54 protein-coding genes and 1 pseudogene (1 of these 55 running past the window's edge) are annotated in these 52,007 nt (G+C 66.1%); 33 read left to right on the top strand and 22 right to left on the bottom strand.

Annotation, left to right across the window (positions count from 1 at the left end):
• Nucleotides 1–933, bottom strand: a pseudogene (locus tag ACI2JH_RS06000) (glucose-6-phosphate dehydrogenase); the annotation flags it as partial.
• A 342-nt stretch (nucleotides 934–1,275) separates the two neighbouring features.
• On the opposite strand from ACI2JH_RS06000, the gene ACI2JH_RS05995 reads away from it, so the two are divergent.
• Nucleotides 1,276–2,364, top strand: a complete 1,089-nt coding sequence (locus ACI2JH_RS05995; protein ID WP_101099860.1) for an ABC transporter ATP-binding protein — start codon at nucleotides 1,276–1,278, stop codon at nucleotides 2,362–2,364.
• A gap of 118 nt (nucleotides 2,365–2,482) precedes the next feature.
• Here ACI2JH_RS05995 and ACI2JH_RS05990 read toward each other — a convergent pair whose 3' ends face one another.
• Entirely contained in the window at nucleotides 2,483–3,355 is an 873-nt protein-coding gene (locus ACI2JH_RS05990) for a folate-binding protein (protein ID WP_317450706.1), read from the bottom strand.
• A 39-nt stretch (nucleotides 3,356–3,394) separates the two neighbouring features.
• On the opposite strand from ACI2JH_RS05990, the gene ACI2JH_RS05985 reads away from it, so the two are divergent.
• The 10 genes from ACI2JH_RS05985 to ACI2JH_RS05940 all read left to right on the top strand — a co-directional run bounded on the left by ACI2JH_RS05985 (nucleotide 3,395) and on the right by ACI2JH_RS05940 (nucleotide 10,319).
• Nucleotides 3,395–3,568 (top strand): DUF1674 domain-containing protein, encoded by a 174-nt coding sequence (locus ACI2JH_RS05985; protein WP_080335156.1) that lies wholly within the window; start codon nucleotides 3,395–3,397, stop codon nucleotides 3,566–3,568.
• A gap of 57 nt (nucleotides 3,569–3,625) precedes the next feature.
• Nucleotides 3,626–4,021, top strand: coding sequence for a succinate dehydrogenase, cytochrome b556 subunit (gene sdhC, locus ACI2JH_RS05980; protein ID WP_042614014.1), 396 nt, complete (start codon nucleotides 3,626–3,628; stop codon nucleotides 4,019–4,021).
• On the top strand, nucleotides 4,018–4,404 hold the full coding sequence (sdhD, locus tag ACI2JH_RS05975; RefSeq protein WP_042614013.1) for a succinate dehydrogenase, hydrophobic membrane anchor protein: 387 nt from the start codon (nucleotides 4,018–4,020) through the stop codon (nucleotides 4,402–4,404). The genes sdhC and sdhD overlap by 4 nt, the downstream gene beginning before the upstream one ends.
• A 31-nt stretch (nucleotides 4,405–4,435) precedes the next feature.
• Complete coding sequence (gene sdhA / locus ACI2JH_RS05970; protein WP_042614012.1) at nucleotides 4,436–6,226, top strand: succinate dehydrogenase flavoprotein subunit; 1,791 nt, start codon at nucleotides 4,436–4,438, stop codon at nucleotides 6,224–6,226.
• Nucleotides 6,227–6,295: 69 nt separating this feature from the next.
• Nucleotides 6,296–7,081, top strand: coding sequence for a succinate dehydrogenase iron-sulfur subunit (locus ACI2JH_RS05965; RefSeq protein ID WP_101099863.1), 786 nt, complete (start codon nucleotides 6,296–6,298; stop codon nucleotides 7,079–7,081).
• 70 nt (nucleotides 7,082–7,151) lie between these two features.
• Nucleotides 7,152–7,400 carry a succinate dehydrogenase assembly factor 2 gene (locus tag ACI2JH_RS05960; RefSeq protein ID WP_101099873.1) on the top strand — a complete coding sequence of 83 codons (249 nt, stop codon included), beginning with the start codon at nucleotides 7,152–7,154 and terminating at the stop codon, nucleotides 7,398–7,400.
• Nucleotides 7,351–7,791 carry a hypothetical protein gene (locus tag ACI2JH_RS05955; protein WP_404735686.1) on the top strand — a complete coding sequence of 147 codons (441 nt, stop codon included), beginning with the start codon at nucleotides 7,351–7,353 and terminating at the stop codon, nucleotides 7,789–7,791. The genes ACI2JH_RS05960 and ACI2JH_RS05955 overlap by 50 nt, the downstream gene beginning before the upstream one ends.
• A gap of 35 nt (nucleotides 7,792–7,826) precedes the next feature.
• Complete coding sequence (locus ACI2JH_RS05950; RefSeq protein ID WP_404735685.1) at nucleotides 7,827–9,068, top strand: lipoprotein-releasing ABC transporter permease subunit; 1,242 nt, start codon at nucleotides 7,827–7,829, stop codon at nucleotides 9,066–9,068.
• Nucleotides 9,061–9,774, top strand: coding sequence for a lipoprotein-releasing ABC transporter ATP-binding protein LolD (lolD, locus tag ACI2JH_RS05945; RefSeq protein ID WP_101099866.1), 714 nt, complete (start codon nucleotides 9,061–9,063; stop codon nucleotides 9,772–9,774). The genes ACI2JH_RS05950 and lolD overlap by 8 nt, the downstream gene beginning before the upstream one ends.
• A gap of 107 nt (nucleotides 9,775–9,881) precedes the next feature.
• On the top strand, nucleotides 9,882–10,319 hold the full coding sequence (locus tag ACI2JH_RS05940) for a DUF6491 family protein (RefSeq protein ID WP_404735684.1): 438 nt from the start codon (nucleotides 9,882–9,884) through the stop codon (nucleotides 10,317–10,319).
• Here ACI2JH_RS05940 and ACI2JH_RS05935 read toward each other — a convergent pair whose 3' ends face one another.
• The 4 genes from ACI2JH_RS05935 to htpG form a co-directional block, all read right to left on the bottom strand.
• Nucleotides 10,320–10,589: an oxidative damage protection protein gene (locus ACI2JH_RS05935; RefSeq protein WP_042614005.1), complete on the bottom strand. Its 270-nt coding sequence runs from the start codon at nucleotides 10,587–10,589 to the stop codon at nucleotides 10,320–10,322.
• Nucleotides 10,590–10,714: 125 nt separating this feature from the next.
• Nucleotides 10,715–11,731, bottom strand: a complete 1,017-nt coding sequence (mutY, locus tag ACI2JH_RS05930) for an A/G-specific adenine glycosylase (RefSeq protein ID WP_404735784.1) — start codon at nucleotides 11,729–11,731, stop codon at nucleotides 10,715–10,717.
• A gap of 73 nt (nucleotides 11,732–11,804) precedes the next feature.
• Nucleotides 11,805–13,154, bottom strand: coding sequence for a signal recognition particle-docking protein FtsY (gene ftsY / locus ACI2JH_RS05925; protein ID WP_182655526.1), 1,350 nt, complete (start codon nucleotides 13,152–13,154; stop codon nucleotides 11,805–11,807).
• Nucleotides 13,155–13,415: 261 nt separating this feature from the next.
• The gene (htpG, locus tag ACI2JH_RS05920; RefSeq protein ID WP_182655527.1) at nucleotides 13,416–15,323 is read right to left on the bottom strand and encodes a molecular chaperone HtpG; all 1,908 of its coding nucleotides are present in this window, start codon (nucleotides 15,321–15,323) and stop codon (nucleotides 13,416–13,418) included.
• Nucleotides 15,324–15,984: 661 nt separating this feature from the next.
• Between htpG and rsmD the strand changes: the two genes are divergently transcribed.
• The 6 genes from rsmD to ACI2JH_RS05890 all read left to right on the top strand — a co-directional run bounded on the left by rsmD (nucleotide 15,985) and on the right by ACI2JH_RS05890 (nucleotide 20,809).
• Entirely contained in the window at nucleotides 15,985–16,563 is a 579-nt protein-coding gene (gene rsmD / locus ACI2JH_RS05915) for a 16S rRNA (guanine(966)-N(2))-methyltransferase RsmD (protein ID WP_101098407.1), read from the top strand.
• A gap of 26 nt (nucleotides 16,564–16,589) precedes the next feature.
• Nucleotides 16,590–17,099, top strand: coding sequence for a pantetheine-phosphate adenylyltransferase (gene coaD, locus ACI2JH_RS05910; RefSeq protein ID WP_042612384.1), 510 nt, complete (start codon nucleotides 16,590–16,592; stop codon nucleotides 17,097–17,099).
• Between the two features lie 82 nt (nucleotides 17,100–17,181).
• Entirely contained in the window at nucleotides 17,182–17,676 is a 495-nt protein-coding gene (locus ACI2JH_RS05905) for a hypothetical protein (protein WP_042612383.1), read from the top strand.
• Nucleotides 17,677–17,832: 156 nt separating this feature from the next.
• On the top strand, nucleotides 17,833–18,114 hold the full coding sequence (locus ACI2JH_RS05900) for a YfhL family 4Fe-4S dicluster ferredoxin (RefSeq protein WP_042612382.1): 282 nt from the start codon (nucleotides 17,833–17,835) through the stop codon (nucleotides 18,112–18,114).
• Complete coding sequence (gene ggt / locus ACI2JH_RS05895) at nucleotides 18,111–19,832, top strand: gamma-glutamyltransferase (RefSeq protein WP_404735683.1); 1,722 nt, start codon at nucleotides 18,111–18,113, stop codon at nucleotides 19,830–19,832. The genes ACI2JH_RS05900 and ggt overlap by 4 nt, the downstream gene beginning before the upstream one ends.
• An 89-nt stretch (nucleotides 19,833–19,921) precedes the next feature.
• On the top strand, nucleotides 19,922–20,809 hold the full coding sequence (locus ACI2JH_RS05890) for an MBL fold metallo-hydrolase (RefSeq protein WP_346592108.1): 888 nt from the start codon (nucleotides 19,922–19,924) through the stop codon (nucleotides 20,807–20,809).
• A gap of 82 nt (nucleotides 20,810–20,891) precedes the next feature.
• On the opposite strand, the gene upp is transcribed toward ACI2JH_RS05890, so the two are convergent.
• On the bottom strand, nucleotides 20,892–21,527 hold the full coding sequence (gene upp / locus ACI2JH_RS05885; protein ID WP_042612379.1) for a uracil phosphoribosyltransferase: 636 nt from the start codon (nucleotides 21,525–21,527) through the stop codon (nucleotides 20,892–20,894).
• A gap of 165 nt (nucleotides 21,528–21,692) precedes the next feature.
• Between upp and ACI2JH_RS05880 the strand changes: the two genes are divergently transcribed.
• The 6 genes from ACI2JH_RS05880 to ACI2JH_RS05855 all read left to right on the top strand — a co-directional run bounded on the left by ACI2JH_RS05880 (nucleotide 21,693) and on the right by ACI2JH_RS05855 (nucleotide 29,685).
• Nucleotides 21,693–24,251, top strand: coding sequence for a TonB-dependent receptor (locus ACI2JH_RS05880; RefSeq protein ID WP_404735682.1), 2,559 nt, complete (start codon nucleotides 21,693–21,695; stop codon nucleotides 24,249–24,251).
• Entirely contained in the window at nucleotides 24,251–25,372 is a 1,122-nt protein-coding gene (locus ACI2JH_RS05875; protein WP_349999275.1) for a phytase, read from the top strand. The genes ACI2JH_RS05880 and ACI2JH_RS05875 overlap by 1 nt, the downstream gene beginning before the upstream one ends.
• Nucleotides 25,366–26,748, top strand: a complete 1,383-nt coding sequence (locus ACI2JH_RS05870) for a metallophosphoesterase (protein WP_404735783.1) — start codon at nucleotides 25,366–25,368, stop codon at nucleotides 26,746–26,748. Before ACI2JH_RS05875 ends, ACI2JH_RS05870 begins: the two co-directional genes overlap by 7 nt.
• Nucleotides 26,745–27,404, top strand: a complete 660-nt coding sequence (locus tag ACI2JH_RS05865) for an inorganic diphosphatase (RefSeq protein WP_404735681.1) — start codon at nucleotides 26,745–26,747, stop codon at nucleotides 27,402–27,404. The genes ACI2JH_RS05870 and ACI2JH_RS05865 overlap by 4 nt, the downstream gene beginning before the upstream one ends.
• Nucleotides 27,405–27,437: 33 nt before the next feature.
• Nucleotides 27,438–28,853 (top strand): cryptochrome/photolyase family protein, encoded by a 1,416-nt coding sequence (locus ACI2JH_RS05860; RefSeq protein ID WP_404735680.1) that lies wholly within the window; start codon nucleotides 27,438–27,440, stop codon nucleotides 28,851–28,853.
• Between the two features lie 136 nt (nucleotides 28,854–28,989).
• Nucleotides 28,990–29,685 carry an OmpA family protein gene (locus tag ACI2JH_RS05855; RefSeq protein WP_042612375.1) on the top strand — a complete coding sequence of 232 codons (696 nt, stop codon included), beginning with the start codon at nucleotides 28,990–28,992 and terminating at the stop codon, nucleotides 29,683–29,685.
• A gap of 218 nt (nucleotides 29,686–29,903) precedes the next feature.
• On the opposite strand, the gene ACI2JH_RS05850 is transcribed toward ACI2JH_RS05855, so the two are convergent.
• Nucleotides 29,904–30,923: a LysR family transcriptional regulator gene (locus ACI2JH_RS05850; RefSeq protein WP_101098414.1), complete on the bottom strand. Its 1,020-nt coding sequence runs from the start codon at nucleotides 30,921–30,923 to the stop codon at nucleotides 29,904–29,906.
• Between the two features lie 146 nt (nucleotides 30,924–31,069).
• Between ACI2JH_RS05850 and ACI2JH_RS05845 the strand changes: the two genes are divergently transcribed.
• From ACI2JH_RS05845 to ACI2JH_RS05820, 6 genes are all read left to right on the top strand, one after another.
• Nucleotides 31,070–31,297: a hypothetical protein gene (locus tag ACI2JH_RS05845; protein ID WP_101098415.1), complete on the top strand. Its 228-nt coding sequence runs from the start codon at nucleotides 31,070–31,072 to the stop codon at nucleotides 31,295–31,297.
• Entirely contained in the window at nucleotides 31,294–32,064 is a 771-nt protein-coding gene (locus tag ACI2JH_RS05840; RefSeq protein ID WP_191771271.1) for an SDR family oxidoreductase, read from the top strand. The genes ACI2JH_RS05845 and ACI2JH_RS05840 overlap by 4 nt, the downstream gene beginning before the upstream one ends.
• A 112-nt stretch (nucleotides 32,065–32,176) precedes the next feature.
• Nucleotides 32,177–33,424, top strand: a complete 1,248-nt coding sequence (locus tag ACI2JH_RS05835) for an efflux RND transporter periplasmic adaptor subunit (RefSeq protein WP_404735782.1) — start codon at nucleotides 32,177–32,179, stop codon at nucleotides 33,422–33,424.
• A 98-nt stretch (nucleotides 33,425–33,522) separates the two neighbouring features.
• Nucleotides 33,523–36,693, top strand: a complete 3,171-nt coding sequence (locus ACI2JH_RS05830; protein ID WP_101098418.1) for an efflux RND transporter permease subunit — start codon at nucleotides 33,523–33,525, stop codon at nucleotides 36,691–36,693.
• 69 nt (nucleotides 36,694–36,762) lie between these two features.
• Nucleotides 36,763–37,500, top strand: coding sequence for an SDR family oxidoreductase (locus ACI2JH_RS05825; RefSeq protein ID WP_101098419.1), 738 nt, complete (start codon nucleotides 36,763–36,765; stop codon nucleotides 37,498–37,500).
• Nucleotides 37,494–38,912, top strand: a complete 1,419-nt coding sequence (locus ACI2JH_RS05820) for an efflux transporter outer membrane subunit (RefSeq protein WP_191771274.1) — start codon at nucleotides 37,494–37,496, stop codon at nucleotides 38,910–38,912. Before ACI2JH_RS05825 ends, ACI2JH_RS05820 begins: the two co-directional genes overlap by 7 nt.
• Before the next feature lie 179 nt (nucleotides 38,913–39,091).
• On the opposite strand, the gene ACI2JH_RS05815 is transcribed toward ACI2JH_RS05820, so the two are convergent.
• The 10 genes from ACI2JH_RS05815 to ACI2JH_RS05770 all read right to left on the bottom strand — a co-directional run bounded on the left by ACI2JH_RS05815 (nucleotide 39,092) and on the right by ACI2JH_RS05770 (nucleotide 47,410).
• Nucleotides 39,092–39,943 (bottom strand): endonuclease/exonuclease/phosphatase family protein, encoded by an 852-nt coding sequence (locus tag ACI2JH_RS05815; RefSeq protein WP_404735679.1) that lies wholly within the window; start codon nucleotides 39,941–39,943, stop codon nucleotides 39,092–39,094.
• Between the two features lie 91 nt (nucleotides 39,944–40,034).
• Nucleotides 40,035–40,469, bottom strand: a complete 435-nt coding sequence (locus ACI2JH_RS05810; RefSeq protein ID WP_404735678.1) for a hypothetical protein — start codon at nucleotides 40,467–40,469, stop codon at nucleotides 40,035–40,037.
• Between the two features lie 13 nt (nucleotides 40,470–40,482).
• A complete protein-coding gene (gene fdxA / locus ACI2JH_RS05805) occupies nucleotides 40,483–40,821 on the bottom strand; it encodes a ferredoxin FdxA (RefSeq protein WP_404735677.1) in 339 nt (112 codons plus the stop codon).
• A 34-nt stretch (nucleotides 40,822–40,855) separates the two neighbouring features.
• On the bottom strand, nucleotides 40,856–41,611 hold the full coding sequence (fabG, locus tag ACI2JH_RS05800) for a 3-oxoacyl-ACP reductase FabG (RefSeq protein WP_349999268.1): 756 nt from the start codon (nucleotides 41,609–41,611) through the stop codon (nucleotides 40,856–40,858).
• Nucleotides 41,612–41,670: 59 nt separating this feature from the next.
• Complete coding sequence (locus ACI2JH_RS05795; RefSeq protein WP_404735676.1) at nucleotides 41,671–43,206, bottom strand: phytoene desaturase family protein; 1,536 nt, start codon at nucleotides 43,204–43,206, stop codon at nucleotides 41,671–41,673.
• Nucleotides 43,206–44,096: a diiron oxygenase gene (locus ACI2JH_RS05790; protein ID WP_404735675.1), complete on the bottom strand. Its 891-nt coding sequence runs from the start codon at nucleotides 44,094–44,096 to the stop codon at nucleotides 43,206–43,208. The genes ACI2JH_RS05795 and ACI2JH_RS05790 overlap by 1 nt, the downstream gene beginning before the upstream one ends.
• A 46-nt stretch (nucleotides 44,097–44,142) precedes the next feature.
• Nucleotides 44,143–44,409: an acyl carrier protein gene (locus tag ACI2JH_RS05785; RefSeq protein ID WP_101098427.1), complete on the bottom strand. Its 267-nt coding sequence runs from the start codon at nucleotides 44,407–44,409 to the stop codon at nucleotides 44,143–44,145.
• A complete protein-coding gene (locus ACI2JH_RS05780; RefSeq protein ID WP_404735674.1) occupies nucleotides 44,396–45,226 on the bottom strand; it encodes a MaoC/PaaZ C-terminal domain-containing protein in 831 nt (276 codons plus the stop codon). Before ACI2JH_RS05780 ends, ACI2JH_RS05785 begins: the two co-directional genes overlap by 14 nt.
• 2 nt (nucleotides 45,227–45,228) lie before the next feature.
• A complete protein-coding gene (locus tag ACI2JH_RS05775; protein WP_404735673.1) occupies nucleotides 45,229–46,497 on the bottom strand; it encodes a beta-ketoacyl-[acyl-carrier-protein] synthase family protein in 1,269 nt (422 codons plus the stop codon).
• A 61-nt stretch (nucleotides 46,498–46,558) separates the two neighbouring features.
• Nucleotides 46,559–47,410 (bottom strand): ferredoxin--NADP reductase, encoded by an 852-nt coding sequence (locus tag ACI2JH_RS05770; RefSeq protein WP_404735672.1) that lies wholly within the window; start codon nucleotides 47,408–47,410, stop codon nucleotides 46,559–46,561.
• 364 nt (nucleotides 47,411–47,774) lie between these two features.
• Here ACI2JH_RS05770 and ACI2JH_RS05765 point away from each other — a divergent pair, with 364 nt between their 5' ends.
• Nucleotides 47,775–47,948 carry a DUF1328 domain-containing protein gene (locus ACI2JH_RS05765; RefSeq protein ID WP_042612362.1) on the top strand — a complete coding sequence of 58 codons (174 nt, stop codon included), beginning with the start codon at nucleotides 47,775–47,777 and terminating at the stop codon, nucleotides 47,946–47,948.
• Between the two features lie 70 nt (nucleotides 47,949–48,018).
• Here ACI2JH_RS05765 and ACI2JH_RS05760 read toward each other — a convergent pair whose 3' ends face one another.
• On the bottom strand, nucleotides 48,019–48,402 hold the full coding sequence (locus ACI2JH_RS05760; protein WP_404735671.1) for a VOC family protein: 384 nt from the start codon (nucleotides 48,400–48,402) through the stop codon (nucleotides 48,019–48,021).
• Between the two features lie 93 nt (nucleotides 48,403–48,495).
• Entirely contained in the window at nucleotides 48,496–48,948 is a 453-nt protein-coding gene (locus ACI2JH_RS05755) for a response regulator (protein ID WP_101098431.1), read from the bottom strand.
• A gap of 306 nt (nucleotides 48,949–49,254) precedes the next feature.
• Between ACI2JH_RS05755 and ACI2JH_RS05750 the strand changes: the two genes are divergently transcribed.
• Nucleotides 49,255–49,386 carry a hypothetical protein gene (locus tag ACI2JH_RS05750; protein WP_262926813.1) on the top strand — a complete coding sequence of 44 codons (132 nt, stop codon included), beginning with the start codon at nucleotides 49,255–49,257 and terminating at the stop codon, nucleotides 49,384–49,386.
• Nucleotides 49,386–49,559, top strand: a complete 174-nt coding sequence (locus tag ACI2JH_RS05745; RefSeq protein ID WP_182655549.1) for a hypothetical protein — start codon at nucleotides 49,386–49,388, stop codon at nucleotides 49,557–49,559. The genes ACI2JH_RS05750 and ACI2JH_RS05745 overlap by 1 nt, the downstream gene beginning before the upstream one ends.
• 178 nt (nucleotides 49,560–49,737) lie before the next feature.
• Here ACI2JH_RS05745 and ACI2JH_RS05740 read toward each other — a convergent pair whose 3' ends face one another.
• Nucleotides 49,738–49,956: an AlpA family transcriptional regulator gene (locus tag ACI2JH_RS05740; RefSeq protein ID WP_101098432.1), complete on the bottom strand. Its 219-nt coding sequence runs from the start codon at nucleotides 49,954–49,956 to the stop codon at nucleotides 49,738–49,740.
• A 348-nt stretch (nucleotides 49,957–50,304) separates the two neighbouring features.
• Between ACI2JH_RS05740 and ACI2JH_RS05735 the strand changes: the two genes are divergently transcribed.
• Nucleotides 50,305–50,781, top strand: coding sequence for a hypothetical protein (locus tag ACI2JH_RS05735; protein ID WP_404735670.1), 477 nt, complete (start codon nucleotides 50,305–50,307; stop codon nucleotides 50,779–50,781).
• A 281-nt stretch (nucleotides 50,782–51,062) separates the two neighbouring features.
• Here ACI2JH_RS05735 and ACI2JH_RS05730 read toward each other — a convergent pair whose 3' ends face one another.
• Nucleotides 51,063–52,007, bottom strand: the 3' portion of a protein-coding gene (locus ACI2JH_RS05730; protein WP_404735669.1) for a DNA cytosine methyltransferase. 1,149 nt of this gene lie beyond the right edge of the window; 945 of the gene's 2,094 nt are visible here — the last part of the coding sequence; the start codon falls outside the window, past its right edge; it ends in the stop codon at nucleotides 51,063–51,065.

The raw sequence follows: 52,007 nt of genomic DNA, 5'->3' as shown, positions 1-52,007 counted from the left end.
AATGAAAATAAAAACGATAAAGAACACGAAGAAATCAAATAAAAAGACTTCACTACCCATCTATTCAAGCTAAGGCTGGCCGTCGATGGTGCCGGCGGTATAGCGGCCACGGACGCTGTCACGCGCGGCGTGCCTGGCATCGAGCGGACGCAGCGAGCGCAGCACCTTGACCTTCTCATCGCGGATGCGATCGGCTTCCAGCGATGCCGGCGGCTCCATCGCCACCAGGCACAGCAACTGCAGGATATGGCTCTGCACCATGTCGCGCAGTGCGCCGGAGCGTGCGTAGTAGGCATCGCGGCCGTCCACGCCTTCGCTCTCGGACACCAGGATGTGCACCGATTCGATGTAGTTCCGGTTCCACACCGCTTCCAGCAGCGTATTGCCGAAGCGCAGTGCGATCAGGTTCTGCACCGCCGCCTTGCCCAGGTAATGGTCCAGGCGGAACACGCGGTCTTCGTCGATCCACTGGCCGATGGTGCCGATGATCTGCTCGGCACTTTCGCTGTCGCTGCCGATCGGCTTTTCCAGCATCAGCCGGTGCGGAGCCGCCAGCGCGCCGCCCTTGGCCAGGCCTTCGCAGGTGGAGATGTACAGGCCCGGCGGAATGGCCAGGTAGCTGACACAGCGGCGGTCGACCAGGTCGGACACCGCTTCGGCCACCGAATCGGCGTTGCGCAGGTCCACCGAACGGTAGTCGATGCGCTGCAGCAGCGAGGCGATGTCCTCGGCGCTGGCCAGTGGCATGGCCTGCTGCAGGCGCGGGCGCAGGATGTCCCGGAACGCCGCGGTGTCATGCGGTGAGAGCGCCAGGGCGCGGACCTTGAAGTCTTCCGGCAACAGGCCATCGCCAAGCAGGCGCAGCAGTGAAGGGAAGAGATAGCGCTGGGCCAGATCGCCAGTGGCGCCGAACAGGAAGAGGGTATCGTGCATCGCTCGAGTTTCAGATCCGGGTGACATCGTTGTCAATCGCTGCCTGGCTGGGTTCCGGGGAAGGTTTGGCATTGCTTTGTCCGCCTGCTGCAACGGGCCATCCGGCGTCTGCCGATACGACCCGCCACGGGCGGGCGGGGTACTGTCCGTACATCGTGACGCAGATGATGCGTTCCGACCTAGGGATACTGCCACGTGAAAACGTTTACATGGCAGAATGTGCAACTGTATTCGATTGCATTGGCGCCGTCATGCGGCACTGAGGCAAAAACACTGCCGTCGGGAGGGCCGAAGGCAGTCCACGTGCAACAGCCCCGGTGACGGGCGGACTGGAAGAGTGAAATGGCAAAAGTGCAGTTGCAGGGTGTGCGCAAGGTCTACGACAACGGCCAGGTCGCGGTGAAGGACGCTACCTTCGAGGTCGCCGATGGCGAGCTGATGGTATTGGTCGGCCCGTCGGGCTGCGGCAAGTCGACCCTGCTGCGGATGATCGCCGGGCTGGAAGAAATCAGTGGCGGTACGCTGACCATCGGCGAGCGCGTGGTCAACGACGTGGCGCCCAAAGACCGTGACATCGCCATGGTCTTCCAGAGCTACGCGCTGTACCCGCACATGACCGTGGCCGAAAACCTGGCCTTCGGGCTGAAGCTGCGCGGCCACGACAAGGCCACCATCGACAAGCGCATCAGTGAAGCGGCGCAGACGCTTGGCCTGACCGACATGATGGACAAGCTGCCCAAGGCGATGTCCGGTGGTCAGCGCCAGCGCGTGGCGCTGGGCCGTGCACTGGTGCGTGAGCCGGCGGTGTTCCTGCTGGACGAACCGCTGTCCAACCTGGATGCCAAGCTGCGCCACAGCGTGCGCACCGAAATCGCACAGCTGCACCGCAAGCTGGGCACCACGATGATCTACGTGACCCATGACCAGGTCGAAGCGATGACCCTGGGCCAGCGTATCGTGGTGCTGAAGGACGGCGTGATCCAGCAGATCGACACGCCGATGGAGCTGTACGACCGCCCGGCCAACCTGTTCGTGGCGGGCTTCCTCGGCAGCCCGGCGATGAACGTGCTGCGTGGCACCCTGCAGGGCAGTGCGGCCGGAGTGGTGGTGCGCGATGGCGACTGGACGGCGCCGCTGGGCCAGGCCACCATCGATCCGCGCTGGCTGGACAAGCCGATCGCGGTGGGCGTGCGCCCGGAGCACCTGCAGCCGGCCGACATCGGTGCCGAATGGACCTTCGATGCGCGCATCGAAGGCATCGAGCCGGTAGGCAACGAAATCTTCGTGAACCTGGTCAGCGGCCAGCATGCGCTGACCATGCGGGTGGCGCCGCGTGCGCTGCCGGCAGTGGGCGAGACGCTGAAGCTGGCCGTGCAGCCCAATGCGCTGCATTTCTTCGATGCGGAAACCGGCGAACGCCTGGGCGCCTGATTCCGGTCAGTGACGGCCGTGGTGGGTGACGACCGTTGGTCGTGGTGGGTGACGACCGTTGGTCGTCACGCTCTTCACCGGGAAAAGGCGCCGACCAAGGTCGTCACTACAAGCGCGGTCAGCGCGCCAAACCATCGTGCAGCGGCAACCGCTGCGCCGGTTCGCCGCCCACGCTGAGCGCCCCATCGCTGGTTTCCAGCGGCAGCACCGCCAGTGCCAGCCGATCGGCCACGCTGGCGATGCTGCCCAGCACGCTGCCGTCCTGCTCCACGCTGGCGCCGGGCTCTGCGGGCGCCGACAGCTGCAGCAGCTGCAATGCCCGCTTGGCCTTGCCCAGGAAATGCGTGCGCGCGACGATTTCCTGGCCGGGGTAGCAGCCCTTGCGGACGCTGTAACCGTTCAGCCGATCCAGTCCCAGCTGCTGCGGGGTCCAGTGCTCGCGCTGGCTCGGCACCAGGCGGGGCAGGCCCAGCCGCAGGTCGGCCTGGCGCCACGCGGCGGTCAATACCGCATCGGCGTCCGCCGTCTTGATGCCGGCGACCGTCGGGGTGATGCGCATCACCCGCAGCAGATCCGCTCCGCCAAGGTCCAGTTCAAGCATTTCTTCCAGCGAACCGGCCACGGCTGCGCCGACCGCGGCCTGCGGTGCAGCGAAAGCAGCCCGCACCTGGAGATCGTCGCGGCGCGTGATCTTCACCTTCCGACGGAACACAAAACGCTGCAACTGCGAAGCAATCGCATCTGCATCACCGTCAGCGAAGACCAGCAGGAGCGCGTCGGAGCTGAGCCGGATGAGCTGAAACACCGCGATCGTGCGGCCTTTGGCGGTCAACCACGCACTCCAGTGCCAATGCGAATCGCTCAACGCGGCCACATCGCTGGAGAACTGCGCCTGCGCGAACGTCACCGCATCGGGGCCGGCAAGGGAGACCAGCTGGCGGTCTTCCAGCAGGGCATATGCAACTAAATCAGGGGAAAGGTTGTCAGGCACGTGAACGAGGTCTAGAATTTGTGCGTTGCGAGAATCCTGATGATAGGCCAAACAACCCCCACTCCCGACACCGAAACTGAAGCCCCGCTGGATCCGACGGCGCCCGCGCCCGAAGGCATGCCTGCCGAGCAGAAGGAATACGGTGGACGCGGCGGACTTGATCCGGTGCGCTACGGTGATTGGGAGAAAAACGGACGCTGCATCGATTTCTGATCCAGCATTGAGCCAACGCGGCATTGTGCCGCCCAGCCGAGACAACGAGCCCAGCGAATGGCGAGCAGAGAACGTCCCCTATCCCCGCACCTGCAGGTGTACCGCTGGCAGATCCAAATGGTTGCCTCGATCCTGCATCGAGCCACCGGCATCATCCTGTCGGTGGGCGCCCTGATCATTGCCGGCGGCCTGCTCGCCCTGATGATGGGTCCCGCGTCCTGGACCTGTTTCACCGACCACGCCGGTGCCTGGTACGGCCAGCTCATCCTGTTCGGATGGACCTGGGCCTTCGCCTACCACCTGCTCAACGGCATCCGCCACATGTGCCAGGACTTCGCCATCGGCATGAGCATTCCCTCGTTCGTGCGCAGCGCGTGGATTTCGGTGATCGGCTCGCTGCTGATCACCGCCCTGGTGTTCGGCTACGTGCTGCTTGCCGGAGGTGCCGCATGAGCCGTTTCCGCACCCCGCTGAAGAACGTGCGAGGCCTGGGTGCCGCCAAGACCGGCACCGAACACTTCGTCAACCAGCGCCTGACCGCCACCGCGCTGGTCGTGCTGTCGATCTGGTTCCTGGTGTTCGTGGTCGGCCTGATGGGCGACGACCATGCGACCGCCATGGCCGCCGTCGCCAAGCCGTGGAATGCGATCCTGGTGGTCGGGTTCCTGGTGGCCATGTTCTGGCATGCCCAGATCGGCCTGCAGGTGGTCCTTGAGGACTACATCCATAATTCGCTGCTGGCCGTCGCGCTGCAGACCACGGTGAAGTTCATCGCCGTGCTCGGTGCCATCGTCAGTGTGTTCGCTGTGGTCCGCATCGCGCTCGGCGCGGCCTGAACCCAGGCACCAAGACAGGAATACAGAGTAGATGTCCGCTTACAAGATCACCGAACACAAGTACGACATGGTCGTGGTGGGCGCCGGCGGTGCCGGCCTGCGCGCGACCTTCGGACTGGCTGCCAAGGGCCTGCAGACCGTGTGCCTGACCAAGGTCTTCCCGACCCGTTCGCACACCGTTGCCGCCCAGGGTGGCATCTCCGCCGCGCTCGGCAACATGGGCGAGGATGACTGGCGCTACCATTTCTACGACACGATCAAGGGCTCGGATTGGCTGGGTGACCAGGACGCCATCGAGTACATGTGCCGCGAGGCGATCCCGGCGATCATCGAGCTGGAGCACTACGGCGTGCCGTTCAGCCGTACCGAAGAGGGCAAGATCTACCAGCGCCCGTTCGGTGGCATGACCACCAAGTACGGCGAAGGCCCGGCGGCGCAGCGCACCTGCGCGGCGGCCGACCGTACCGGCCACGCCATGCTGCACACGCTGTACCAGCAGTCGTTGAAGCACGATGCGCGCTTCATGATCGAGTACTTCGCACTGGACCTGATCTTCGACGAAGACGGGACCTGCCGCGGCGTGCTGGCCATCGACATGGCCGAAGGTTCGCTGCACCTGTTCCGCGCCCAGGGCGTGGTGCTGGCCACCGGCGGCTACGGCCGTGCGTACTTCAGCGCCACCTCGGCCCACACCTGCACCGGTGACGGCGGCGGCCTGGCCATGCGCGCGGGCATCGCCATGCAGGACATGGAGTTCGTGCAGTTCCACCCGACCGGCATCTACGGCGCGGGCTGCCTGATCACCGAAGGCGTGCGCGGCGAAGGCGGCATCCTGCGCAACAGCAGCGGCGAGCGCTTCATGGAGCGTTACGCACCGCACTACAAGGACCTGGCGTCGCGTGACGTGGTCGCGCGTTCGATGACCGTGGAAATCCGCGAAGGTCGCGGCGTCGGCGAGCACAAGGACCACATCCTGCTCGACCTGACCCACCTCGGCCCGGGCGTGATCGACGACAAGCTGCCGGGTATCGCCGAAAGCGCGCGCATCTTCGCCGGCGTGGACGTGCACAAGCAGCCGATCCCGGTCATCCCGACCGTGCACTACAACATGGGCGGCATCCCGACCAACTTCCATGGCGAAGTGGTGCGCATCGACGGCGACAACCCCGATGCGGTGATCCCCGGCCTGTACGCCATCGGCGAAGCGGCCTGCGTGTCGGTGCATGGCGCCAACCGCCTGGGTTCCAATTCGCTGCTGGACCTGGTGGTGTTCGGTCGCGCGGTGGCCAACCGCTGCGCCGAGACGATCAAGCCGGGCGCTACGCACAAGCCGCTGCCGGCCGATGCCTGCGACAAGGCACTGGGTCTGCTGGACAAGCTGCGTTACGCCAAGGGCGATACGCCGACCTCGGTGATCCGCGACAACATGCAGCGCACCATGCAGGCCGATGCCGCCGTGTTCCGCACCAGCCAGACGCTGAAGGAAGGCTGCGAGAAGATGGCCGGCATCTTCGATTCGTTCCAGGACGTCAAGGTCAGCGATCGCTCGCTGGTCTGGAATTCGGACCTGATCGAAACCTACGAGCTGAACAACCTGCTGCTCAATGCAGTGGCCACGATCAACTCGGCCGAGCAGCGCAAGGAAAGCCGTGGTGCGCACGCGCACGAAGACTTCCCGGACCGCGACGACGTCAACTGGCACAAGCACACGCTGGTCAAGGTCGACGACAAGGGCAAGTGCAGCTTCGATTACCGTCCGGTGCACATGTACACGCTGACCGACGAGGTCGACGTGGTGCCGCCGAAGCCGCGCGTGTACTGATCGCGACCCCCGCCTACCATGCAATCCGCGCCTTGACGGCGCGGGCCGCCTGAGCCAACGAGAGCAGCCATGGCCGAGTTTTCCCTGCCGAAGAATTCAAAGATCACGAAGGGTAAGCACTTCCCCGCCGCCAGCGGCGCGAAGAACCTGCGTACCTTCAAGGTCTACCGCTGGAGTCCGGACGACGACAGCAACCCGCGTACCGATACGTATGAGATCGACCTCGACGCGTGTGGTCCGATGGTCCTGGACGCGCTGATCAAGATCAAGAACGAGATCGATCCGACGCTGACCTTCCGTCGTTCGTGCCGCGAGGGCATCTGCGGTTCGTGCGCGATGAACATCGATGGGACCAATACGCTGGCCTGCACCCGCGCCATCGCCGACTGCGGCAAGGCCGAAGTGCCGATCTACCCGCTGCCGCACATGAGCGTGGTCAAGGACCTGGTGCCGGACCTGACCCACTTCTACGCGCAGTACGCGTCGATCAAGCCGTGGATCCGCACGCAGACTCCGGCACCGCCGGACCGCGAGCGCCTGCAGTCGCCGGAAGACCGCAAGAAGCTGGACGGTCTGTACGAGTGCATCCTGTGCGCATGCTGCTCCACCAGCTGCCCGAGCTACTGGTGGAATGGCGAGCGCTACCTGGGCCCGGCGATCCTGCTGCAGGCCTACCGCTGGATCATCGATTCGCGTGATGAGGACACCGGTGCGCGCCTGGACGATCTGGAAGATCCGTTCAAGCTGTACCGCTGCCACACCATCATGAACTGCGCACGGACCTGCCCGAAGGGCCTGAACCCGGCACTGGCGATCGCCGAGATCAAGAAGCTGATGATGGCCCGCCGCGCCTGAGTGGTGCGGTTGCCGTGAAGTACCCCGCGACGCCGAGCCCTGCTCGGCGTTGCGTTATCCGGGAATGACGATGGACGAAGCGATCCTGTTGAAGAAGCTGCGCTGGCGTTGCCGCCGCGGCATGCGTGAGCTGGACCAGCTGTTCGAGCATTACCTCGACCGCGAGTGGGCTGCTGCCCCGGCCGAAGAGCGGGAGGTTTTCCTGTTCCTGCTCGATTGCGAGGACGATAAGTTGTGGCGGTGGTTCATGGGTTACGAGGCCTGCCCGCATGCACACGCCGTCCCCTTGCTCGACCGGATCCGCACCCTCAAGGCTTGAATGGCGCCCGTCGCGGCTGCAGGCCGTGGCCGAGGCGATGGTATTGCTGGCCGCACCGTGGTTGATCGGTGCCAGTGGGATGCCGGTGCGGCTGCAGCCGCCGGTCGTGCTGCTGTGCTGGTTGGTGCAGGCGGTGCTGCTGTGGCGGCGGCTGGGTGCGCCTTGTCGCGTGCTGTGGTTGCAGGACGCACCTCGCCCCCTGCTGCTGGACGGAATGGAACTGGAAGATCCCGCGCTGCACGTGCGCGGCCCATGGCTGCAGCTGCGCTGGCAGGACCCGGGGAAAAGGCGCGGCGTGCTGCTCTTCTGGCCGGATGTGCTGTCTCCCGGCCAACGACGTGAACTGCGTCTGGCCGTCCGTGCACGGCAGGTTTCCCGTAAGCCGCCGTAGGTGGCACCATATGCTGAATCTACTGGCGCACCTGCATGTTCAAACCCATTCCCGTGTCCATCGGCCTGCGCTACCTGCGGGCCAAGCGCCGCAACGGCTTCATCTCCTTCATTTCGATGGCATCGATCCTGGGCATCGCGCTGGGCGTGACGGTACTGATCACCACGCTGGCGGTGATGAGTGGTTTCCAGAAGGAAATCCGCGACCGCCTGCTGCAGATGTCCGCGCACACCACCATCACCCGCGACGGCGAGCCGATGAGCGACTGGCAGCGCGCCGTGGACGTGGCCTACCAGGATCCGCGCGTGGCCGGTGCCGCGCCGTACATCGAGATCCAGGCGATGATCAGCGGCCCCCGCGTGCAGGGCGCGATGGTGCAGGGCGTGGACCCGGCGATGGAGCCGAAGGTCTCCGTGGTTGCCGAGAAAATGAAGAAGGGCCGCTTCGACAGCCTCACGCAGGGCAGTTACAACATCATCCTCGGCCAGGAGCTGGCGAAGTGGCTGGGCGTGGGCGTCGGCGACCAGGTGGTGGCAACGCTGGCCGAAGTGCAGGGCACGCCGATGGGCGCGATCCCACGCATGAAGCGCTTCACCGTCAGCGGCATCTTCGAAGCCGGCTACAACGAGATCGACCGCGGCGTCGCGTTCGCCAACATGAAGGACCTGGAGCGTGTGCTGCGCATCGACGGCGCCACCGGCGTGCGCCTGAAGCTGCATGACATGGACCAGGCGCTTACCGTCGGGGTGGATCTTGCGCAGCGCCTGGGCGGTGCTTACCGGGTCAGTGACTGGACCCAGCAGAACGCCAACCTGTACCACTCGCTGCGCATGGAAAAAGTGGTGATGGGCATCCTGCTGTCGCTGATCATCGCGATGGGCGCCTTCAACCTGGTGTCCTCGCAGGTGATGCTGGTGACCGACAAGCAGGCCGACATCGCCATCCTGCGCACGCTGGGGCTGACCCCAGGCGGGGTGATGGGGGTGTTCATGGTGCAGGGTTCGCTGATCGGCATCATCGGCACCGTCGCCGGCGTGATCGGCGGCATCACCCTGACCCTCAACCTGGAACGCATCCTCGGCGCCATCGAGGCAGTGTTCAACGTCAAGCTGCTGCCGGAAGACGTGTATTACATCACCGGCCTGCCGACCGACATGCAGACCGCCGACATCGTGGTGATCACCGTGGTGGCGCTGCTGATGAGCTTCTTGGCCACTCTGTACCCGGCGTGGCGCGCCGCCCGCACCCAGCCCGCGGAGGCGCTGCGTTATGAATGAGGTTTTCTCCCCCGGGCAGGAAGTGATCCGCGCGCAGGCGCTGGGCAAGACCTACGCCGAAGGCCGGATGCATACACCGGTGTTCGATGGCCTGGACCTGCAGGTCAGCGCCGGCGAAACCGTGGCCATCATCGGTGCCTCCGGTGCAGGCAAGAGCACGCTGCTGCACCTGCTGGGCGGGCTGGACACGCCGAGTGCGGGCGAGGTGTTCGTCACCGGCCAGCAGATGTCCACGCTTTCCGACGGCGCGCGTGGCCTGCTGCGCAATCGCGCGCTGGGTTTCGTGTACCAGTTCCACCACCTGCTGCCGGAGTTCACAGCGCTGGAAAACGTGATGATGCCGGTGCTGCTCGGCGGTGGTGAAGTGGCCGCGGCCAATGACCGCGCCAGGCAGTTGCTGGAGTCGGTCGGCCTGGGCCATCGCCTGCAGCACAAACCCGGTGAGCTGTCCGGTGGCGAGCGCCAACGCGCCGCCGTGGCCCGCGCGCTGGTCAACCAGCCGGCCTGCGTGCTCGGCGACGAACCCACCGGCAACCTGGATGACCGCACCGCCGGCACCGTATTCGAGCTGATGCTGGAACTCAACCGCGCCCGGCACACCTCGCTGGTACTTGTCACCCATGACCGCAGCCTGGCGCGCAAGCTGGACCGCGTGCTGGAACTGCGCGAAGGCAAGCTGCACGCACTGGCCCACGCTAACGTCTGAGGGTAGTGACGGCCGCTGGCCGTCATCTGCTTTGACGGCCAGCGGCCGTCACTACCGGGTTCACGGGCGCGGTTGCATCATCGGCTTGATCTCCACGGAGTCCTGCCATGAAACGTCTGATCCTTGCCCTCCTGTGCGTCAGCCTTGCGGCCTGTGCCAGCAGCGGGCGATTGAGCAGCGATGAGCGGCTGGCGCTGTACCGCGCCCACGCCGGTGCGCCGCAGAGTGACATGCCCTTCCAGGGCAGCCTGAACGGCTGGAACGAACTGGGCGACAGCGCACTGGCGGTCTGGACGCGGCCGGGCCAGGCGTTCCTGCTGGAGCTCACCGGGCCGTGCCCGGACCTGCCGTACGCGCAGGCGATCGGGCTGACCAGCCGGGTCGGGCGGGTATCGGCGCGGCTGGACAAAGTCCTGGTGCGCGGGCCGGGACCGGGGCTGCAGATGCCGTGTTACATCGGCAGCATCCGTCCGCTGGACGTCAAGGCGCTGCGCGCTTCAGAGCAGCAGCTTCGGCACGCCCAGATCGAAGGGCGCCAGGAATGATCAGGCTTCGGGCACGAAACCCGGCGGCTTTTCCGCATTGCCGGCGAACAGGTACTTGACCAGTTCTTCCTCCAGGAATGCGCGGTGCTTGGGATCGCGCGGTGACAGCCGGTTTTCGTTGATCAGCATGGTCTGGTGGGCCAGCCAGGCGCTCCAGGCAGGCTTGCCGATGTTGGCGAAGATGCGCTGGCCGAGCTCGCCGGGGTAGGGCACGAAATCGAGGCCTTCGGCATCGGCTTGCTGGTACTGGCAGAAAATGGTGCGGGGCATGGGCAGGTACTCGTATTCGAAGCGATAGTGTAGCGCCGAGCCACGCTCGGCGGCCTTCGTCGGGCATCGTCAGGCTCCCGGCCAGGAGCCTCCGAGCACGCCCCGACGCCAACCGGTGCGTGCGCTCAGCGCGCCTGCAGCAGCTTGCGGATGGGCGCGGGCAGGCCCAGCGCGGGCAGGTCCTCGGCTGCCACCCAGCGCAGCGTCGGATGCGCGTGTTTCAGGACTTCCACGCGGGTGCGCAGTACCTGCAGGTGCAGGCGGTAATGACTGAAGGTGTGCTGCAGCACGGGCAGTTCCTCGGCATCTTCCAGGGCCCCGTCGACGTTCGCATCGAACCACGCCTGCAGCGCCATGCCGCTGTCGGCCTGCGGCAGGGTCCACAGGGACGCCCAGATGCCGGTCTCCGGGCGCTTCTGCAGCAGCACGCGCCCGTGTCCGTCGCGTAGCCACAGGGCCATCGCTTCCCGCTCCGGCAGCACTTTGCCCGGCTTGGCCGTCGGCAGTTCGGCGGTACGTCCATCGCGGCGCGCCACGCAGGGGTCCTGCAGCGGGCAGATCACGCAGGCCGGTCGGCTGCGGGTGCACAGCGTTGCGCCCAGGTCCATCTGCGCCTGGGTGTAATCGGCCATCCGTCCGGCTGGTACATGGGCCACGTGTGCTTCGGCCAACGTCCACAGCGGCCGCTCGACAGCCGGCAGGCCGGGGAATCCTTCGATGCCGTGGTAGCGGGTCAGCACGCGTTTGACGTTGCCATCTAGGATGGCGAACGGATCGTCCCAGGCCTGGCTGAGGATCGCCCCGGCGGTGCTGCGGCCGATACCCGGCAGTGCGTGCAGCGCATCGAAATCACGCGGCAGCTCGCCCGCATGGGCGTCCACGCAGCGCTTGGCGGCCGCATGCAGGTTGCGTGCGCGGGCGTAATAGCCGAGCCCGGCCCACTGCGCCATCACCGCATCGTTGTCGGCCGCGGCGAGGTCGGGCAGGGTGGGGAAGTGCTGCAGGAACTTGAGGAAGTACGGGATGACCGTAGCGACCTGGGTCTGCTGCAGCATGATCTCCGACAGCCACACCCGGTACGGCGTGCGCGGGTGCTGCCAGGGCAGGTCATGGCGGCCATGCTGGTCGAACCAGTGCAGCAGCCGCGCGACGAACCGGTCATCACCGCCGGCGGCCGACGCCTGCGGTGGCGTGGCCGCAACCGCGGTGGCGGCCTCAGGCACTGCCGAGTGCTTCGGGCAGCAACGCGTCGACGAAGGCTTCCGGATCGAACACGCGCAGGTCTTCGGGGCGCTCGCCGATGCCGGCGAAGCGGATCGGGATGCCGAATTCCTGGGCCAGCGCGAACACCACCCCGCCCTTGGCGGTGCCGTCCAGCTTGGTCACCACCAGGCCGGTGACATTCACCGCCGCGTTGAACTGGCGCAGCTGCGAGAGTGCGTTCTGGCCGGTGGTGCCATCGATCACCATCAGTACTTCATGCGGCGCGCCGGGATCGATCTTGCCGAGCACGCGGCGGATCTTGCCCAGCTCGTTCATCAGGCCGGACTGGGTGTGCAGGCGCCCGGCGGTATCGGCGATCAGCACCGAGGTGCCACGTGCCTTGCCGGCCTGCAGCGCATCGAAGGCCACCGATGCCGCATCGGCGTTCTGGCCCTGGGCAATCACGGTGACGCCGTTGCGGTCGCCCCAGGCCTGCAGCTGCGCGACAGCGGCAGCGCGGAAGGTATCGCCGGCGGCCAGCATCAGGCTGTGGCCTTCATCCTTGAAGCGCTTGGCCAGCTTGCCGATGGTGGTGGTCTTGCCGACGCCGTTGACGCCCACGGTGAGCACCACGAACGGCTTTGCGTTGCGGTCGATCAGCAACGGCTGGGCGACCGGTTTCAGGATGGCGATCAGGTCTGCACGCAGGGCGGCCAGCAGCGCATTGGCATCGGCGAACTCGCGCGACTTCATGCGCTTGCGCAGGCTTTCCACCAGGGTCGTGCTGGCGGTGACGCCCACGTCCGCGGTGATCAGGGCGGTCTCGATTTCATCCAGCAGGTCATCGTCGAGCTTGGGATTACGCGAGAACAGACCACCGAAGCTGCGTGCGAACGTGCTGTTGCGCAGGCGCTCGCGCCAACCGGTCTTGCCGGCCGGGGCGGGCTCGGCATCGACCAGCACGGGCAGGTCGGCGGCGGGGGCGGCCGGTGCCGGTGCCGGGGTAACCGGGGCCAGCGGCGCCAGTACCGCGGCGGCGGCGAGGGCTTCGGCTTCGAAATCTTCTGGCGCCAGCACGCGTTCCGGCGTAGGCGTGGCCACGGGTGCGGCAGGTGCAGGTGCAGCGGCAGGTGCCGGAGCGACGACGGGCGCTGCTGCAGGCGGTTGGGCAACCGGCGGCGGCGCTGCTTCTGCGAGGGGTGCAGGGGCTTCCACCAGCGGCGCGACGACCGGCTCCGGCGGCTGCACCGGCCTGGCCGAAGGAAACGCAGCGGCGAGCTCTTCAGCCGAATAGTGCTGGGTCTTGGGCGCATCGACCTGCGAGGCGTCCTGGGCTTTTTTGCGGCGGAAGAAACTGAGCATTGGCGGCTAACGGCTTTAGATCAGGGGGTAGATTACCACCGGGCCCGTCGGGGCCCGTGTGGATGGGGGATCAATGCAGGGGTAGCGCCGAGCCATGCTCGGCGAGCGCAGCGGCTGGAAGCGTGACGACCAACGGTCGTCACCCACCAATCCACGGGAGCGTGACGACCAACGGTCGTCACCCACCAATCCACGGGAGCGTGACGACCAACGGTCGTCACCCACCAGCGGCCGTCACTACCCAGGGCATGCGCCCTGTGCTCAGGCAGACAGTTCCAGCAGCAGCTTGTTCAGGCGCGCAACATAAGCGCCCGGATCCTTCAGGCTGTCACCGGCGGCCAGCGCGGCCTGGTCGAACAGCACCCGGCCGAGGTCATCGAAGCGCTCGCCATCGGCTTCAGCATCGAGCTTGGCGATCAGCGGATGGCCGGGGTTGATCTCCAGCACCGGCTTGCTCTCGGGCACCTTCTGCCCGCTCGCTTCCAGGATCTGGCGCATCTGCAGGCCCAGGTCCTGCTCGCCGATGGCCAGCACCGCCGGCGAATCGGTCAGGCGGTGTGACACGCGCACTTCGGCCACGTCATCGCCCAGGGCGGCCTTCAGCCGTTCCACCAGCGCCTGCTTGTCCTTGGCTGCCGATTCCTGCGCCTGCTTGTCTTCCTCGCTTTCCAGCGCGCCCAGGTCCAGGTCGCCGCGTGCGATATCCACGAAGCGCTTGCCGTCGAAGTCGGTCAGGTAGCCCATCAGCCACTCGTCGATGCGGTCGGTCAGCAGCAGCACTTCGATGCCCTTCTTGCGGAACACTTCCAGATGCGGGCTGTTGCGCACCTGGGTGTAGCTCTCGCCGGTCAGGTAATAGATCTTGTCCTGGCCCTCGGCCATGCGGGCCAGGTAATCGGACAGTGACACGGTCTGCGCATCGCCTTCGCCGCGGGTGGAGGCGAAACGCAGCAGGCCGGCGACCTTTTCGCGGTTGTTGTAGTCCTCGGCCGGGCCTTCCTTCAGCACCTGGCCGAATTCCTTCCAGAACGTGGCGTACTGCTCTGGCTTGTCCTTGGACAGCTTCTCCAGCATGTCCAGCGAGCGCTTGGTCAGCGCCGATTTCATCGAATCAATGACCGGGCCGGACTGCAGGATTTCGCGCGAAACATTCAGCGACAGGTCGTTGGAATCGACCACGCCCTTTATGAAGCGCAGGTACAGCGGCAGGAACTGTTCGGCCTGGTCCATCACGAACACGCGCTGCACGTACAGCTTCAGGCCCTTCGGCGCTTCGCGGTGGTACAGGTCGAACGGCGCGCGGCCCGGCACGTACAGCAGCGAGGTGTACTCCAGCTTGCCTTCGACCTTGTTGTGGCTCCAGGCCAGCGGGTCGCTGTGGTCATGCGCCACGTGCTTGTAGAACTCGGTGTACTCGGCATCGGTGACCTCGGTGCGCGGGCGTGTCCACAGCGCGCTGGCGCGGTTGACGGTCTCCCATTCCAGCGCCGGTGCTTCGGTCTCGCCTTCGGCCGGGGCGGCTTCCTTCGGCATCTGGATCGGCAGGCCGATGTGGTCCGAATACTTCTTCAGGATGCTGCGCAGGCGCCAGCCATCGGCGAAGTCATGCTCGCCGTCCTTCAGGTGCAGCACGATGCGGGTACCGCGCTCGGCCTTTTCCACCGCAGCGATGTCGAACTCGCCTTCGCCGCGCGAAGACCAGCGCACGCCTTCGGCGGCAGGCGCGCCTGCACGGCGGGAGAACACATCGACCTGGTCGGCGACGATGAAGGCGCTGTAGAAGCCCACGCCGAACTGCCCGATCAGTTGCGAATCCTTCTTCTGGTCGCCGGAAAGCTGGCGCAGGAAGTCGCCGGTGCCGGACTTGGCGATGGTGCCGAGGTGGGCAATGGCCTCTTCGCGGCTCATGCCGATGCCGTTGTCTTCGATGGTCACCGTGTGGGCGTCGGCATCGAAGCTGACCCGCACGCGCAGCTCGTTGTCACCTTCCAGCAGCGCCGGCTGGGTCAGTGCCTCGAAGCGCAGCTTGTCGGCGGCGTCGGCGGCATTGGAAACCAGCTCGCGCAGGAAGATTTCCTTGTTCGAGTACAGCGAATGGATCATCAGCTGCAGCAGCTGCTTGACCTCGGTCTGGAAGCCAAGGGTTTCGGTCTGGGTCGTTTCAGTCATTGCATGGGGCTCCGTGTCATCGCCGCGCCAGCATGTGCGGCCTGCGCAAGGGGTGAGGGTGATTGTCCCGTTATCAAGGCCTTCTGCCGACGGCCAGCGAACGGCTGGGCCCCTCGTGGTGGGTCGCTAGGAGCGGTTTTCTGGATTGGGCCGGGCGGGAGGGGTTGGTGGGGGACGGCAGAAACTGCATCCATGCGGGCCTCGTGTCGCGCCGTCCCTGGCGCTCCACGCCCCCACCAACCCCTCCCGCCCGGCCCTGTCAGTCCGCGCGCGGCCCGCCACGTAAGAAGAAATAGAAAAAGCGGTAGCGCCGACCCATGGTCGGCGGAATGTATCCGCGGCCCTCAGCGGGGAGCGGCCGACCATTCCGCTTTTCTTTTTCTCTTTTCCGTGGTGGGCGCACGGGACATGTCACAGGGCCGGGCGGTGGGGCTGGGCGGGGGCGTTGAGTGCCATGGATGGCACGAAACGAGGCCCGCAGGATGCGGCTCTTGCCGTCCCCCGACCAGCCCCACCGCCCGGCCTGAACCAAAGAAACCCGCACTCAGCGACCCACCACGAGGGGCTCCGCCGTTCGCCGTCGACTCGACTGCCCGTACAATCCCACCATGCTGAATTCCATGAACCAGACCCGTGCACGGGTCAATCCCGGCCGCGCGCCATGAGCGCTCGCGGTGGCAATGACGGCCAGGTCCGCATCATCGGCGGCCAGTGGCGCAACACCCGGCTGCCGGTGCCGACCCTGCCGGGCCTGCGTCCCAGCAGCGACCGCGTGCGCGAAACGCTGTTCAACTGGCTGATGCCCCGCCTGGGCGGCGCGCGCGTGCTGGATGTGTTCGCCGGCAGTGGCGCGCTGGGGCTGGAGGCGGTATCGCGTGGCGCGGCCCACGCCACGCTGGTCGAACGGGATCCGCAGCTGGTCGCCAACCTGACCGCCGTGGTCACCAGGCTGAAGGCCGAGGCCCGCGTGCAGGTGGTGCAGGCCGATGCGCTGCGCTGGCTGCAGACCGCCGCACCGGCCCAGGCCAGCATCGCCTTCGTCGATCCGCCGTTCGCCGCCGGGCTGTGGGACAGCACGCTGGCGCTGCTGCCACGGCACCTGAGCGCCGATGCCTGGCTGTACCTGGAATCGCCGGACGGGCAGGCCCCGGCCTTGCCGGCGGAGTGGCTGCTGCACCGCGAAGGCGCCACCCGCGAGGTGCGCTTTGCGCTGTACCGGCGCGCCGCTGCTACACTTTGACCCAATCTGAACGTTCACGACCGCAAATGACCGTCGCCAATCGTCGCATCGCTGTCTATCCGGGCACCTTCGACCCCATCACCAACGGTCACATTGATCTGGTGAACCGGGCAGCGCCGCTGTTCGAAAAGGTGGTGGTGGGCGTCGCACAGAGTCCGTCCAAGGGCCCGACGCTGCCGCTGGAGCTGCGCGTGCAGCTGGCACGCGGGGCGCTGTCCCACCATGACAACGTGGAAGTGATCGGCTTCGACACCCTGCTGGCGCACTTCGTGCGCTCGGTCCAGGGCGGCATCCTGCTGCGCGGCCTGCGCGCGGTCTCCGATTTCGAGTACGAGTTCCAGATGGCCAGCATGAACCGCCACCTGATCCCGGAAGTCGAAACCCTGTTCCTGACACCAGCCGAGCAGCACAGCTTCATTTCGTCCTCGCTGGTACGTGAAATCGCACGCCTGGGTGGCGACGTGTCCGGCTTCGTGCCGGCGTCGGTGCTCGATGCGCTGCGCAAGGCCCGCGAAGCCAAGGCGGCGCAGGCCTGATCCACCCGCCCGTGGCGGATGACCGCCGTCGGCACCTTTTTGTATCCACTGCAATCCACAGAACCACCACGGGAGATCATCCATGAACACCACCATGCGCGCGATGCTGCTGGCCTCGCTGGCCCTGGCCTTCACTGCCTGCAAGAAGGAAGAAGCCCCGGCCGCCGCTGCCGATGCTCAGCAGGCGCTGGTCGCCCCGGCCAAGGACGACGATGCCGGCTGGAAGAAGTACCTGCAGACCGTCGCCGTGCAGAACATGGGCACCGTGACCAACAGCCCGTTCCTGTATTACCTCGCACCGGAATCGGATCCGGAGTTCGCTGCCAAGTTCGAGCGCCAGACCGAGAGCGCCACCCAGGCCGTCGCCCGTGGCGTGCAGCCGGGCAACATGCTGGCCTTCGGTTCGTCGGCATCGGGCAAGATGGCCGACATGATCCAGGTCGTGTTCAAGGACGTGTCGCCGGATTCGATGAAGAACGTGCGCGTGCTGTTCATCGGCGACGCCGCTGACAACGCCCGCGTCCAGTCGGTCGTGCAGCCCACCGGTGCCGACTACGTTTTCGTCGAAGCCAAGTAATCCCCGTGCGGTAGCGGCCACGCCAGCCGGTGTGGTCGTGGGCGGCGCCTTCGTGGCGGCGCCCCTGACCGGCCCGCGCGCCCGCGCAGGCCGGTGCCAGTCCAGCATCCCGGTGCCCTGCGGCGGGATGCGGTGCGCGGGCGAGGAGTCATCGCCGTGTCGCTGAAAATCAACGAGCTCTGCGTCAACTGCGACGTCTGTGAGCCGGCCTGCCCCAATCAGGCCATCTCGATGGGTGAAACCATCTATGTGATCGACCCTGCGCGCTGTACCGAGTGCGTGGGCCATTTCGACGAAGCCCAGTGCGTGGTCGTCTGTCCGGTCGAATGCATCGACCCGGATCCGGACATCGTCGAGACACATGACCAGCTGATGGCCAAGCTGCGTGGCCTGCAGCACGATCACCCCGAACTCTACGCGGAGCCCCCATCCGAATGAACCCGATCCTGCGTCCCCTGTTGCTGCTGGGCCTGCTGCTGTCCGCCCCGCTGGCCCATGCCGATGGCCCGGCACGTGCCGCCCACCCCGATGGCGCGGCCATCGCCAGTGGCCACCAGCTTGCGACCCAGGCCGGCATGCAGATCCTGGCGCAGGGCGGCAACGCGTTCGATGCGGCCGTGGCGGTGTCGTCCACGCTGGCCGTGGTCGAGCCGATCAGCTCCGGGCTGGGCGGTGGTGGGTTCTTCCTGCTGCACGATGCGGCCTCCGGCAAGGACCTGATGCTGGACGCGCGCGAGACCGCGCCGGCCGCGGCTACCGAGGCGGCGTTCCTGGACAAGGACGGCAAGCTGGACCGTGACCGCTCGGTCAATGGCGCCTGGTCGGCCGGCATCCCCGGCCTTCCCGCAGCGCTGGTGGAGTTGTCGTCCAGGCATGGCAGGCTGCCGCTGAAGACTTCGCTGCAGCCGGCCATCCGCATCGCCCGCGAAGGCTTCCCGGTGTATGCACGGATGGCCAAGGGCTACCAGTCGCGGCGTGAAGTGATGGAGCGTTATGCCGGCACGCGCGAGGTGTACCTGCGCAACGGCAAGCCGATCGCCGAGGGAGACACCTTCCAGCAGCCGGAACTGGCGCGCACCCTGGAGCGACTGGCGGAAGGGGGCTTTGATGGGTTCTACCGCGGCCAGACCGGCACGCTGCTGCTGGCCGGTGTGAAGCAGGCCGGCGGCCGCTGGAGCGCCGAAGAACTGGCCGGTTACACGGTGAAATCGCGCGAGCCGATCGTGTTCGATTACAACGGCTGGAAGATCACCACCGCACCGCCGCCGTCCTCCGGTGGCATCGCGCTGGCGAGCATGCTGCAGATCCTGGAAGGCTGGGACATCAAGTCGATGGATGAGGCGCACCGTGCCCACCTGGTGGTGGAAGCGATGCGCCGCGCTTACCGCGACCGCACCTTCTTCCTGGGCGATCCGGATTTCGTCGACATCCCGCAGAAGGTGCTGACCAGCAAGGACTACGCACAGGGCCTGCGTGCCACCATCCATCCGCAGAAGGCCACCCCCAGCGACCTGCTGTCGGGCAATCCGACCCCGCTGGAAGACGACGAAACGACGCATTTCTCGATCATTGACCGCGACGGCAACCGGGTCGGCGCGACCCAGACGGTGAACCTGCTGTACGGCTCGGGCCTGATTCCCAAGGGCACCGGGGTGCTGTTGAACAACGAGATGGACGACTTCGCGCTGAAGCCGGGCACGCCCAACGCGTTCGGCGTGATGGGTTACGCCGCCAACGCACCGAAGGCGGGCAAGCGCATGCTCAGCTCGATGACCCCGACCTTCATGGAAAACGCCGACAAGGTGGTGGTGCTGGGCACGCCCGGCGGCAGCCGCATCATCACCATGGTGCTGCTGGGCATCCTGGGCTACGACCAGGGATTGACCGCCCAGCAGGTCGCCGCGCTGCCGCGCTACCACCACCAGTGGCTGCCCGATGCGATCGAAGCGGAAACCGACGCGTTCGATGCCGGCACCATCCGGCAGTTGCAGGCGATGGGCCACAAGATCGACCTGCCGGGCGACAGCGCCGCCGGCGGTCGCGGATCCAGCCACGTCTGGGGCAACCTGCAGACCGTCGAATGGGATCGCCGCAGCAACACGCTGCAGGGCGGTAGCGACCCGCGCAACCCAGTCGGCAGCGCCGAGGTGAAGTGATCCAGTCCGGTCCCGGCAGCGCCGGGCCAGGCTCGGCGTCACGGCCCCGGCTAGCGATTATTTAACGCTGGCTGACCGATACTTGCCGCATGAAACTATGGTCGATCCGCGGCAACACGCAGCGCCTGGACGGTGGTGCGATGTTCGGCAACGCACCGCGCGCGGTGTGGGAAAAATGGGCAGTGCCTGACGAGCTCAACCGTATCGAACTGGCTTGTCGTGCGCTGCTGGCCAGCCCGCTGGAAGGCAGGACGGTGCTGTTCGAAACCGGCATCGGTGCGTTCTTCGAGCCGCGCCTGCGCGAACGTTACGGCGTGCAGGAAAACCAGCACGTGCTGATCGATTCGCTGCGGGAAGCCGGCTTCGAGCACGAAGACATCGACGTGGTGGTCCTGAGCCATCTGCATTTCGACCACGCTGGCGGCCTGTTGGCGCCGTGGGTGGAAGGGCGTGCGCCGGAACTGCTGTTTCCCAATGCCACCTTCGTGGTGGGCGCCGAACACTGGCAGCGCGCACTGCAGCCGCATCCGCGCGACCGTGCCAGCTTCATTCCCGAACTGCCTGCACTGCTCGAGCAGAGCGGCCGGCTGGAGGTGGTGCAGGGCGAATATTCCAGGGTGCTGGGCCGCAGCGTGCGTTTCAGCTTCAGCGACGGCCATACCCCGGGGCTGATGCTGGCGGAGATCGTCGGCCAGCCGGGCAGGGATGGGCAGGCACATGGCGGGGTGGTGTTCTGCGCCGACCTGGTGCCCGGTCGCTCCTGGGTGCACGTGCCGATCACCATGGGCTACGACCGCAATGCCGAACTGCTGATCGACGAAAAGAAACAGTTCCTCGAAGACAAGCTGGCGCGCAACGTACATCTGTTTTTCACCCACGACCCGCAGGTAGCGCTGGCGCAGCTGCAGCGCGACGACAAGGGCCGTTTCGTGACCGTGCACGAGCACAGCGAACTCAAGGCCCGCGCCCTCGCCTGAAAAAAGGGGACGGAGGGAATTAAGTCGCAATCGGCCGGATCACCGCCGATTGCGACTTAATTCCCTCCGTCCCCTTTTTTTGTCAGCCGATCACGCGGGTGCCGAAGATGCGGTCGCCGGCATCGCCGAGGCCCGGCAGGATGTAGCCCTTTTCATTGAGATGGTCGTCGATGGCGGCGGTGTAGATCTGCACGTCCGGATGCGCGGCCTGCACGGCGGCGATGCCTTCCGGCGCGGCGACCAGGAAGATGCCCTTGATGCGGCGGGCGCCAGCGCGCTTGAGCATGTCGATGGTGGCGATCAGGGTGCCGCCGGTGGCCAGCATCGGGTCCAGGATCAGCGCATCGCGCTCTTCCAGGCGGCCGGTGAGGCGCTCGAAGTAGGGCACCGGTTGCAGCGTCTCTTCGTCGCGCTGCAGGCCGACCACGCTGACCCGGGCCGCCGGGATCAGCGACAGCACGCCGCTGAGCATGCCCAGGCCGGCGCGCAGGATCGGCACCACGGTGATCTTGGCACCGGCGATGCGCTGCACCGTCACCGGGCCGGACCAGCCGTCCATGGTGTGCGATTCAGTATCCAGGTCGGCGGTGGCCTCGTAGGCCAGCAGCGTGCCCAGCTCGTTGGCCAGTTCGCGGAAATCCTTGGTGCTGAGCGCGGCGTTGCGCATCAGGCCGATCTTGTGCTGCACCAGCGGATGGCGCACTTCGACGATGTTCATGGGGGCGGGAAAGGGGAAAGGCAGAGGCCTGTATTCTGCCGCAGCCTGCGGGCCCCGGCCAGCGCGGGGACGCGTCCATGACCGATCCGGTGCCCCGGTGTCATGCCGGTGAAACCTCGCCGACATACCTTGCCCTCCCATTCTTCACACCGAATGGGGACACCCGTGCAGACCAAGACGCCGTTGGCGATTGCCATCACCCTGACCCTGGCGATGGGGGCTGCAGCGCCGCTGCACGCCGCCGGGCAGGACGTGGCCGCCACCAGTGCCCTCGCCGCCGATGCCACCGACCTGGACCGCATCGAAGTGCGCGCCCAGCTGGAATCGCAGCTCCGAGCGGTGGACCTCAAGCGCAGCAGCGACGCCATCGAAGACGCCGTGTCGTCCGATGCGCTGGGCCAGTACCCGGACAAGAACGTGGCCGAATCGCTGCAGCGCCTGCCCGGCGTCAGCGTCACCCGCGACCAGGGCGAAGGGCGCTTCGTGGTGGTGCGCGGCCTGGATGCCAACCTCAACAGCGTCAGCATCGACGGCATCGCGGTGGGCACGCCGGAGGATTCCAGCCGCGCCGCTCCACTGGACGTGATTCCGTCCGACTCCACCGAGCGCCTGCGCGTGGTCAAGTCGCCGACCCCGGACATGCCCGGCGATGCGATCGGCGGCGCGATCCTGGTCGAGTCCGCTTCGGCCTTCGACCGCGAAGGCCGCAGCCTGCGCGGCAAGATCGAGGGCAGCCACCAGCAGCTTTCCGGGCACACCAGCCCGAAGGCGGCGATCAACTACAGCGAAGTGTTCGCCGATACCTTCGGCGTGGCGCTGGGCGTGAACTACCAGAACCGCAGATTCGAATCGGACAACACCGAAGTGGAGTACGACGGCGAAGATGATGCCGTGCCGGGGGATGTCACCGCGATCAACCTGCAGCACCGCAAGTACGAAATCGAGCGCAAGCGCATCGGCGCCAATCTCAACCTGGACTGGCGTCCCAGCGAAGACAGCCGCTACTACCTGCGCACGCTGTACAGCCGTTTCGACGATGCGGAGACACGCCAGCGCACCATCTTCAACTTCGAAGACGCCGACATGGTGGCCACCGGTGCCGACCAGTTCCGTCTGGACGACCTGCCGTCCGATGCGATCCAGAAGCGCATGCGCTACCGCACCAAGGAAGAGAACACCTTCGCGGCCAGCCTGGGCGGCGAGAACCGCTTGAGCTCGGCCGTGGTGGACTACAAGGTGGGCTACACCAAGACCGAAGAACGCGTGGACGATGAGATGGAAGCGCGCTTCGAACTGGATGCCGACGACCTGTCCGGCACCCTGGACCAGCGCAGCCGGTTGCCGCGCTACACCTTGTCCAACACCGAGTGGATGGACAACGCCAACTTCGCCTATGACCGCATGATCCTGTCGCCCAAGCGGGTGGACGACAACGAACACAGCGCGCAGGTCAACGTGCGTTTCGACGCGGACAACGCCAGCTACAAGATCGGCCTGCTCGGGCGCTGGCGCGAGCGCGACGTGGACGTCAACGAAGTGGAGCTGCGCCGCGGGCCGGCGATCGACCTGGACAGCTGGACCACCAGCGCGCCCGAGCACCGGCATGGTTCGCTGGGGCAGGGCATGAGCTCGGCCCTGATGCGCCGTTACTGGGCGGCCAACAGCGGCCTGTACAGTGCGCGCCCGCAGGAAACCGGGGCCAATGCGGTGACCTCGCTGGAAGAGGACTACACCGCCAGCGAAGACATCTTCGCCACCTACGCGATGGGCACCTGGGACATCGGTGCGCTGCGCATCATCGGCGGCGTGCGCGTGGAGAATACCCAGTTCAGTGCGGTCGGCAACCAGGTCGACGTGGCCGAAGACGAGCGCAGCTTCACCGTCACTCCGCGCGTGGCCAACAGCAGCTACACCAACGTGCTGCCGGGCCTGCACCTGCGCTACGACGCGGCTGACGACTGGGTGCTGCGTGCGTCGGCCAACAAAACCGTTTCGCGCCCTTCCTTCGGCGACATCTCCCCGCGCGTGGGTTACAGCCGCGGCGATGAGGAAGTGCGGCTGGGCAACCCGGAACTGGATCCGTACGAATCGACCAACGTCGACCTGTCGCTGGAGAAGTACCTCGGCAGCACCGGCATCGTCTCGCTGGGCCTGTTCCACAAGTCCATCGACGGCTACATCGTGGAGACCGTGCGCCAGAACGATCCGGCCTACGAGGGCTTCGATGTGACCCAGGCGATCAACGGCGACAAGGCCAAGGTGCGCGGCGCCGAGTTCAACTACCAGCAGCAGCTCGCCTTCCTGCCGCCGGGGCTGGATGGCCTGCTGGTGGGGGCCAGCGGCACCTGGCTGGATACCGATTTCGATCCCGGCCTGGCCGACCGCGCGGGTGATGACTTCATGTTGCCGCGTGCATCCAAGCATGTGTACAGCGCGCATGTCGGCTACGAGAAACATGGCCTGAGCACGCGCATTGCCGCGGTGTATCGCAGCGAATACCTGGACAGCATCGGCGCTGGCCGCGCGTTCGATGTGTTCGTCGCCCCGCATACCCAGCTCGATTTCTCGCTGGACTACAAGTTCAGCCCCCGCGTCAGCATGTACTTCGAGGCACAGAATCTGTTGGACAAGCCGCTTGAGCTTTACCAGGGCACGCGCTCGCGCACCCTGCAGCTGGAAGAATACGGCCGCACCTATGCCGTTGGCCTGAAGGTGTCGCTGTGATGGCGCGCCGCATGGTGCTGGCCAGCGCGATGACGCTGGTGCTGGCGAGCGCTTGCACGCCCGCCGCGCCGCCGGCGAACGATGCCGCCACCAAGGCGCCTGCCGCCGTGGACGCCAGCGGCGCGCGCCAGGTCGCCACGCTGGCCGAAGCCTTCCTGACCCCGATGACCCCGGACGACAACATCGATTCCCCCGCGGCCTGGAAGGCACCGGACGGCAAGACCTGGCTGATCGCAACGGCCAAGGCCACCGACAAGCTGGTGGTGTATGACGGCAGCACCGGTTCGCCGCTGCGTGAGGTCGGCAGCACGGGCGCCGCGCTCGGCCAGTTCGACCGCCCCAACGGCATATCGGTGACCGATGACCTGCTGTGGATCGTCGAGCGTGACAACCACCGCGTGCAGGTCTTCTCGTTGCCGGATTTCACTCCGCTGGCGGTGTTCGGTGCGGACGATCTGCGCAAGCCGTACGGCCTGTGGGTGGACAAACGCGCCGATGGCTACGCCGTGTACGTGACCGATTCCTGGGACAACGGCGAGGACGCGCAGGGCAATGACATCCTGCCGCCACTGGCCGAGCTGGACAAACGCGTGCGCCAGTATCACGTGCGCCGCGATGGTACGGACGTGACCGCAACGCTGGCCGCCAGCATCGGCGACACCAGCCAAGCCGGCGCGCTGCGCGTGGTGGAATCGATCTGGGGCGACCCGGCCAACGATCGCCTGCTGGTGGCAGAGGAGGACGAGACCTACGCCAGCGAGTTCAAGGTGTACACGCTGGCGGGCCGCTTCACCGGCACCACCTTCGGCCGTGATGTGTTCAAGGCACAGGCCGAAGGCGTGATGCTGCGTACCTGCGGCAAGGACGGCTGGTGGATCACCACCGAACAGGGCAAGGAGCGCAGCGTGTTCCACCTGTTCGACCGCCACAGCCTGAAGCCGGTGGGATCCTTCCAGGGCAACAAGGTGGCCAATACCGATGGTATCTGGATGATGCAGCAGGGCAGCCCGCGCTTCCCGCATGGGGCGCTGTACGCCGTGCATGACGACCAGGGCGTGGTCGCCTTCGACTGGGAGCAGATCGCCAAGGCGCTGGCACTGCCGCTGGAGTGTGCATCGTGATCGCGCGCCTGGCTTCCCTTGCCTTCGGTGTCGCACTGGCGCTGTCTGCCGTGCCGGCGCTGGCCGATGAACTGGCCACGCGCGTGGAGCCCAACAGCCAAGTGCCGGCGGGTAACCGGCACTATGCCGCCACCGGCTTCCCGGACCGCATCGTCGCCTCGCCGGCGGTCGATGCTGCGCGTGGCTTCGCCGTGCGCTGGCGCACCGATGGCAGCGTGCAGGCTCCGCTGCTGGAGATCGCCCCGGCCGACGATACGCCCGGCTTCGGACCGATCACCCGCATCACCGCCAGCAGCGAGCCGTTGCAGACCGAGAACGGCCTGTCGCACCACCATCGTGCCGATGTCAGCGGCCTGAAGCCCGGCACGCTGTACGTCTACCGGGTGCAGGGCAAGGACACCTGGAGCGCCTGGAACCAGCTGCGAACCGCTGGCCGTGCCGACCAGCCGATGACCTTGCTGTACTTCGGGGATACCCAGAACAAGAACCTCAGCCATGTCACCCGGGTGGTGCGCGCCGCGCAGAAAGCCGCGCCGGATGCCAACCTGAGCCTGTTCGCCGGCGACCTGGTCAGTGGCGGCTACGACGCCGATGACAGCGAGTGGGGCGAGTGGTTCGCCGCCACCGGCTGGCTGGCACAGGAGACGATGCTGGCGCCGGCGATCGGCAACCACGAGTATTTCGAAGAGTTCGAAGACACCCCGCAGGAGCGCCGGGTGATGGCGCGGCACTGGCCCGCCACGTTCGCGCTGCCTGGCAACGGGGCGAAGGGCGCGGAAAAGAGTACGTACTGGTTCGATTACCAGGGCGTCCGCTTCGCCGTGCTCGATGGTACTTCGGCGATGGACCTGGGAACCGCGCAGGCGCAGGCGCAGTGGCTGGACGGCGTGCTGGCGGCCAACACCCAGCCGTGGACGATCGTGGTGGTGCACCAGCCGTTCTACTCGCCGGCGCGTGGCCGGCACAACCCGGTGCTGCAGGAAGCGCTGCTGCCGGTTGTGCGCCGCCACCACGTGGACCTGGTGCTGCAGGGCCATGACCACACCTACGGCCGCCGTGGCGAAGACGGCATGGCGACCCCGCAGTTCGTGGTCAGCAACGCCAGCCCGAAGCAGTACCGGCTGTCGAAGGAAGCCCTGCAGACGATGTCGCCGGTGGCCGAGGACACCCAGCTGTTCCAGGTGCTGCGCATCGACCCGCAACGCCTGCACTATGAGGCGCGCACGGTCACCGGCAAGCTCTACGATGCCTTCGAACTGGTCCGCCAGGCCGATGGCAGCACGAAGAAGGTGGAGCTGGAAGAGGGCCGCATCGAACCGCGTCGCTGCCTGCGCCCGCATGCCCCGACCGGGCGCAAGGACCGGTGCTGGGAATGAAGACCTCCGTGCGCAACGCGTTGCCGATGCTGGCACTGGCCGCCAGCCTGGTCCTGATCACCGGCGCGGCGATCGCCGCCGACACGGTGCTGCATCCGTTCCTGGCCGCGCAGCCGAAGCAGGCCCCGGAGGAGGTGAACCTGGCGGTGGAAATCCCGGCCGGAAGCTTCACCAAGTACGAGATCAAGGATGATGGACTGGTGCACGTGGACCGTTTCCAGTCGATGCCCGTGGCCTACCCGGCGAACTACGGGTCGATGCCGCGTACGCTGGCCGGTGACAACGACCCCTTGGATGCGCTGGTGCTGACCCGCGAGCCGTTGCATCCGGGGGTGATCGTGCGCTTCCGGCCGATCGGCTATCTGAAGATGGTCGATGATGGCGAGCAGGACGAAAAGGTGATCGGCGTGCCGACCGACAAGGTCGATCCCAGCTATGCCCACATCCGCGATCTGGACGACCTGGCGCCGATCGAGCGCCAGCGCATCGAAGCGTTCTTCCGCGTGTACAAGGACCTGCCCGAAGGCCGCAATCCGGTGCAGTTGAGCGGCTGGGGCAACGCCGCCGCAGCGAAGGTGCTGATCCAGCAGTCGATGCAGCGTTTCGACAGCGCCCAGCGCGGCGCTCTACAGCCAGGTCACGCGCCATCGTTATGATGGCGCTTCCTGTTTTTGTCCTGGATGCAGCGCGTGTCATCAGCCCTGGTGTGGTTTCGCCGTGATCTCCGCCTTGCCGACAACCCGGCCCTGCAGGCTGCGCTGGAGGCCGGGCATGAGGTGGTCCCGGTTTACATCCACGCCCCGCACGAAGAGGGCCACTGGGCACCGGGCGCGGCATCCAATGCCTGGCGGCATCGTTCGCTGGCTGCGCTGGATGCGGACCTGCGCGCACGCGGTTCGCATCTGGTCCTGCGGCAAGGCGACAGCCTGGACGTGCTGCAGCAGCTGATCAGCGAGACCGGCGCGGAAGCGGTGTTCTGGAACCGCAGGTACGAACCGGCGACGCAACCGCGTGATGCGAAGATCAAGCGCACGCTGCGGGGGCAGGGCCTGCAGGCAGACAGCTGCAACGGCAGCCTGCTGTTTGAACCGTGGGAGCTGGAAACCAAGCAGGGCGGTCCGTACAAGGTGTTCACTCCGTTCTGGCGCAACGCCCTGAGCAACTGGAGGCTGCAGCCGGGCAGCCGAGCGCCGGCGCGATTGCCCGCGCACGGCGTGCAGGGGCTCGCACTGGACGCGCTGGGGCTGGCCCCGCCGCTGGACTGGGATGCCGGCTTCTGGGAACACTGGCAGCCCGGCGAGGCCGGTGCGCGCGAGGCGCTGACGGTGTTTGTCGATGGTGCGCTGCACGGCTATCGCGAGCAACGCGACCTGCCGGACCGCGTCGGTACCTCGCTGCTGTCACCGCACCTGCATTTCGGCGAGATCGCGCCGTGGCGCATCGTGCATGCGCTGGAAGCAGAGCGCAGCGCCGGCCGCAGCGCCGACATCGATGCCTACATCCGCCAGTTGGGCTGGCGCGATTTCGCCCATCACCTGCTGCACCATTTCCCGAAGACCAGCGACGAGAACCTCAATCCGCGTTTCGATGGGTTTGCCTGGGCCACGCCCAGCAGCGCCGACCTGCAGGCGTGGCAGAAGGGCCGCACCGGCGTGCCCATCGTCGATGCCGGCCTGCGCCAGCTCTGGCATACCGGGACGATGCACAACCGGGTGCGGATGATCGTGGCCAGTTACCTGTGCAAGCACATGCGGGCGCATTGGATCGTCGGCGCGCGCTGGTTCTGGGACACCCTGGTCGATGCGGACCTGGCCAACAATTCCATGGGCTGGCAGTGGGTCGGTGGCACAGGGGCCGATGCCGCGCCGTATTACCGGGTGTTCAACCCGGTGACCCAGGCCGAGAAATTCGATCCGCAGGCGCGTTACATCACCCGCTGGGTGCCTGAATTGGCCGCTCTGCCGGTCAAGGCCCGTTTTGCACCCTGGCAGCACGCCGCGCTGCTGGCGGCCAAGGCGCCAGACTATCCGCGCGCGCCGTTGGTCGACCTGATGGAAGGCCGCGAGGCGGCGTTGGCAGCGTATCGCCGCACCGGGGCGGAGTAGGGCGATTTTGTACGCCGTGGCGAACAAGCTGAACGGGGCGCTGTCGCCACGCGGCGCCCTCATCCCCGCATCGCATCAGGCTGTATATGCTCACCCCGACGCACGCCGGACCAGCCGGCTTCCAAGGAGAACTCCCATGATCCGTTCCGCTCCCCGCAATGTGGCCCTTGCCCTGATGACCGCCGCAGCGCTCAGCGCCTGCGCCACTGGCGGTTCCTACGTGCAGAGTGACCAATACGGCAATGAAACCCAGCAGCAGAACCGCACCGGCCGCAACGCGCTGATCGGCACCGCAGTAGGCGTCGCAGCTGGCCTGTTGACCGGTGGCAGCGCGACCGAGCGCCGCCAGCACGCCATGATCGGCGCTGGCATCGGTGCGCTCAGTGGCGCGGCCGTTGGCCAGTACCAGGACCGCCAGGAACGCGCGCTGCGCGAACGTACCGCCAATACCGGTATCGACGTGGTGCGCCAGGGCGACAACATCAGCCTGAACCTGCCGGACGGGATCACCTTCGATTTCGGCAAGTCAGCGCTGAAGCCGCAGTTCTACGGCTCGCTCAACGGTGTGGCCAGCACGCTGTCCGAATACAACCAGACGATGATCGAAGTGGTCGGCCATACCGACAGCATCGGCAGCGATGCGGTCAACAACCGCCTGTCCAAGGAACGCGCCGATGCCGTGGCGTCCTACCTGACCGCGCAGGGCGTGCAGCGTGCGCGTATCGAAACGCTGGGCGCGGGCAAGGCCTATCCCATTGCCGACAACAGCACCGATGCGGGCCGCGCGCAGAACCGCCGCGTCGAGATCCGCGTGATTCCGTTGCAGCAGTAACGCGCAGCGTTGGTGCAGCAAAAATGCCGCCCTTGCAGGCGGCATTTTTTGTGGGTGACGACCGTTGGTCGTCACGCCGACAGCAAACAGCGTGACGACCAACGGTCGTCACCCACCGAAGCGGTTGAAGGCCAACGGTCGTCACCCACCGAAGCGCTTGACGGCCAGCGGTCGTCACCCACCGAAGCGGTTGACGGCCAGCGGCCGTCATTACCCGATCAGGCGGCGACCACTTCCAGGATCCGCTTTCCTTCGGCGGCCGCTTCTGCTTCGGCTTTCTCGGTCTGCTGCTGTGCGTACTTCGCTGCCGGGCACTGCGCCATCATGTAGTTGGCATCGAAGTTCAGCTTTTCCACCAGGAAATCAACGAACGCACGTACCTTCGGCGACACCAGCTTGCCGCCGGCGAACACCGCGTTGAAGTCCACTTCCGGCCCGGTCCAGCCGGCCAGCACGCGGCGCACCATGCCGGTCTCGATGAACGGCTTGGCCATCACGTCACCGGTCAGCAGCAGGCCTTCGCCGCATACCAGCGCGCCATTGAGCGCGGACACATCGTTGGCCACCATCAGTGGCGTGACCGGGAAATCACGCAGCTCGCCGCCGTTCTCACCGAGCTGCCAGGTGATCCGGTTGGGATGGCTGTGGTACGCCTTGCGCATCGCCAGGATCCGATGGAACTGCAGTTCGTCCGGGTGCAGCGGCTCACCATGCCGCTCGATGTATGCCGGGCTGGCGAACACCTGCGTGCGCAGCGTGCCGAGCTTGCGCGCCACCAGGTTGGAATCGGGCAGCGACCCCACGCGCAGGGCCAGGTCGGCCTCGCCGGCGATCAGGTCCAGCTTCTCGTTGCCCAGGTGCATGTCCAGGCGGATTTCCGGATACATCGCATGGAACTGACCCATCAGCGGCGCGATCCAGGTGATGCCCAGCGAATAGGGCACAGTGAAGCGCAACCAGCCACGCGGGCCGGACTGCAGCTGGCTCACCGCACTCTCCGCTTCTTCCAGTTCGCGTGCGATGCGCTGGCAGTGCTCGTGGTAGATCGAGCCGGCCTCGGTAAGGCCCAGCCGACGCGTGGTCCGGTGCAGCAGGCGTGCGCCGAGGCGCGTTTCCAGTTCCTGCACCTTGCGGCTGACGGTGGTCTTGGGAAGGCCGAGCGATTTGGCTGCAGCAATGAAACTGCCTTGCTCGACCACTTTGACGAAGATCAGCGTTTCGTTGAGATCGTGGGACATGGTCGAATTCCTGGACGTCGGGGACGGGACTATCGTGACAAAAAGATTGGACCGGGTGCGGGATGATTATTCCCCTAAAAGAGGACTAATCAAGTAGGAGTTAGAAGCGCACCATGGCGCCATTCCCGAATCGGAGGCCATCAGCCATGAGCCTGCGCAACATTCTCAATCTTTTCCGCTCCGCCGACCAGCACGACCTGGACCAGGCGATGACGGTCGAAAATCGCCCCAGCTCCTTGGTTAACAAGGATTTTCGCGAGTTTACCGCGGTCCCGCGGCAGCAGCGTGGCGGTGCCCTGCGTCTCCGCCCGCGTGGCTTGGATCGCCTGGGCCGCATCGGTATTGTCCCGCAGATGGGAGGAAATATCCCGTGAACGGGACGCTGGCCCCGGAGGTCCTCGTCCTCGGCGGCACCGGTGCCGTGGGCCAGGGCGTGGTCGGTGCTTTGCTGGAAGCCGGCAGCCCGGTGCTGGTGGTCGGCCGCGATCCGGGCCGGCTGGCCGCACTGCGGCTGCAGTTCGACGACGAGCCGGGCCTGGAGACCATGCTCGGCTCGTTGGCCGATGATGAATCGGCCAAGGTGGTCGCCGACCGCGTCGCCGCACGCCAGCGCCCATTGGGCGCGGTGGTCGCAGCGCTCGGTGGGCCCTATGCGCGTGGCCGGGTCATCGACCGTCCCGGCGATGCGCTGATGCAGACGCTGCAGCTGGACCTGATGCCGCACGTACACGCCGTCCGCCACCTGCTGCCCCTGCTGCAGGACCACCACCACCCGCGCCGCTTCGTGATGATCGGCAGCCCCGCCGGCCTCAAGCCATGGGCCGCCCATGGTGATTCCTCGATTACTGCTGCGGCACTGCGCATGTACGCGCAGGTGGTGCACCAGGAAGCGCAGGCGATCGGCGTGCGTGCGCAGCTGCTGGAAGTCGGTGCGCCGGTGTGCACGCCCAGCAACGCCGCCAACGCCTGCATCGAGTGGCCGAGCGCGCTGCTGGTCGGCCGTCGCCTGGTCTCGCTGCTGGACCAGTGTCACGACAACCGCGCGATCGTGCGCTGCGATACGCGCGATGCGCAGCTGCCTCGCGGGCTGCTGCAGCTGGACGCGCCGCCGCGCTGGCGCGAATCGGCCGGGAGTGCTTGACCTCAACCTTTGTTGAGGTCGCACCATCCCACGGCCGCCGGCCCGACCGGCACCACGAACGACAGAACACCCGTATCACCACCCCCTACGGATACATGCCATGAACACCATGATGCCCCTCCACCGCACCACCCGCCGCGTGGCCTTCGCCACGGTTTCGGCGTTGGCCCTGGCCATCCTTGCTGCCTGCAGTGGCGGCCATGCCGAAGAAGCCGGCGCACCGCCTGCCCCGGAAGTCAGCGCCGCGCCGGTGCTGGTCAAGCAGGTCAGCCAGTGGGATGAGTTCAGTGGGCGCGTCGAAGCGGTCGAGAATGTCGACCTGCGTCCACGCGTCTCCGGCTATATCAACAAGGTCAACTACATCGAAGGCCAGGAAGTGAAGAAGGGCGATGTGCTGTTCACCATCGATGCCCGCAGCTACCAGGCCGAGTACGACCGCGCCCGCGCCGAAGTCGCCCGCGCCCGCACCCAGTCCACGCTTGCCCGCGGCGAATCCGAGCGCGCCAAGCGCCTGTCCGAACAGCAGGCCATCTCCACCGAAACCTGGGAACAGCGCCGTGCGGCGTCCGACCAGGCTGGCGCCCAGCTGCAGGCGGCGCAGGCGGCCCTGGATGTGGCCGCGCTGAACCTGGAGTTCACCAAAGTGCGCGCGCCGATCAACGGCCGCGCGGGCCGTGCGATGGTCACCGCCGGCAACCTGGTCAGCGCCGGCGATGCGGCCAGCGTGCTGACCACGCTGGTGTCGCTGGACAAGGTGCACGTGTACTTCGATGCCGACGAAGCAACCTTCCTGCGCTATGCGCAGATGGCGCGCAAGGGCGAACGCCCCAGCGAGCGCGACGAATCGCTGCCGGTGCGCATCGGCCTGAGCGGCGAGCAGGGCTTCCCGCACGAAGGCAAGGTCGACTTCCTGGACAACCAGGTGACCCGCAGCACCGGCACCATCCGCGTCCGCGCGCTGCTGGACAATGCCGACCGCCAGTTCACCCCGGGCCTGTTCGCCCGCGTGCAGCTGCTTGGCAGCGGCCAGTTCCAGGCCATGCTGATCGATGACCGTGCGGTGTTGACCGACCAGGACCGCAAGTACGTCTACGTGGTCGACAAGGACGGCAAGGCGCAGCGTCGCGACATCGCGCTGGGTCGCAGTGCCGAAGGCCTGCGCATCGTGGAGAACGGACTGGCGGCCGGCGACAAGGTGATCGTCGACGGCGTGCAGAAGGTCTTCATGCCGGGCATGCCGGTACAGGCCAAGCCGGTGGCCATGCAGTCGGGCACCGCGCCTGCCGCAGCCCCTGCAAAAGCCCCCGTTCCGGCACCCGCACCGGCACGGGTTGGTAGTGAAACCGCCGCACTGAACTGATCCATCCGGCCAGCGTCACCGCGAACCCCGATCCCCTGCCAGCACGGCAGGGGCAGGGTGGCTGCACCCCCGCGCCGGCCAAACCCAAGGACATTCCCATGGATTTCTCCCGCTTTTTCATCGACAGGCCGATCTTCGCGGCGGTGTTGTCGATCATCATCTTCGCCGCCGGCCTGATCAGCATCCCGCTGCTGCCGACCGGTGAATACCCCGACGTCGTCCCGCCTTCGGTGGTGGTGCGCACCGTGTACCCGGGCGCCAACCCGAAAGTGATCGCCGAAACGGTGGCCACGCCGCTGGAAGAAGCGATCAACGGCGTGGAGGACATGATGTACATGAAGTCCGTCGCCGGCTCCGATGGCGTGCTGCAGATGACCATCACCTTCCGCCCGGGCACCGACCCGGACGCGGCGGCGGTGAAGGTGCAGAACCGCGTGGCCCAGGCCCAGGCCCGTCTTCCCGAAGACGTGCGGCGGCAGGGCGTTACCACCCAGAAGCAGTCGCCGACCTTCCTGATGGTGGTGCACCTGACCTCGCCGAACGGCAAGTACGACACGCTGTACCTGCGCAACTACGCGCGCCTGCACGTCAAGGACGCGCTGTCGCGCATCCAGGGCGTGGGTGATGCACAGATCTTCGGTGGCGGTGACTACGCCATGCGTGCCTGGCTGGACCCGGACAAGATCGCCGCGCGCGGCCTGACCGCCAGCGACGTGGTCGGGGCGATGCGCGAGCAGAACGTGCAGGTCTCCGCCGGCCAGCTGGGCGCCGAACCGATGCCCAACAGCCAGTTCCTGACCCTGATCAATGCGCAGGGCCGGCTCAAGAGCGAGCAGGAATTCAACGACATCGTGCTCAAGAGCGGCGTTGACGGTGAAGTGGTGCGTCTGTCCGACGTTGCCCGGCTGGAACTGGGCGCCGGTGACTACACCCTGCGCTCGCAGCTGGATGGCAAGAACGCGGTGGGTATCGGCATCTTCCAGGCGCCGGGTGCCAACGCGCTGGAAATCCGCGACGCCGTCATGAACACCATGGACGAGATGCAGAAGACCTTCCCGGCCGACGTCAAGTACGAAGCGGTGTATGACACCACCATCTTCGTGCGCGACTCGATCAAGGCCGTGGTGTCCACCCTGCTGGAAGCCATCGCACTGGTGGTGCTGGTGGTGATCCTGTTCCTGCAGACCTGGCGTGCCTCGATCATTCCGCTGATCGCCGTGCCGGTGTCCATCGTGGGTACCTTTGCCGCGCTGTACCTGCTGGGCTTCTCGATCAACACGCTGAGCCTGTTCGGCCTGGTGCTGGCGATCGGCATCGTGGTCGATGATGCGATCGTGGTGGTGGAGAACGTCGAGCGCAACATCGAAGAAGGCCTGTCACCCACCGCGGCCGCCCACCAGGCGATGAAGGAAGTGTCCGGCCCGATCGTCGCCATCGCGCTGGTGCTGTGCGCGGTGTTCGTGCCGATGGCCTTCCTGTCCGGTGTCACCGGCCAGTTCTACAAGCAGTTCGCGGTCACCATCGCCATTTCCACGGTGATCTCGGCGATCAACTCGCTGACCCTGTCGCCGGCCCTGGCCGCGCGCCTGCTCAAGCCGCATGACGCCGCCAAGGATGCGCCGACGCGCATCATCGACCGTCTGTTCGGCTGGATCTTCCGTCCGTTCAACCGATTCTTCAAGTCCAGCTCGGAGAAGTACGAGCGCAGCGTGTCGAACATCCTCGGCAAGCGTGGCGCGGTGTTCGTGGTGTACGCCCTGCTGCTGGTCGGCACCGGTGTGATGTTCAAGCTGGTCCCGCCGGGCTTCATCCCCACCCAGGACAAGCTGTACCTGATCGCCGGCGTGAAGCTGCCGGAAGGCTCTTCCATCGCCCGGACCGACGCGATGCTCAAGAAGGTCGCGCAGATCGCCATGGAAACCGATGGCGTGGCGCACACCATTTCCTTCCCCGGCCTCAATGCACTGCAGTTCACCAATACGCCCAACACCGGCGTGGCCTTCGTACCGCTGAAGCCCTTCAGCGAGCGCAATGGCCGCACCGCAGCGCAGATCAACGCGGAGATCAACCAGAAGATCGCCGCGCTGCAGGAGGGCTTTGCGTTCTCGATGATGCCGCCGCCGATCCTCGGCCTGGGCAACGGCAACGGCTACCAGATGTTCATCGAAGACCGCGGCAACCTGGGCTACGGTGCGTTGCAGACGGCTGTGCAGACCATGCAGGGTGCTGTCTCGCAGACCCCGGGCATGGCCTTCCCGATCACCAGCTACCAGGCCAACGTGCCGCAGCTGGATGCCGAAGTGGACCGCGTCAAGGCCAAGGCCCAGGGCGTGCAGCTGACCGAACTGTTCGACACGCTGCAGACCTACCTCGGTTCGTCCTATGTCAACGACTTCAACCAGTTCGGCCGCACCTGGCAGGTGATCGCCCAGGCCGATGGCCAGTTCCGCGACAGCGTGGAAGACATCGGCCGCCTGCGTACCCGCAACGACCGTGGCGAAATGGTGCCGATCGGTTCGATGGTCACCGTCAAGCAGACCTTCGGCCCGGACCCGGTGCTGCGCTTCAATGGCTACCCGGCCGCCGACCTGGCCGGTGAAACCGATCCGCGCCTGCTGTCCTCCACCGAAGGCATGGCCAAGCTGACCGAGATCGCCGCCCAGGTGCTGCCGCCGGGCATGGTCACCGAATGGACCGACCTGAGCTACCAGCAGGCCACCCAGGGCAATGCCGCGCTGATCGTTTTCCCGGTGGCGGTGATGCTGGCCTTCCTGGTGCTGGCCGCGCTGTATGAAAGCTGGTCGCTGCCGCTGGCGGTGATCCTGATCGTCCCGATGACCCTGCTGTCGGCCCTGTTCGGCGTGTGGCTGACCGGCGGTGACAACAACGTGTTCGTGCAGGTCGGCCTGGTGGTGCTGATGGGCCTGGCGTGCAAGAACGCGATCCTGATCGTCGAGTTCGCCCGGGAGCTGGAAATGGGCGGCAAGGGCATCGTCGAAGCGGCGCTGGAAGCCTGCCGCCTGCGTCTGCGCCCGATCGTGATGACCTCCATCGCCTTCATCGCCGGCACCGTGCCGCTGGTGCTGTCGCATGGCGCAGGCGCCGAGGTCCGTTCGGTCACCGGCATCACGGTGTTCGCCGGCATGCTGGGCGTAACGTTGTTCGGCCTGTTCCTGACCCCGGTGTTCTACGTGGCCCTGCGCAAGTTCGTCACCCGCAATGGCGGTGGCCAACTGGTGACCCACGGCGAATCCACGCTGCATCACTGACCTGTTCCTCCCCCGGTAGCCGCCGAGCATGGCCCGGCGCTACCCCCTGACCCAACCTGGAACCCCACAATGAACGCGAATACCAACAAGATTGCGCTGGTCACCGGCGCCACCCGTGGCATCGGCACCGAGACCGTGCGCCAGTTGGCGCAGGCCGGCGTGCACACCCTGCTGGCCGGTCGCAAGCGCGACACCGCCGTGGAAGTCGCACTGAAGCTGCAGGCCGAAGGGCTGCCGGTGGAAGCCATCGAGCTGGACGTCACCGACGAAGCCAGCATCGCCGCTGCCGTCGAGCAGGTCCGCACGCGCCATGGCCACCTGGACATCCTGGTCAACAACGCCGGCATCCTGCTTGATGACATCAGCAAGGCGCCGTCGCAGCAGTCGCTGGAAGCCTGGCGGCGCACCTTCGACACCAACGTGTTCGCGCTGGTGGCGGTGACCCAGGCGTTCCTCCCGCTGCTGCGCGAGTCGGCCGCTGCCCGCATCGTCAACGTGTCCAGCCTGCTCGGTTCGGTCACCCTGCACAGCCAGCCGGGTTCGCCAATCTATGACTTCAAGGTGCCGGCCTACAACGTGTCCAAGAGCGCGGTCAATGCGTGGACCGCACAGCTGGCCTACGAACTGCGCGACACCGCGCACAAGGTCAACACCGTGCATCCGGGCTACGTGAAGACCGACATGAACGGTGGCGAGGGCGAAGTGGAAGTGTCCGTGGGTGCGCAGTCCAGCGTGCAGATGGCGCTGCTGGATGCCGATGGCCCGAACGGCAGCTTCACCTACCTGGGTGAGGTGCTGCCGTGGTGATCAAAACCCTGGTGGTTGCCCTGGCCAGCGTGCTGCTGGCCGGCTGCGTGACCGTCGGACCCAACTACAAGGCGCCGGTGGAAGCACCGGTGACCCTGCAGGGATCGGCGGCGCCGGTGTACAGCACCGAGTCGCCGGTGGCGACCTGGTGGGCACAGTTCGATGATCCGGTGCTGGAGGAACTGGTGCACCGCGCGCTGGCCGACAACCTGGACCTGCGTGTCTCGGTATCGCGCGTGCAGCAGGCGCGTGCGGTGTTCGTTGAAAGCCGCCTGGACCAGGCCCCGCACGTCACCGCGGGCGGTTCGTACGACCGCCGCAAGCAGCCTGATGCGTTGGCCGGTGGTGACCGGGTGTTCAGCGAGACCTACCAGCTCGGCTTCGACGCCGGTTGGGAGCTGGATCTGTTCGGTCGCCAGCGTCGTGCCGCCGAGGCCGCACGCGCGGACCTGGATGCGGAGTGGGCCAACCTCGCCGATGCCCAGGTACTGGTCGCCGCCGAAGTGGCCCGCAACTACTTCGAGCTGCGCGGCACGCAGAAGCGCATCGCAGTAGCCGAACAGACCCTGGGCAACCTGCGTGACACCCAGAAGCTGACCGAAACCCGCTGGGACCTGGGCGCCGGCAGCGAGCTGGACGTGCAGAGCAGCCGTGCCCGGTTGAAGGCCATCGAGGCGGACATCCCGCTGCTGGAAGTGGCCCAGACCCAGTCGCGGCATCGCCTGGCGGTGCTGCTGGGCCTGCGTCCGGATGCGTTGGACGGCCTGCTTGCCCCGCGCGACGTACCGGCCTTCGCCAAGGCATTGCCGCTGGGCGACACCCGTGAACTGCTGCGCCAGCGAGCGGACGTACGCGTGGCCGAACGGCGGCTTGCCGCAGCCACCGCACGGGTCGGCGTTGCCACCGCGGATCTGTTCCCGCGGTTGTCGCTGAGCGGCTTCGTCGGCTTCCTTGGCGGCGATGCCAGCGGGCTGGTCAACGGCAACAACAAAGCGTGGTCGCTGACCCCGTCGTTGAGCTGGGCCGCGTTTGATTTCGGCACCGTGCGTGCGCGCCTGAAGGCCAGCAAGGCCGAAGCCGATGGCGTGGCGGCGCAGTACGAACAGGCCGTGCTGCTGGCGCTGGAAGACACGGAGAACGCGCTGACCCGCTACGCCAAGCAGCAGGCCCGGCTGGCGATCGTCGCTGAGCAGGCGCAGGCCGCACGGCGTGCGGAAACACTGGCGCAGATCCGCTATCGCGAAGGGTCCGAAGACTTCCTGACCCTGCTCGATGCGCAGCGCACGCAGCTGTCGGCCGACGATGCACTGGCCGCCGCCGAAGCGGAGGTCAACGTCAGCGTGGTCGGTGTGTACAAGGCACTCGGGGGCTGGGGCCAGGCCGCCCAGCCAACCGTCGCGCTGGCCAACTGACGCAGCATCGGTAGTGACGGCCGCTGGCGTAGGTGGGTGACGACCGTTGGCGGTAGGTGGGTGACGACCGTTGGTCGTCACGCTCCTGCTCTTGCCGCTGCGCTCGCCGAGCATGGCTCGGCGCTACCCAGCCCAGGCCACCCCCGGTAGTGACGGCCGCTGGCCGTCACGCCGTCGTATTACCGCGCATCCCACTCCAGCTCCACCAGCAACGGGAAATGATCGGACGGCAGGATGCCGTCCACCCGCCCGTCAAGGGTGGCGAAGCTGCGCGCCTTGAAGCCGCGCACCAGTACCCAGTCCAGTTCGGTGGTCGGCTTGCCGGTGAAATCATGGAAGGTCTTCTTCGGTCCATGCGGCGCAGCCACCTGCGTGCGTGCATCCTGCAACGCGGTGGTGAAGGCCGCGTAGGTCGGCCCACCCGGTTCGCTGTTGAAGTCCCCGGTCACCACCACCGGGATATCCGGCGACAGCGTCTTCAGGTGCGCCACGATCGCCTGTGCACCGCGGACGCGCTGCGGCTCGTCTTCTTCGCGGTAGGGCAGGTGGGTGTTGAACAGGTAGAAGCGCCGCCCGTCCGTCACACGACGGAACAAGCCCCAGGTGACCATGCGCGGGAACAGGTTGCCCCAGCTGATGCTGCCTGGCACATCCGGCGTATCGGACAGCCAGAAGTTGCCGGACTGCTCCAGCGCCAGCGCCTTGCTGTCGTAGAACACGCCCATGTGCTCATCACCATCACCGCCACGCCGCCCTTCGCCGAACCATTGGTAGTCCGGCAACTGCGCGGCAAGATAATCGGCCTGCTCCTTGACCAGTTCCTGCGTACCCATCACGTCCGGGTGCGCAGTGCGGATGGTGGCCACCAGCGCCGCACGGCGATCCGGCCAGCGCTTCTGCGGCGCGGTATCGGCGGGCGTGCGTACGTTGAAGGACATCACCTTCAGCGGTGCGGGCGGGGTGGCCGCCGCAGCAGGCAGCGCAAGCGCAAGCAGAAGCAAAGCGGCAGGGCGCCGCAGACGATGCAACATGAGAATCCCTCCATTCCAGGCGAACACGTTCGTGGCAAGGGTCGCATGGAAGGGAAGGGATGGGATGTGCCGTTCCGGCTGGTTGGCCGGATCAACCGGGCAGCGCGTCCCATCGCTGTACCAGCCCGACCAGGTACAGCAGCCCGTACAGCAGGCAGATGGCCGAGCTGACCCAGACGAAGCGCGCGCTGCGCCCGTTGCCAACCAGTACGAAAGGGCCCAGCAGCGCGCGCAGCAGGAAGACGCTGGCAATGCCAACCAGCACCGGCCGCAACAGGGGCAGGGGACCGATCAGCCCGGCCCCGGACAGCGCATAGGCCGCCCACGCCAGCAGCACGACGCAGATCATGCTGGTCAGCGCCGCCGGAACGCGGCTGCCGTCGCGGGCTGCCGCGACGATACGGTCGCCTGCACCACACCACTGGTAGCCACGTGGCCCCTGCAGGATAACCACCAGGTGCAGCAGCGCGGCCAGTGCGGTCAGTGCTGCGGCGGTGAGCAGCAGCGGCGCGCCGGAAGAGGACATCACCGGGCCTGCCTCATGCACGGGCCTCGGTGTCTTCAAGCAGCGCCAGGCGGTCACTGCGTCCGCTCCACAGCGCGTGGTCCGGCAGCGGTTGCATGCGCTCCAGCAACACCGGCCAGCGCTGCGCCAGCCGGGCATTCAGGGCCAGGAAGTGCCGGTTGCCTGCATCCAGCGCGTTGTCGGCGAGGATGGCATCTTCCGGGCATTCCGGGACGCAGAGGCCACAGTCCACGCATTCCTGCGGGTTGATGGCGATGAAGTTGGGGCCCATGTGGAAGGCGTCGGTCGGACAGATGTCCACGCAAAGGGTGTGCCGGCACTGGATGCAGTTCTCGGTAACGACATAGGTCATGGAAAACCTCCTGCAGTTTAGGGGATGATGAAGCTCAAGCGGTCAGGCCACCGTCGATCACGAAGGTCTGGCCGGTCAGGTAGCCGGCGCTGGACGACAGCAGGAAGTTGGCCAATGCAGCGACTTCGGTGACCTCACCCAGGCGTTTGAGCGGGATGTCGGCGGTGATCGACCTGCGGATGGCAGGATCGATCTGCTCGACCATCTCCGTGGCAATGAAGCCCGGGGCGATGGCGTTGACGGTGATCCTGAAGCGCGCCAGTTCCACTGCAAGGGTCCGCGTGATGCCGATCATCGCCGCCTTGGTGGCGGCATAGCCGACCTGGCCCTTGTTGCCTCTCAGGCCGGTCACCGAGGACATCTGGATGATCCGGCCCCGGCGCGCCGACACCATCGCCGACGACATGAACCGGCTGAAATAGATCGCCGAATCCAGGTTGGTGGCCACCACGTCGCGGTAGCGTTCGACGTCCAGGTTGAACATCAACTGGTCGCCGGTGATGCCCATGTTGTTGATCAGGCCATACGGCTCGCCGAAGCGTTCGATGAGCCGTTCGCAGGCCTGCTCCACCGCGGCAGCGTCGCGGCCATCGCACTGGATGCCGTGCGCGTGCCCGCCCGCAGCGGCGACCTCCTGTTCAAGCAGTCCGGCCGCTTCGGCCGAGGACTGGTAGGTGAAGGCCACGGTATAGCCTTCGGTGGCGAGCGCTCTCACCAGGCCCTTGCCGATGCCGCGGCTGCCGCCGGTAACCAGCACCCAGGCGCAGGTGGATGAAGTGAGTGTCTGCATGTCGGTCTCCCGTTCGACTCGTTGTGAAGTGCGTTGCGCGTTGCTGGATGCTGCGGCGGTCATGCGCGGGCGGCCGGCCTGGTCCACTGCCTGGCGGTCATTTCGGCATAGCCGAATGCCGCTTCGTAGCTCGGCCCGGCAACCCACGCGCTGAGGAAATGGACGCCGCGTACGGGGAACCCGTGGTGGAACGTGTGGCCCTTCAGGCTGGTGCCGACCATCGCCCCGTAGCCCGAACCCTCGGTGTTGTTGGTGAACCGGGCATAGGTATGCGGCGTCGCCACTTCGGTGTGGAGCACGTGCCCGCACAGCGCGGGCGCCTGTTGCATCAACCGTTCAACCAGCACCGCCGCAGCGCGGGCCTTCTTCTCCCGATAGGCGGGCGTGCGCCGTGGCGGCCAGTGCGCGGCCGAGTCAAGCACGTTCAGGCACAGCACGTTGCCGCCCCGCGCATCCAGCGCCCGGTAATTGGTGACCTCCATGGGCGAGCACTGCCAATACGCATGTTCGCTGGCAGCCTCGCCGGCATCCCCCTGGGTCGCGGTCCTGCGCGCGCTGAATGCCGCAGACGGGTCGTCGGCGAACAGCATCGATTCGGTGTGGGGAAGTCCCAGCGTGGACGGGTCCACGTCGGTGACCAGGTAGACCGTGGTGGTCGAACGCGCAGGCTTGAGCGCGGCCAGCCTGCAGACCGTGTCCCCCAGCGCCACCTCCTCGCCGAACAGGTTGCCCGCAGCGTAGTGGGGGGATGCGTTGATGTAGACCCGGTCGGCATGAAACACGCCACGCCGGGTGCGCACCCCGGTCACCTGTCCGCTCCCATCGGTGAGCACCTGCTCGACTGCCGTGCCGAGCAGCAGTTGACCACCGGCATCGATCACCTGCTGCGCCAGCAGGTTGGACAGGTGCTGCGAGGAGCCGGTGACGTAGGCGTTGCCCCGACACAAGGTGGCATACACCACATGCAGGTAGTACAGGTAGCCGAGATCTTCTGGGTAGCCGCCCACGTAGATTCCCGGGGCGGCCAGCAGTTCGACCAGGAAGGGATCGTCCACCAGCTCGGCCAGGCCTTCGTACACGGTTCTGGATTTCAGGTGACGGTGGGCATGTCGCAGCTGCGCCATGTCCGGTTCGAAGCTGCCGTCCTGCATCTGGAACTGATAATAGCCATTGCGGCCATGTGTCAGCACATGCTCGAAGAAGGCAGCGATGCCCGCCTCCTGGCGAGGGAAGCGTGCGGTCAGCAAGGCTTGTACGCCGGCCGCATCATTGGGTAGTACCAGGCTCTGCCCGGCACGGCGGGCGCAGAAATAGTCAGCCGGTCGCACCAGCCCAAGCTCTGCCTCCAGGCCCAGGCTTCGCAGGATCCGCAGCAGGTTGCCTTCCTCGTCCATGCCGCTGAGCTTGTGCAGGCTGCAGTCGAACGTGGCCTCCAGGCGCGGGCGTGAGAACGTGGACGCATAGCCGCCGGCGACGATGTGCTTGTCGATCAGCAGCAGCCGCGCGGAGGGATCCTGCTTCACCAGCAAGGCCGCACAGGCCAGGCTGGTGATTCCGGTGCCCACGAAGATGGCGTCCCAGCGTTGCTGTGTCATCAACGCAGGCCCAGTTTGTCCATCCACGCATACAGCGCGGAGAAACGTTCGAGGTTCAGGCGGGCGTTGTGCTCGGAGCGCCACACCGTTTCGATCGCCTCGGGATCGTCCGGCTGGACCGGGAATTCGAACGAGGTGTGCAGCGCGATCTCCGGATTGTAGGTGTACATGTCGACCAGCCGCGGGAAGATCTGCCGGGACATCGCACGCACCTGGTCGACTTCCTCCGCGCTGGCGGTCTCGAAGTAGGATTCGGCGATCCAGCGACCGAAGGCGATATGCCGTGCTTCGTCGTGATGGTGTGCGCGGAACAGGGTGCGGGTCATCGGCTCCACGTCCGGACTCTGGGTCGTATGCATCGCGCCCATTTCCGCCACCCATTCCAGCAGCAGGGTGAACAGCACGCCCACCGGTGGCGCCATGGCCGGCAGCGTGTCGGTGAGCAGCGAATACAGTCCCTGCGGCGGCTGGAACAGCGGCAGGCCGGCCTTGGCCATGAAGCGCTTGAAGGTCAGCGTATGGACGATTTCCTCCTTGGAGAACACCATCAGGTATTCCTGCAGCTCAGGCGCTATGCGTGCGTGGTGGCGGGTGATGTAGCCCATGTACAACGGTGGCAGGGTCTGTTCCAGCCAGATGAACATGGAGATGTCGCGCGCTGTTTCCAGCCAGGCCAGTTCGAGCCGGTTGGCCTCGGTCAATGCCCCGGCGAACGGCGTGCCGGCGATCCACAAGTGGTCCAGGTTCTTCGGCGCGATGCCCTTGTCGATCGGCTCATTCCACGGCAGTACCGTGGCGTGGTCCATCGTATCCAGGTGCGAGGCTTCGCTGAGGCGGAGCACTTTCCCGATCCGGGACGGGGCGATGGTGAGCGTGGTTTCTGTCTGCATGGTGGTTCCTTTGAGGCGCTTTGGTCAGGCGGGAAACAACACCCGGTCAAGCCGGTGCCTGCGCTGCCTGGGTAAGCTCCACGATGTAGTCGCAAAGCGCCTGGAGCGTGCCGATGTTGCGGCTGGCGAATGCCTTGGGATCCATCGCCACGCCCAGCTTCTTTCTCACCACCACCTGCATTTCCACGAAGTCCAGGCTGTCCAGGTCCAGGCCTTCGATGGTGCTTTCCAAGGTGATGTTCTCGATCTCGTCATCCTTCAGTTCCAGGATCAGCTCGCGGATGACGTTGAATACGGATTCAGTGGTGTTCATGGGTATCGTTCTCCTGTGGGTGGGCCAGTTTCCGGATCATCAGGCCCAAGGTGATGGTCATGACGTGGCGCTGCTGCAGGTGTACGCCGAGATCCAGCGTGCCCACTGCTTCATCGTCACTTTCGACCAGGTCGATGTTGTCGATCTGGTAATCGACGACGGGGGGAAGCGCACCGGCGCAGCAGAGTTCGCCGGCAAATACGGTCTGGTGCGTGGTCTGCACCAGCAGGTGCGAGCTCAGGTCCTGGATGTGCTCGAACTGTTCGTCCAGCCGCAAGGCCGGTCCAAGCCGATCGAATGCGGTGCACAGGCGGTACCGGATGAAGTCACCGAATACCAGCGCATCCAGCGCGACCCATTGATCCAGTTGCTTGCCGAGGCCGTCTTCGAAGTGGCGCAGCCAGGCTTCGGTTTCGCCCACCGGAAGGGTGATGCGGCGCGCGTCGGACTCCCAGGCAGGCGGCTGGATACGGCGTGCACCACCGATGAAATGCTCCGCAGCACCCGTGCAGGGACGCAGTTTGAATCCGGTCCGGTCCACGCGATGGACCAGCGCCAGGCTGACGTCGCGGTCACGCAGGACAGGCGCTTTCAACAGCGTCTTGAAATGGATCCAGGGGGCGGCGGCCTGCCCCGGATCCGCAGCCGCCGCGCGACCCAGCGCTTGCTTGATCGGCAGCATCGCCAGCATGCCGTGGACCACCACATCGGCGGCATTCATGCGCAGGGCGGCTTCACGGTCGAAATGGATGGGGTTGCGGTCGCCTGAGAGCCGCGCCCAGGCCTCGATGTCCTGGCTGTCGAAACGAAGGTCCATGCTTACTCCGCCCGGGCGATCATCACGCCCGCGTTGGCGCCGCCGAAGCCGAAGCTCAGGTTCAAGGCGTTGTGGATGTCCTGGCCCTGCAGGTGCTGGTTGGCCACGTAGTTCAGATCGCACTCGGGGTCGGGGCGGTCCAGGTGGATCGTCGCGGGGATGGTGCGATGCTCGATGGCCTTCAGGCACAGCACCGCCTCCAGCGCGCCGGCTGCACCGATCAGGTGGCCGGTATAGGACTTGGTGCTGGACATCGGGATCGCATGCGCGGCCTGGCCCAGTGCTTCCTTCAGCGCGTTGGTTTCGTTGACATCATTGAGCGGCGTGGAGGTGCCATGCAGGTTCACGTAGCCGATGTCTTCGGGTGCCACGCCGGCCTGCGCGCACAGCTGGCGGATCACCTGCACACGCGCCTGCATGTCCTCGGCCGGTGCGGTCATGTCGTAGGCGTCGGAGAAGTTCGCGTAGCCGGTGATCTCGCCGAGGATGCGGGCGCCACGCTGCCGTGCCAGTTCGTAGTCCTCCAGGCACAGCACGGCTGCGCCTTCGGAAAGCACGAAGCCACTGCGGTCCTGGCTGAAAGGACAGCAGGCGCGGCGGATGTCGTCCTGCTCCTTGCTCAGGGCCTGGATCACATCGACCGACCAGACGTTGAACTGTTCTTTCAACGACTCGCTGCCGCCGGCCAGCATGACCTTGGCGCGCCCGCTACGGATGGCCTCGTAGGCTTCGCCGATGGCGATGGTGCCCGTTGCGCACGCGGCCACCGGACTGTTCTGCACGCCGCGGAAGTTCCAGTTCATGGTGACACCAGCAGTTGCCGCGTTGCACATCGACATGACCGTAGCGAACGAGGTCGCCACGCCGGTCTGGCGGTAGTCATTGTTGTTTGCGTTGGCGGTATCCAGGCCTCCCCAGCCGGTGCCGAGCATCACGCCACGGTCGAATGGCGTGCAGATGTCGTCGAGCCCGGTGTCGCCGAATGCCATGCCGATGGCCTCCTCGGCCGCGACCAGGCAGTACTTGGCGAACAGCGGCAGCATCTTTGAGGTCTTCTTCGGGAACGGCCGCATCTGCTCGCGTCCGAAGTCATCGATGAAGCCGAAATAGCGCGCAGTGATGGCTGGATCATCGTGGGTGTATCGCTTGTAGCCCACGCGGTAGGCCATGATCGCTTGCCATATCGCATCGGCGTTGGCGCCCATCGAACTGATGGCGCCGTATCCGGTGATGGCGACGCGGCGCGGGCGCGGGGTAACGGGCATATCCATGGTGCTGGTCTCCTGCAGCAAGGGGCATGGGGTGTCGCCGCGTGATGGCGGCAATCGGGTATCAGGCATCTGCAAAGGCGCGTTCCACGACGTAGTCGCCGGGGTGACCGCGTCCTGGCGAAACGGCGAAGCCACGGGCATCGAGCAGGGCGCGTGTTTCTGCCAGCATTGCCGGCCCGCCGCAGATCATTACCCTGTCGCTGCCCGGCGAAAGCGCAGGTAGGCCAATGTCATCGCAGAGCCGGTTGTTGGCGATCAGGTCGGTAATGCGACCCTGGTGCAGGAAGGGCTCGCGGGTGACAGTCGGGTAATACACCAGTTTCGAACGGACCGCCTCGCCGAGATAATCGTGGCGCGGCAACTCTTCCTGCAGATATTCGCGATAGGCGAGGTCGGCCGCCCTGCGCACGCCGTGCACCAGCACCACTTTTTCGAATGCGGCGTAGGTTTCCGGGTCGCCTGCCAGGCCAAGGAATGGGGCCAGCCCGGTGCCGGTGCAGAGCAGGTAAAGCACCCGGCCTGGCCGCAGGTCGGAAATAATCAACGTGCCGGTCGGTTTGTTACCCACCAGCACTCCATCTCCCGGCTGCAGATGCTGGAGTTCAGTGGTGAGCGGGCCGCCGGGCACCTTGATGCTGAAGAACTCCAGATGCTCTTCATGGCTGGGACTGGCCAGGCTGTAGGCGCGCATCAGCGGGCGCCCTTGGCGTTGCAGCCCCACCATCACGAACTGGCCGGTTTCAAACCGGAACGATGGTGAGCGGGTCGTGGTAAAACTGAAAAGGCTGTCGTTCCAATGGCGAACGGCGAGGACGCTTTCTACCCTGTTTGATTTTCCTGCAGCCGGTGTCGAATTATTTTCCAGCGCCGGAAGGGCGTGGGCCGCATGCTGCGCAATGTCGGAGGCATTCATTCAAACTGTGACCGCGTGAATGTAGGAAGTGCGACCTTAGTTGTGGAGTCGCGCAGCGGGTGTGCGGTCGGTCACAGTGTTAATCGTCAAGGTATATGCATAATGCCCGGGGCGTCACGGCTGTGTTTTTGATTTCATAAAGTGTCGCAACGCGCTCGGCATTTTGTTTGGAAAATTCTGATGGCCGTGACCGGTTTGTTCCGAACGCGACACTGTGCGGGGCGGCGGTAGGGGTTTCCGTGCAACGTCGTCGGCAATGCCTGTCGAGCCTCTTCACCCGACGCAATCGACGGGATCACCAGCGCACGACATGTCTACCGCTACGCTTGGGCCAACACGTAATTCCCTGTCGGAAAGGACTGTCATGATCAAGTGGGCCATCATCTTCGCCATCATCGGCCTCATCGCCGGTGCTCTCGGCTTCGGCGGCATCGCCGGTGCGTCTGTCGGCATCGCCAAGTTCCTGTTCTGGGCGGGCATCATCATCGCCGTGGTGCTGTTCCTGCTCGGCATGACGATCGCCAAGAAAGTGACCTGACCAGTCTTTTGGCGGGCGTGCAATGAAAAAGCCGCATCGGTGACGATGCGGCTTTCTGATTGGGCGGGGATCAGCCGATGCCGGGCCTGTCGAGCACCGCTTCCACGTGGTGCCCGTCGGGATCGATGAGGAAGGCCGCGTAGTAGTGGGGGCCGTGATCGGGGCGGGGCCCGGGCGCGCCATTGTCCTGGCCGCCAGTGGTAACACCGGCACGATGGAAGGCATCAACTGCCTCCTGCGATCTCGCGGCAAACGCGATGTGGGAGCCGTCACGCGGCAGGGCGGCATCGTCAGTGAGGTTGAGCAGCAACAGGTCCTGGTTGTCGACCAGGCCATAGCCGATGGAGTGCTCGCCATCGAAGACGCGGCGATAACCCAGTGCGCCGAGGGCGGCGTCGTAGAAGCGGCCGGCGCGGGTGAGGTCGCCTACGCCCAGAGAAAGATGGTGGAACATCGGACATCGCTGTGGGGATCGGACAGCGAGAATAGCGGTGGCTCGGCTCCGGCGCTGCGACGGGTGCGGACCTGACTGCGCGGGCGGCCCGCCTCAGGCGGCAGGCACGAACGGGGGCGGCGGCTGGTTGGTCATTCCCCAGAACATGCCGAGCTCCTGCACCGCGGATACGAATTCATCGAAGGCGAGCGGCTTGACCACGAATGCATTCACGCCCACCTCGTAGCTTCTCACCAGATCGCGGTCCTGGCGGGAGGCGGTCAGCATCACCACCGGGGTAGGTCGTAGCGCCTCATCGCCACGGATCTCGGCAAGCACTTCAAGGCCATTCAACTTCGGCAGCTTCAGGTCCAGCAGCACCACCACCGGCCCGCCGTGATGTTGCCCGGCGTAGCGTCCGGTGCTGCGCAGGTAATCCAGCGCTTCTTCGCCATCGCGCACGTGGATGACGGGATTGAGCAACTGGCAGCGTGCCAATGCGGCGATGGTCAGCTCTGCGTCCTGCAGGCTGTCTTCTACGAGCAGTATCGGTCGCAGGTCTCTCATGCAGCGTCCTTCAGGATCGAGTCGCCAGCGTCACGGGTCTGGCGTGGGGGGCGCATAGATTTGCATGAGGCCGGTCCGCTGTCAGTACTCCGATGAACGGTTAATATTAACGCTTCAGGATGCGCGTTCAGGCTGTTCTGTGACCGGCCTCCCACCCTGAACTTCCCGGTGTGTCAAATGCGTCAGAATCACGCGGGTTTAACCGTCGCGTCGACAAATTGACGGTGCGCGAAGGGTCGGCAGGGGGACTCTGCACGGAGGTGAAAGCCTGCGTAGGCGTGAACCCCCCACACACAGGACTCACTCATGGAGCTCATGATTGCGCTGCTCGGCATCGCCGCCGCCTTTGCCTCGACGCTGGTCGTGCTGCAGGCGGCCACCCTGGTATGGAAGAAGCTACGCGTGCGGCGTGATGCCGTCAGGAGATCGATTGCCTGATGCGTGCTGTCCGTTATGCGTATGAAAAAGCCCGCCTATGGCGCGCGTCTCCCTTGGTGTCGGCCTGGGCGGCATTCCGTTATGCCCTGACCGGCGACACCGGGTATTTCCGCTCCCATGCGGGCTGGAGGCTGTCGCGCATCCATCGTGGTTCGCTGCAGGAAGACGAGTGAAGCAATAAACGAAAAAGCCCGGAAACCCTTGAATTGCGGGGGTTTCCGGGCTCTCGCGGACCTTCTCGGTCCAATCAATGGTGGAGGTGGGCTCTACCCATTTCCTTCGGTAAGTTATTGACGTAACAGGTTGATCATCGGTGCAGGGGGCGCAGATGCCCCCAAGCATGCCCCCGTGTCACGCTGCCTTGCTATCCCGCTCGCTGATCCGGTCGTGGATCCAAGCATCGACCTCAGATTCGACCCATGCCGCCATGGTCCCGAGATGGACTGGGGCAGGGAAGGTGTGCGCTTTGATCCGGTCGTAGATCGTCGTCTTCGACATGCCGACACGCTCCTGCACTTCCTTCAGGCGGAGCAGGCGCGGCGGCGCGGCAGTGGTGGTGGTTTCGCTCATGTCTTCCTCGATGTTATGCCGCGGATCCGGCGGCCGCAGCCGCCAGGCGCAGGGGGATCTGTACAACGTTGCTGGCCGGCTCAGGAGCCTTGCGCGCGACGCGCGCGGGACGATTCAGCCGGCGCCAGTTGGCCAGCGCCGCGTCCGGGTCTGCGTGCTTGGGAGTCTTCGTGCACCGGCACTCAACGAAGTGGCCACCGCCTGCGCTGGTGCTGCGGCCGTCATGGATGTGCCGCGCGCTGTGACCAGCGGCGCAGGGCGCCAGGCCCTCGGGGTGGTCGATCTGGCATTGGGTCATTGGACACCTCGACTGGAAGGGAAGGAGCGGAAGCAAATACGATGGGACGGATGAACCTGTTCGCTAATTCGACGCATGCGGAACTGCACGGCGCCGCCAAGGGTTTGGCTGGCGAACTGCGCATGAGCGCGGAGGTGCAGGAGCTGCTGCTGGGCAAGCGCTATGTGTCGCCCCACCGGCGCAGGCTCTTGCGCACGCCTGCACCTGGCATCGATCGGCAGCTCGCGGACCTGCTGGATGCGCTGGCCAAGCAGGTGCACCACGGCGCGCATATAGAGGGCGACGCCGAGCAGCTGCTGAAGGACCCGGCCGCAACGCTCCTGGGCGTGTTCGGCCCGAAGCTGGCGGAGCTGCAGCGGAACGCTCGCCACCACGTGGTGCTCGAAGCGGCGAACGTGACCCTGCGGGCTCGCGCGTCGGCGTGGCTCGAGGCAGGCGAGCCCGGCGAGACACGGCATGCGCGCGCGCTGGCTAGCAACAGCGGCTTGGCCGAAATTCTGAAGGAGATGGAGCCCCTTCGTAGGTGACTCGGCAGAAAGGAACAGCGAAAATGCTGTCGTCTGGTCGGAAGGAGCAGCACATGCCCCGGCGAATTGAGGTCCAGGGATACAGTTTGGTGATCTCGTCGACAGCGCTGGAGCGCCGTTGGCGGGGTGTCGTACATCTGATCGACTCCGATGGCAGGCACGTGAGGACCATCGAAACTCGCGTCGACCATGCAACATCGGATGACGCGGAAAAGGTCGCAGCCGGCCTCGGCGAGCAGGCCGCTCGACAACTTGCCGGAATGAGGCTTCACTAAGCCGATTCATGCTGCCGCCGCCATCGGCGCTGCGACAGGGTCCAGATTTGCCTCGGCAAGCGCGCGCAGCGGCGGCGGGCTGACGCTGTTGCCGACCATGCGCACGGCGGCGCTGGTGGTGAGCGGTGTGCCGTTTGCCGTGCGGTCGATGATGTAGCCCGGCGGGAACCCCTGCGCGCGGTACAGCTCGTGTGGCTTGAGCATGCGCAGGCCGATATCCACGATGACGTAGGGCGTGCCCTTGATGACGACGGTGACCAGCGCCAGTCGGTCCTTGGTAGTGACCGTATCCAGCGGGTCACGCGGATCCACCGCGATACCGCTGCCGTAGTACTTCACCAGGAACGCGGCAACGCGCAGCGCGCCCTCCTGATGCTCCGGCGACAGCTGGGCCAGGTCTGCGGTTACCAGCTGCTGCTGGCTGCCGGTGGCGGTGATAGTGCTGACCGGCATGCGCGCATCGCGCCCGCCGCCGTCGTAGAAGCCACCGTTGGCCTGCTCGAGGAAGGCGGTAGCCACGCAGTGGTGCTCGGCCTGCGCGGCGACTGTGGAAAGCGGGGCGCGCGCGTCTGCGCCGACCATGTTCCTGCGCAGCGTGACCAGGCTGGCGGCGGCAATGCCCAGCGCGTGCGCGGCGCCTGCAGGCCGCGCCGCCCCAGCACCCGAGGTGATCGTGGGCACCGGATCGGTAACCGAAGTACCGATGCTTTCGCCCCGGAACTTCACAAGGTGCGGCGCTGCGACCGCGTGCTTGATGCCCCCGGCCACCACGGTGCCCAACGGCTGCTGCAGGTCCAGTGCGCGCGGAGCCTGGCCCTCGCGCTCGCCGTAGCCGGTCTGCACCAGCACGGGCGCGACCAGCGCCGTATCCGCTTTTGCCGTCATGGTGTACAGCGGGTCGGCGCCAGTGCGTGGTTCCGACTGGCCCGCCCGGCCACCGACCCCGGCAAG

Origin of the sequence: Stenotrophomonas sp. NPDC078853 (assembly GCF_044901215.1) — a bacterium.
GTDB classification, from domain to species: Bacteria; Pseudomonadota; Gammaproteobacteria; order Xanthomonadales; family Xanthomonadaceae; genus Stenotrophomonas; species Stenotrophomonas lacuserhaii.
Note: the sequence above shows the minus strand (reverse complement) of the source record. Positions and strands in the feature narration are given on the sequence as shown.

Coding starts and splice junctions, on each gene's coding strand:
- ACI2JH_RS05995 (WP_101099860.1), top strand. CDS start 1,276: ATGGCAAAAGTGCAGTTGCAGGGTGTGCGCAAGGTCTACGACAACGGC.
- ACI2JH_RS05985 (WP_080335156.1), top strand. CDS start 3,395: ATGATAGGCCAAACAACCCCCACTCCCGACACCGAAACTGAAGCCCCG.
- sdhC (WP_042614014.1), top strand. CDS start 3,626: ATGGCGAGCAGAGAACGTCCCCTATCCCCGCACCTGCAGGTGTACCGC.
- sdhD (WP_042614013.1), top strand. CDS start 4,018: ATGAGCCGTTTCCGCACCCCGCTGAAGAACGTGCGAGGCCTGGGTGCC.
- sdhA (WP_042614012.1), top strand. CDS start 4,436: ATGTCCGCTTACAAGATCACCGAACACAAGTACGACATGGTCGTGGTG.
- ACI2JH_RS05965 (WP_101099863.1), top strand. CDS start 6,296: ATGGCCGAGTTTTCCCTGCCGAAGAATTCAAAGATCACGAAGGGTAAG.
- ACI2JH_RS05960 (WP_101099873.1), top strand. CDS start 7,152: ATGGACGAAGCGATCCTGTTGAAGAAGCTGCGCTGGCGTTGCCGCCGC.
- ACI2JH_RS05955 (WP_404735686.1), top strand. CDS start 7,351: ATGCACACGCCGTCCCCTTGCTCGACCGGATCCGCACCCTCAAGGCTT.
- ACI2JH_RS05950 (WP_404735685.1), top strand. CDS start 7,827: ATGTTCAAACCCATTCCCGTGTCCATCGGCCTGCGCTACCTGCGGGCC.
- lolD (WP_101099866.1), top strand. CDS start 9,061: ATGAATGAGGTTTTCTCCCCCGGGCAGGAAGTGATCCGCGCGCAGGCG.
- ACI2JH_RS05940 (WP_404735684.1), top strand. CDS start 9,882: ATGAAACGTCTGATCCTTGCCCTCCTGTGCGTCAGCCTTGCGGCCTGT.
- ACI2JH_RS05935 (WP_042614005.1), bottom strand. CDS start 10,589: ATGCCCCGCACCATTTTCTGCCAGTACCAGCAAGCCGATGCCGAAGGC.
- ftsY (WP_182655526.1), bottom strand. CDS start 13,154: ATGCTCAGTTTCTTCCGCCGCAAAAAAGCCCAGGACGCCTCGCAGGTC.
- htpG (WP_182655527.1), bottom strand. CDS start 15,323: ATGACTGAAACGACCCAGACCGAAACCCTTGGCTTCCAGACCGAGGTC.
- rsmD (WP_101098407.1), top strand. CDS start 15,985: ATGAGCGCTCGCGGTGGCAATGACGGCCAGGTCCGCATCATCGGCGGC.
- coaD (WP_042612384.1), top strand. CDS start 16,590: ATGACCGTCGCCAATCGTCGCATCGCTGTCTATCCGGGCACCTTCGAC.
- ACI2JH_RS05905 (WP_042612383.1), top strand. CDS start 17,182: ATGAACACCACCATGCGCGCGATGCTGCTGGCCTCGCTGGCCCTGGCC.
- ggt (WP_404735683.1), top strand. CDS start 18,111: ATGAACCCGATCCTGCGTCCCCTGTTGCTGCTGGGCCTGCTGCTGTCC.
- ACI2JH_RS05890 (WP_346592108.1), top strand. CDS start 19,922: ATGAAACTATGGTCGATCCGCGGCAACACGCAGCGCCTGGACGGTGGT.
- upp (WP_042612379.1), bottom strand. CDS start 21,527: ATGAACATCGTCGAAGTGCGCCATCCGCTGGTGCAGCACAAGATCGGC.
- ACI2JH_RS05875 (WP_349999275.1), top strand. CDS start 24,251: ATGGCGCGCCGCATGGTGCTGGCCAGCGCGATGACGCTGGTGCTGGCG.
- ACI2JH_RS05865 (WP_404735681.1), top strand. CDS start 26,745: ATGAAGACCTCCGTGCGCAACGCGTTGCCGATGCTGGCACTGGCCGCC.
- ACI2JH_RS05855 (WP_042612375.1), top strand. CDS start 28,990: ATGATCCGTTCCGCTCCCCGCAATGTGGCCCTTGCCCTGATGACCGCC.
- ACI2JH_RS05850 (WP_101098414.1), bottom strand. CDS start 30,923: ATGTCCCACGATCTCAACGAAACGCTGATCTTCGTCAAAGTGGTCGAG.
- ACI2JH_RS05845 (WP_101098415.1), top strand. CDS start 31,070: ATGAGCCTGCGCAACATTCTCAATCTTTTCCGCTCCGCCGACCAGCAC.
- ACI2JH_RS05835 (WP_404735782.1), top strand. CDS start 32,177: ATGCCCCTCCACCGCACCACCCGCCGCGTGGCCTTCGCCACGGTTTCG.
- ACI2JH_RS05830 (WP_101098418.1), top strand. CDS start 33,523: ATGGATTTCTCCCGCTTTTTCATCGACAGGCCGATCTTCGCGGCGGTG.
- ACI2JH_RS05825 (WP_101098419.1), top strand. CDS start 36,763: ATGAACGCGAATACCAACAAGATTGCGCTGGTCACCGGCGCCACCCGT.
- ACI2JH_RS05815 (WP_404735679.1), bottom strand. CDS start 39,943: ATGTTGCATCGTCTGCGGCGCCCTGCCGCTTTGCTTCTGCTTGCGCTT.
- ACI2JH_RS05810 (WP_404735678.1), bottom strand. CDS start 40,469: ATGTCCTCTTCCGGCGCGCCGCTGCTGCTCACCGCCGCAGCACTGACC.
- fdxA (WP_404735677.1), bottom strand. CDS start 40,821: ATGACCTATGTCGTTACCGAGAACTGCATCCAGTGCCGGCACACCCTT.
- fabG (WP_349999268.1), bottom strand. CDS start 41,611: ATGCAGACACTCACTTCATCCACCTGCGCCTGGGTGCTGGTTACCGGC.
- ACI2JH_RS05795 (WP_404735676.1), bottom strand. CDS start 43,206: ATGACACAGCAACGCTGGGACGCCATCTTCGTGGGCACCGGAATCACC.
- ACI2JH_RS05790 (WP_404735675.1), bottom strand. CDS start 44,096: ATGCAGACAGAAACCACGCTCACCATCGCCCCGTCCCGGATCGGGAAA.
- ACI2JH_RS05785 (WP_101098427.1), bottom strand. CDS start 44,409: ATGAACACCACTGAATCCGTATTCAACGTCATCCGCGAGCTGATCCTG.
- ACI2JH_RS05780 (WP_404735674.1), bottom strand. CDS start 45,226: ATGGACCTTCGTTTCGACAGCCAGGACATCGAGGCCTGGGCGCGGCTC.
- ACI2JH_RS05775 (WP_404735673.1), bottom strand. CDS start 46,497: ATGGATATGCCCGTTACCCCGCGCCCGCGCCGCGTCGCCATCACCGGA.
- ACI2JH_RS05770 (WP_404735672.1), bottom strand. CDS start 47,410: ATGAATGCCTCCGACATTGCGCAGCATGCGGCCCACGCCCTTCCGGCG.
- ACI2JH_RS05765 (WP_042612362.1), top strand. CDS start 47,775: ATGATCAAGTGGGCCATCATCTTCGCCATCATCGGCCTCATCGCCGGT.
- ACI2JH_RS05760 (WP_404735671.1), bottom strand. CDS start 48,402: ATGTTCCACCATCTTTCTCTGGGCGTAGGCGACCTCACCCGCGCCGGC.
- ACI2JH_RS05755 (WP_101098431.1), bottom strand. CDS start 48,948: ATGAGAGACCTGCGACCGATACTGCTCGTAGAAGACAGCCTGCAGGAC.
- ACI2JH_RS05750 (WP_262926813.1), top strand. CDS start 49,255: ATGGAGCTCATGATTGCGCTGCTCGGCATCGCCGCCGCCTTTGCCTCG.
- ACI2JH_RS05745 (WP_182655549.1), top strand. CDS start 49,386: ATGCGTGCTGTCCGTTATGCGTATGAAAAAGCCCGCCTATGGCGCGCG.
- ACI2JH_RS05740 (WP_101098432.1), bottom strand. CDS start 49,956: ATGAGCGAAACCACCACCACTGCCGCGCCGCCGCGCCTGCTCCGCCTG.
- ACI2JH_RS05735 (WP_404735670.1), top strand. CDS start 50,305: ATGAACCTGTTCGCTAATTCGACGCATGCGGAACTGCACGGCGCCGCC.